Consider the following 57,671-nt stretch of genomic DNA (forward strand, 5'->3'; position numbering starts at 1 on the left):
GCGCGATTGCCATCATCTGCTGTTCGCCGCCCGACAGGAGCCCGGCCGGACTGTTGATACGGTCCCGCAAACGCGGGAAACGTTTCAGGATGGCTTCCAGTTCGTCATGACTGACCGGTTTGGGTTGCTTATAGGCCCCCAGTTCGATGTTTTCGCGCACCGTCAGTTCCGGGAAGACCTGCCGTCCTTCGGGGACAAGGATCAGTCCCTGTTCAACAATCTGGTGCGGGGCAAGCGCGTGGATATATTCGTTATTGAGAACGATCTGCCCCTTCACTGGCCGGAGCAACCCGGCAAGAGCCGTCAGGAAGGTTGATTTGCCAGCCCCATTGGCACCCAGCAGGGCAACCATTTCGCCCTGCCGGACCTTAAGATCAACCGAATGCAGAACCGGGGCCGCGCCATATCCCGCCGTCAAACGCAGGGTTTCAATGACGGGTGATTCACCCGCCTCGAACGGCACCGGACGCGGGCGGGCTTTCATTTTGCCATCCCCCAGATAGGCGGCAATGACTTGCGGATCATTCTGGACCGCCTGCGGACTGCCAAAGATGATCGGGGTTCCGGCATCGACCGCCAAAATCTGGTCGGAAATGCCCATGACCATTTCCATGTCATGTTCGACCAGAACCACCGTGATTCCGGCATCGGCCAACTGACGCAGCAATTTTGACAACGCCACCTTATCGGCATGCATCAAACCGGCGGCCGGTTCATCAAGCAACAACACACCGGGCTTGGTCGCAAGCGAGCGCGCAATTTCGACCAGACGGCGATCCACATGCGGCAAGTCACCGGCACGGGCATCGATATCGCCCTGATATCCGCAAAACGCCAAAAGTCCCGCCGCATGATTGCGGTTTTCATCCGATGCAATTGCGCTGAACGGCTTGCCAAAACGCCCGACCGGAATCCCGGCAATCACGTTATCGACAACCGACATGTTTTCAAAAAGCCGGGTTGCCTGATAGGTGCGTGCAATTCCGTTGCGCGCGGCAAAGTCGGTCGGCTTTCCGGCGATGTCCTGATTGCCGATCCGAACGGCCCCCTCGGTTGGTTTGTAAAATCCGCTGATGATGTTCAAAAGCGTGGTCTTGCCTGCCCCGTTCGGGCCAATGATCGATGTCACCTGTCCCGGTTTGGCGGCAAAGGATACGGAATTGACCGCCTTCACCCCGCCAAAGGCGATGGAGATATCATCAACCACCAGTCCGTCTGACTTGCCATAGGCCTTAAGCCCGGCTTCGATTTCGGCGGCGGGGATTGCATTGACCGTGCGTTTTTTAAGTGGGATGAAACGTTCAACCACGCCAACAATACCGCGTGGCGCGATCAGCAGAACCACGATCAGAAGTGCCCCGAAAATCAGCAAACGATATTCGGCAAAATCGGCCAGAATTTCGGGCAACATCACCGAAACGGTCGCGCCAACCAGCGGCCCCAGAACCGTGCCCGCACCGCCCAGAATGACCGCAAACAGATACAGGATCGACTGGCTGAACGGGAAGTTCGACGGGGCAATGAACATCATAAGCGGTGCAAACAGCGCACCGGCAAGGCCTGCCATGGCCGCGGCAATCGCAAAGCCCGACGCCTTGACAACAAAGGCATTATAGCCCAGCGAACTGGCAGCAATTTCGGCATCGCGCATCGACGTCATCGCCATGCCCCAGCCGCTTGTCGCCAGACGACGGAATGCCAGCAACGCAACCCCGCCCAGAACCACACACAGCATCACCAGATCGGTTTCGCCAAACATATAGCCAAACAGTTCGGGCATGGGAAAACCCATCAATCCGTTCTGCCCGCCGGTGAGTGATCGCCATTCAATCGCGCCATGCTCGACAATAAAGGCAAAGGCAATGGTCACCATGGCAAGGAACGGCCCGGCCATCCTTGCAGCCGAAAGCGCCAGCACACAGCCAGCAACACCGGCAATCAAGGTTGCTGCAACCAGCGACAGCCAGAAATTGACCCCGGCAAGGGTCAGGATCGCACTGGCATAAGCACCAATGGCAAAGAAGCCAACCTGACCGAGTGACACAAGTCCGGTCAGACCATAAAGAACGTTCAGTCCCACACACAGAACCGTGGTGATGGCAACAAGGCCGATGATGAACTGGGTATAGCCACCAGTGATCGAAACACCGATCAATCCGCCAAGGACGGCAAGGACAATCACGCTATCAAGGGCGACAGGTTTATTAAGCCTGGGCATTGGATTTTTGAACTTCATATCACGCTTCATCATCAGACCTTCTTGATCGCTGCACGGCCAAACAGACCGCTTGGTTTGATGGTCAGAACCGCAATCACAAGTGCGAATACGACAATGAAGGTATAGGACGATCCGAGATAGGTGGTCACACCGGCCTCGACCAGACCATAGATAAAGCCCGCCAGCATCACGCTATAGGCCGACGTCATCCCGCCCAGAATGGCAACCGCAAAGGCCTTAAGCCCAAACAGCGTGCCCATATCCGAATGCACGGAAAACAGCGGCGCGATCAAAAGACCGGCACAGCCCGCAAGCATCGACGAAATGGCAAAGGAACCCGTGACCATCACCGTGGTGTTGATCCCCATCAGCTTTGCCGCCTGAAGGTTCTGAACGACAGCCAGAAGCGCACGCCCCTGACGGGTATGGCGGAACAGCGCATGAAGGGCTAGGGCAACAGCGATGGCTGCAATCGGGATCAGGATCTGTTGCGGATAGACACCCGTGCCAAAGATGTTCCAGCTTTCGCCAACAAGGGCGGAAGGCAGGGTGCGCGGTTCATTGCCAAAGGTGAAAAGCACCGCGTTATCAAGCAAAATGCCGCCTGCGACGGTTGCCATCAGCCAGGCTTCGGAATTGCGAACGGCAAAGGGACGGACAAGGAAGAATTCGACAAGAATACCGGCAAGACCACAGCACAGGATCGCCAACGGATAACCGACAATGACAGGCAAACCGTATCGTTCACAAAAAACAAAACCCAACACCGCCCCAAGCATCACCATCGACCCTTGGGCAAAATTGACTTTCGAAGACACGGAATAGGTGATCTGAAAACCGAGCGCGATCAGACCGTACATACTGCCCAGTCCAATCCCGGTAATCAGGGCTGCGATTAATAATGTCATTGCCAGTCGCCTGTTTATGTCGCGCCCGAAAGCGCATCATTCAATAAGGAATAAAACCCGTGCGATACGGGATGGGACCGCACCGCACAGGGATTAAAAGATGGCTTATTTGATCGGAATGATCTGACCTTCGACGAAATGCGCGAAGGTGTAGTCTTCCGGACCAAGCGCGTCCTGATCGTCCGGGGTGAACGGCTTGTCATAGGTTTTGATCATGCCTTCGATGCCCGAAATCTCGTACATCGCTTCGCGGATCGCAGGACCTTCGGTTGAACCGGCCTTTTCGATAGCCGCTGCAATCAGAAGGGTCGCATCATAGGCGTTGGCGATACCGGTTGCCGGGGTCACATCGGCAAGGGTTTTGATTTCAGGGAACTTTTTCTGAAGTTCGACGAACATCGGGCTGGTTGCATCGGTAAACAGATAGGTCTGGATGAAATGAACCTTCTCGCCCGATTTGCCTGCGAGTTCGGTAAAGCGACCACCCGCCGGGCCCCAATGCGAGGAAATCGGAACATCCCAGCCCATGCGATCAAGCGATTTGATCACCTGGGCGGTCGGGGCAACGTTGGCAACCACGAACAGGGAGTCCGCACCGTTTTCCTTGAGACGGGTCAGCTGCGGGACCACATCAACGTCGTTTGATTCAAACTTTTCGATCCCGGCATGGGCCATGCCACGTTTTTCAAGCGCCTTGAGCAGGCCCTTTTCGTTGGACTCACCCCAGGGATTGTTAATCAGGATCATGCCCGGCTTTTTTGCACCGTAATTTGCGATCAGATATTCAGTGATCGCTTCGTCGACATATTCATCAACGGCCGAGACACGGAAGACATAGTTTTCTTCCGCACCGTTTTTGGTAATCCCGGTGCCTGCGGCCCACGGACCGATGAATGGAATTTTCTGCTGGTTGGCATAAGGCACGATGGCAAAGGAAACCGGCGTATCAAGACCACCAATGATCGCAGCAACGCCTTCGCGCTGTGCCAGTTCACGGGCAGCAACCAGACCTTTGCCCGGGTTGCTTTCATCATCACGCGAAACAAGTTCAAGCTGCTTGCCCAGAACACCGCCTTCGGCATTGATCTTGTCAATCGCAAGGGTAATACCACGCGTAATTGCTTCACCCGATTTGGCCGACTGACCACTAAGCGCAGCAACAAGGCCGAGCTTCACGGTTTCATCAGCACGGGCGTTATGGGCAGGTAAGGTGGCAGCAAACATCATCACAGCCGCAGCCCCCAGAAGGGCGGCACGACGCGTCAGTTTCGGAATAGGCGAAGAAATAGGCATGTGAGACTCCCTGATTATGTGACTTCGCATTCGGTCGTCGCAGTTTCACGATACGCGCCGAACAGCCACCGCATTGCAGCAAAGCCCGTGCCAAGAATCAAAATCACATAAAATCAGATACTTATGGAATTTCGTATCATTTCTCAAAAGTCATTTGCCTCATGCATACGCAAATTGCATGCAATTATTGCATAAAATTAGTGCATGCAAATTTTCCGCCTACGTATTATGCTGATCCCAGATCAATCGCAGTGAATGAGGATATCCAGATGACCGACCAGACTGCGGCAAATGTGCTTGATACTCTGCCGCCCGAAGCCCAGACCGTGCGCGAATTTCTTGATGCATCGATGAAGCCCGACCCGGAACTGGCAGCAACCTTTATGTCAGATGATGTGGTCATCACCTTTACCGATGGTCAGAAATACGACCATCCGTCGGGGACGACCGCCTTTAATGCTGCACGTTATAAATGGGTGAAAAAGAAGTTCGGTCAGTTTGATGTCGCGCACACCAATGGCCAGACCGTGGTCTATAGCACCGGCTGGCTTTACGGCGAATGGCCCGACGGAACGCCATTTGAAGGCAACCGCTATGTGGACCGTTTCGTGATTGAAAACGGCAAGATCATCAAAATGGATGTCTGGAATGAAAGTGCGGAACGCATTCTGGTTCGCAAGGGCATCAAGGCCTGATCCCGCCAGACATGCAGCGCACATATTTTTACCCGCGTGACCCGAACCTGATCCGGAATGCCAATCGCCTGCTCTTGCGGGCAGGTGATTATGTGCGCGCGCGCACTGTTGCGTTATGCCCCGCCGTCGCGCACTTTTCGGGCATAGGGTTCAAGCGCATCCAGATACAAAAGCGGACCGCGTTCCTCGGTTGTGAACAACGCACGATCAGCCACCGCCGTCAGGTGATGGCGCATCAGTTTGCGCGCGGCTTCCTCGTCACCATTGGACAGGGCTTCGATGATCTGGCGGTGTTCCTGAATGCCGCAATCCGTCGAATGCGGACGCGCATAGAGCGACAGTGTCAAGCCGCAGCGATATCCGATTTCCTCGACATAGCGCAGCAAAACCGGGCTTCCCGAAAGCTTGGCCAGCAGGATGTGAAATTCGGTGGCAAGGCGGATCGAAATCGGTTCGGATGCGTGTTCGGCCTCGACTTCCTTGGCCAGATGGGCTTCAAGTTCGGCAAGAAGTTCGGGGGTCATATTCTTGATGACGCGACTGATCACAAGGTCTTCGATCTGGGTGCGCAACTCAAAAAGATCGCGTGCTTCTTCAAGGCTTGGTTTGGCGACCATAGCGCCCTTGTTGCGACGAAGCTCGACCAGTCCTTCGGCGGCAAGCCGTTCAAGCGACTGACGAATGAGGGTACGGCTGACACCGAACCGTTCGCCAAGGGAATCTTCGGGCAATTTCATGCCGGGCATCAGGACGCGTTCAAGAATGGCCGAACGCAGTGCCGAACTGATCATGTCCGTACGATGTTTTGCCTTGTCCGCCGCCTTCATCCCGACCGCCAATTTTTATGGTGCATACAATAAACTGTTTGCGTTTGTATAATTGATTGCATGCAATTTCGCCACAGCTGATCCGACTTTACCTGCTCCGCATCGCATTGCATTCCGAATTGCTGAAAGAATTCATGACCATGTCCGATAAAGAAGTATCGACCAAAATGCACCGCGCCATGATCACAAGCCCAAGCACTGCGGCAAGCGAAGCCGGGGCCGCAGTGCTCCGTGATGGCGGAACCGCGATAGAGGCGGTGGTCGCAACGGCGGCGATGCTAGCAGTAACATACCCGCATTTCTGCGGCATTGGCGGTGACGCGGTCTGGATGGTTTCGGACGGATCGGGCAATGTGCAATCCTTTATGGGTATCGGACAGGCGGCTCAAAATCCCGGCAATTTTGCCGATGCTGGGAAACCGATCCCGCTGCGCGGTCCGGGTTCGACCCTGACCACGGCCTGCACGGTTGATTCCTGGCAACATGCCCTTGATCACTCCGCCAAACATTGGGGTGGGAACAAGAAACTGGCCGATCTGATTGCGCCTGCCATCAGTCTTGCCGAAAACGGCTTTCCGATCAGTGCATCGCAATGCTTCTGGCTTGATTTCCGCAAGGAAGACATTGCCAACTGGCCGGGCTTTACCGATATCTTTGCCCCCAATGGCAAGATGCCGGTGGCGGGTGAGATGTTCTATCAGCCGCAACTGGCCGAAAGCCTGAAACTGATTGCCCAAAACGGTGCGCGCGACTTTTATGAAGGCGAACTTGCCGGTCGCATTGTTGCTGGTCTTTCTGCTGTTGGCTCGCCGATCACAGCAACTGATCTTGCCAAAACCCGTACCCGGACGGCTGATGCGGTGTCCCTTGAATATGGCGATGTCACCCTGTTTGCCCCGCCCGCCCCGACACAAGGATTGGCGACCCTGATGACGATGGGGGTCTTGCGCGAACTCGGTGCCAAGAACTGGGCCGAAGGCGATGCTGATCATTTCCATCTGGTGGTCGAGGCCATCAAGCAGGCATTTCTTGAACGTGATCAGATTGGCGATCCGGATTTTGCACTGGATGATTTCACCGCCATGCTTGATCCCGTCAAACTGCAAAGTGCTGCGGGCAACATTTCCCCGTCGCAGGCCATGGACTGGCCCCATCCATTCCGCCATGGCGATACGGTTTTCCTTGCCGCCAAAGATGCAAACGGGAACTCGGCAAGCGTTCTGCAAAGTACCTATTTCGATTGGGGCAGCGGGGTTGTCGCGGGCGATACCGGCATCGTCTGGCAAAACCGGGGTGCGGCATTCACCACCAGGCCCGGCCACCCAAACAGCTACAAACCCGGCAAACGCCCGTTCTATACGCTTAATCCCGGACTGGCGCTTAAGAACGGCAAGCCGCATTTGCTGTATGGTACCCAAGGGGCTGACGGACAGCCACAGACATTGGCGATGTTGCTGACCCGTGTGCTTGATTTCGGCCTTTCCCCGGCAGAAGCACTGGCAAAGCCGCGCTTCCTGCTCGGCAAGACATTTTCCGATACCAATGACAGTCTGAAACTTGAAGTCGATGCCGGGAATGCCGTGTTCGACACGCTGTCGGAACGCGGCCATGTCCTGCGCGCGATTGAAGCACAAAGCGCCCTTGCCGGTCAGGCCGGGATCATCCGCATTGATGAAGACGGCTTTGTCGATGGTGCCCATGATCCACGCAGTGATGGCATGGCGATTGGTGTCTAGGCGCCAGCACGCCTAGCGCGGGCATTTGTCGGGATGGGCATTGGCGAAGGCATCAATGGATGCGCAATTTCGTTCAATCGCCCTGATTCGTGGAAAGTGAGAAAGGCTCACATTCCAGCGGCGGGCATTATAAAGCTGCGGAATCAGGCAGATATCAGCCATCGACGGGCGGCTGCCATGGCAGAAATCGGCGCTGCCCGCACAAGCTCCAACGTCAGCTCCGGCACCGCCCTTTGCCAACATCGCCTCGAACCCGGCCAAACCACCCCCGATATATTTTGCCATCCAGTCAAGCCGCGTGGCATCGGGGTCTTCGCCATGGGCGGATACCATATCCATGACATGGCCCACCACGCCCAGATTACAAATGGGGTGAATATCCATGGCAATGGCATGCGATAGCGCGCGCACGCGCTGCCGCCCCAAAGTGTCGGTGGGCAACAACCCCTGCCCCGGTCGGGTTTCATCAAGATATTCGATGATTGATACCGACTGGGTCATCATGATGCCGTCAATCTCAAGGGCGGGGACAAGTCCCTGCGGATTGCGCTTGAGAAAATCGGGGATCTTGTGAATACCGGCCAGCAAATCAATCGGCACCGTCCGGTAGGGAATATTCACAAGCCCAAGCGCAATCCGCACCCGGTAACTGGCCGAAGATCGCCAATAGTCATAGAGGATCACGTCGCTCATGAGCGGCCATCACATCTTGTATTGGCGCACAGTCTGATCAATCGCGCCAAAGATTGATCCGCCATCCGCACCGAACATTTCAATTTTGACCTGATCCCCAAAATTCAGAAACGGCGTTGACGCGGTTCCAGTCTGGATGGTTTCGATCATGCGGATTTCAGCAATACAGGAATATCCCGCCCCGCCCTGATCCACCGGCTTGCCCGGTTCGCCATCAAGTTTGTTCGATACCGTGCCCGATCCGATGATGGTGCCCGCCACAAGCGGACGGGTGCGTGCGGCATGGGCAACCAGCTGTGCAAAATCAAAGGTCATATCAATCCCGGCATTGGCACGACCGAATGGCTTGCCATTAAGATCGACATGAAGGGGCAAATGCACCTTGCCCCCATCCCAGGCATCGCCAAGCTCATCGGGCGTAACGGCAACCGGCGAAAAGACCGAAGACGGCTTGGACTGGAAAAACCCGAAACCCTTGGCCAGTTCACCGGGGATCAGACCGCGCAGCGATACATCATTGACCAGCATGATCAGGCGAATGGCTTTGCCTGCCTGATCAAGGCTTGCCCCCATCGGGACATCATCGGTGATGACGGCAATTTCGCCTTCCATATCGATACCCCATGCGGCATCGGCCATCAGGATATCGTCACACGGTCCCAAAAAGCTGTCAGACCCGCCCTGATACATCAGCGGATCAGTCCAGAAGCTTTGCGGCATCTCGGCCCCGCGGGCCTTGCGCACCAGTTCCACATGATTGACATAGGCCGACCCGTCCGCCCACTGATAGGCACGCGGCAAGGGTGAATGGAGCTTGGTCACATCAAGCCTGATGCGTTTGGCAATCGTCGAGCCCGCTTCGACCTCGTCAGAAAGTTCCTGCAAGCGCGGGGCAATCACCGCCCAGTTATCAAGGGCGGCCTGAAGGGTTGGCACAATGGCGCTGGCATCGACATAAAATTCGAGATCGCGGGTCACCAGAACAAGCTGTCCGTCACGGGTACCGTTTTTAAGAGTTGCGAGTTTCATGTGGGTATTTTGCCTTTATTTACGGCCTTCGGGGGTGCCATCAAACTTGCGCTCAAGCCCGGACCAGCAATCAAGATAATCATCCTGAAGGCTCTCAAGCTCGGCGGCAAATCTGGTCAGTTGCTGCGGGAAACGGGTTTCGAACATAAACGCCATGGTGCCATCAAGCTTCTGTGGCCCCAGTTCGGCATTGGATGCCTTGTCAAACCCGAAGGCATCAGGACCATGGGCCAGCATCATGTTGTGCAAACTCATGCCGCCGGGAACAAATCCCTTTTCCTTGGCATCATATTGCCCGCAAATCAGGCCCATGAATTCGGACATGATGTTTCGGTGATACCATGGCGGGCGGAATGTATGTTCGGCCACCATCCAGCGCGGCGGGAAGATCACGAAATCAACATTGGCCGTTCCGGCCTCGTCGGTGGGGGCGGTCAGTACGGTGAAAATTGACGGATCGGGATGGTCAAACAGGATCGCGCCGACCGGCGAGAAGGTCCGAAGATCATATTTGAACGGGGTGTAATTGCCATGCCAGGCAACCACGTCGAGCGGTGAATGGCCGATATCTGTTTCATGGAACTGACCACACCATTTTATCTGCACCCGACACGGGGTTTCCTTATCCTCATAGGCCGCCACGGGTGTTTTGAAATCACGCGGATTGGCAAGGCAGTTCGCCCCAATCGGCCCGCGGTCAGGCAGCGTGAATTTCGCACCATAATTTTCGCAGACATAACCACGCGCGCCCCCCTCAATCCCGGGTTCAAGGATGCTGACCTTGAACATCATCCCGCGCGGGATCAGCGCGATTTCAAGCGACGCGACATCCATGATGCCAAGTTCGGTAAATATCCGAAGCGTGCCGCTTTCGGGCACGATCAGAAGTTCGCCATCGGCATTGAAGAAATAATCATCGACCATATCGGCATTGCAGACATAGACATGGCTTGCCATGCCGGTCTGGGTCATGACATCGCCCGCAGTCGTGATGGTCCGCATGCCCGAAATGAAATCGGTTGCGTCCTTTGGCATCGGCACCGGGTCCCAGCGCAATTGCCCCAGCGCAAGACTGTGATCATTCAGGCAGGGTGCTGTTTTCCAGTGCGGACGATCAATGGCGCTAAAGCGGCCATTATGTTTGACACTGGGCCGGATACGATAGAGCCAGGACCGTTCATTGGTCCCGCGTGGCGCAGTAAAGGGCGAACCGGAAAGCTGTTCGGCATAAAGCCCGTAGGCACATTTTTGCGGGCTGTTCTGCCCTTGTGGCAAGGCACCGGGCAGGCTTTCGGTTTCAAAATCATTGCCGAAACCGGACATATATTTCAGATCGGTTTGATCAACGGTCGCGGCGACCGGATCACGGGTCGGTTTATCAAGCATGGCGATAACCCAAATGCGACAAAAACGATGCGATGGCAACAAACCGTCAGGACCGCGCGAAACGCGGTCCTGAACTGGATATGGGGTTGGCGGAGCTATTCCGCAGCATCAACTTTCAGAACACCGCGACGGATCTGGTCTTCTTCGATGCTTTCAAACAGGGCACGGAAGTTGCCCTCGCCAAAGCCTTCGTCGCCTTTGCGCTGGATAAACTCAAAGAAGATCGGGCCGATCACGGTTTTCGAGAAAATCTGAAGCAGGATTTTGGTCATCCCGCCATCAACGACACCTTCGCCGTCAATCAGGATGCCATGCTTTTTCATCCGCTCGATCGGTTCATCATGACCATGGACGCGGTCACGGGACTTTTCGTAATAGGTTTCCGGCGGACCGGGCATGAATTTCAGATCATTGGCCGCAAGCTTGTCGGTGGCGTCATAGATGCCATCGGTACCCACCGCGATATGTTGAATACCTTCGCCCTTGTATTTGCGTAAGTATTCTTCGATCTGGCTTTTGTCATCGGTCGATTCATTGAGCGGAATGCGGATTTTGCCACAGGGAGATGTGATCGCACGACTGACCAAACCGGTGATTTTACCGGCAATGTCAAAGAAGTGGATTTGCTTGAACCCGAACAGATCGCGATAGAAGTCCCACCATTTATCCATATTGCCGCGATAGACGTTATGGGTCAGGTGATCGAGATAATAGAAGCCAACACCTTCGGGCCTGGGATCGCGTTCACCAAGCCATTCGAATTCCGCGTCATAGGCCGAACCGGTTTCACCATATTTGTCGATGAAATACAGAAGCGATCCGCCAATCCCGACAATCGCCGGGGCATCGAGGCTTTTATCGTCACCCAAATAGGGTTCCGCCCCCTTCGATATAGCATGATCAAAGGCATGCTTTGCATCCACCACGCGCCATGCCATCGACGGTGCGCAAGGGCCGTGTTTTTCAACAAATTTCATACCGTGCGAGGTCGGCTCGGCATTGAGGATGTAGTTGATATCGCCCTGACGCCAGACGGTGATGTTTTTGGTTTTATGCCGGGCAACCGGGCTATAGCCCATGCGCTCAAACAGGGTTTCGAGTTTTTCCGCATCTTCATGGGCGAATTCGACGAACTCGAACCCGTCAGTTCCGGCAGGGTTTTCATCACTGATGGTGGCACGGGGGGCGTCATGGGGGAACGGACCCATCGGAAGTCTCCTTTGATTGAAACATTCGAATTACTGGAATTATTCGAATTCTTGTTATGTCCCAATCGTGCGCCAAACCGCATGCAACGTGCGTGCATTTTGGGTTGATTTCTGCAAATGATTGCACACATCATGCATCAATTCACATTTGGACGCGGAAAACATGCAACTTGATCGAATAGACCTTAAACTGCTTGCGGAACTGCAAAAGGACGGGCGCCTGACCAACAATGACCTGTCCGAGCGGATCGGGCTGTCGGCATCGCAATGTTCACGCCGGCGTGCCCGCCTTGAAGAAGACAAGGTGATCAGGGGATATCGCGCCGATATCGACCGTCAGAAGATGGGGCTGGGACTGCTTGTGGTGATTTCGGTGACCCTTGCCACCCATAACCGCGACAATGCCAAACGGTTTGCAAGATTGCTGGCCGATCTGCCCGAAGTGCTTGAGGCCTTTTCACTGACCGGCGAAATGGACTACCACCTGAAAGTCGCGACCAGGGACCTTGCAGCATTGTCGCATTTCGTCAATGAGGTGCTTTTGCCTCATGACTCGGTCCAGCATGTCAAAACATCGATTGTTCTTAATGTTCTTAAGGATTTCGAGGGGCTGGCCGTCGGCATAGACACTTAAAAAGGGAAAAGGCCGCGCCCAAAAGGCACGGCCTCATCTGTCCCGAAGCTCCCCTTACAACAAAGCTTCGGAGACGCCCCCCTGTCCCAAGATCTAGATTGCCAGATACTGATCACGCAGTTCGGCATCATCCAGAACAGCCTGCGCCGTCCCGTCAAAGACGATCTCGCCGCTATCCATGATGATCGCACGGTCTGCCAGTTTCAGGGCCGCAATCGCGTTCTGTTCGACAATGATGGTGGTGATGCCCAGTTTCTTGACGTTCTGAAGCGTCTTTTCGATTTCCTGAACGATCACTGGCGCCAAGCCTTCATAGGGCTCATCAAGGAGCAAAATCTTGATGTCACGCGCCAGCGCACGGCCGATCGCCAGCATCTGCTGTTCGCCGCCCGAAAGCGTGATGGCTTCCTGTTCCGCCCTTTCGCCAAGACGCGGGAACAGCTCGTAGATGCGTTCGACTGACCAGCCAATCGGCTCGGCGATCTGGGCCAGTTCGAGGTTTTGCTGCACCGTCATGCCCGGAATGATCCGGCGGTCTTCAGGGACAAGCTGCACACCAATGCGCGCAGCCTGCCAGGCCTTCATCTTGTGCAACGGCTGGTGATCAAGCCAGATTTCACCATGTTTGAGTTCCGGGTCACCCATTCGCGCAAGGGTGCGAAGGGTCGATGTCTTCCCCGCCCCGTTACGTCCGAGAAGGGCAAGGATTTCGCCCTCGCGGATGTCAAAGGAAAGCCCCTGAACGATGTAGCTTTCACCGTAATAGGCATGGATATCATAGACCGAGAAAAATGCCGGATCGCCACCCTGTCTACGCACAGGTTCCTGTTTTGGTAGCGCGTTCATTCTGATTCCCCTCCGAGATAGGCTTCCTTGACACGTGGATCATTGCGCACTTCTTCGGGCGTGCCTTCGCAAATGATCGCCCCCTGAGCCAGTACACTGATGCGGTCAGCCAGACTGAACACAACATGCATGTCATGTTCGATGATGACCTTGGTCATGCCGCGTTCCTTGATCCGTTTAAGAAGATCAATCGTGCGGTTGGTATCATGACGGGCCATACCGGCGGTCGGTTCGTCAAGAAGGAACAGCTTGGGCTGTTGCCCAAGACACATTGCAAGTTCCAGACGGCGTTTGTCACCGCGCGACATCGAACCGGCAATATTGTCCTTTTGCGAAATCAGCCCGACATCATCAAGAAGATGCTCGGCATGTTCGCGCACTTCCTTTTCCGCAAACAGGCTTTTGATGAAGTTCATCTTGAAGATGCCTTCACGTTTGGCAAAGGCCGGGACCATCACATTTTGCAAAAGCGACAGTTCCGGGAAGATTTCCGGCGTCTGGAACACGCGGGCAACACCAAGCTGGTTGATTTCGTGGGGCTCCTTGCCCGTCAAAACCTGATCACCCAGCAACACCCGGCCACGGTTCGGGGCCAGACGCCCGACAATGACGTTCAGCAGTGTCGATTTACCTGCACCGTTTGGTCCGATAATCGCGTGAACTGTGCCTTCCTTGACCCGAAGGTTGATGTCGGAAAGGGCGCGCAGTCCGCCAAAGTTCTTGTCGACGTCAGTGACATCAAGAATGTATTCGGACATGGATCAGACCTCCCCCGCCGATGCTTGTTCTTTTTCTTTGTTTTCATGTGTCCCGGCGACCGGTTCGGCCTTGTTGCGTCGGGTTACCAGTCGCCAGAGGCGGCTGATGCCTTCCATGATGCCCCCTGGCAGGAAGATCACGATCAGCATGAAGACAAGACCAAGGGTCAGATGCCAGCCTTCGCCGACAAACAGCCCGACCACAGAGGCGACCGGATGAGCCAGCCAATCAGGCAGGAATGAAAACGCATTGAGAAGGACCGTCTCGTTAAAGGCCGAGAAGATATTTTCAAAATACTTGATGATCCCCGCACCGAGCAGCGGACCGATAAGGGTGCCGACACCACCAAGAATGGTGATCAGAACAACCTCGCCCGATGCCGTCCATTGCATGCGTTCAGCACCGGCCAGCGGATCCGTCACCGCCAGAAGCGATCCGGCAAGACCGGCATACATGCCCGAAATGACAAAGGCGGTCATCAGATAGGGACGTGTGCTAAAGCCGGTATAACCCATTCGGTTCTGGTTCGACTTGATCGCACGCAGCTTCAACCCGAAGGGCGAACGGAAGATACGCAGATAGATGAAGAACGAAATCAGCAAAAGGGCCGCACAGATATAGAAACCGGAATAGCCTACCCCCTCGATCCCGAACAGGTTCGGGGTCGGAAGAGACGCATTCGCCTCAATACCCGACATGCGATCAAGCACACGCGGATCACCCTGTGTCAGCTGCAAACCGGTTTCACCATTGGTGATCGGGGTGAGAACCGAGTAGGCCAGATTATAGGACATCTGCGCAAAGGCCAGCGTCAGGATCGAGAAATAGATGCCCGAACGACGCAGGGACACAAACCCGATGGCCAACGCAAACAGTCCCGACAGAACCGTTCCGAAAATCAACGCCGGGATGACATTCATCGACAACAGCTTGAACGACCAGACGGCGGTATAGGAACCAACCCCCAGAAAGGCCGCGTGACCAAAGGACAGATAGCCGGTCAGACCAAACAGAATGTTATAGCCGATGGCAAAGATGCCAAAGATCATGAATTTCTGCATCAGGTCGGGATAGGCCGCACCAAATGGCTGCAACCAGATCGGCATGGTCAGGACCACTGCCGACAGGATCGCCATATAGATGAGGTCCTGCTTTGGGGAGACGATTTTTGTGTTTGTCATTTTAGCTCTCCATCACGCCACGACGACCCATCAGACCGCGCGGGCGGGTCAGCAGAATGACGACGGCAACTAGATAAATGATGATCTGGTCAATACCCGGGAAGATGTCCTTCACCTCGGTCATCGACGAGAAGGATTGCAAGATACCCAGCAGGAACCCTGCGAGAACCGCACCGGGCAACGAGCCCATGCCCCCGACGACCACCACAACAAATGACAATACAAGGAAGTCCATGCCCAGATGGTAATCCGGTGGCAGGACAGGCGTGTACATAACCCCGGCAAGACCTGCAACCACGGCTGCAATGCCAAACACAATCGTAAACCGGCGCTCAATATTGATTCCAAGCAGTTCGACCGTTTCGCGGTCAGCCATCCCTGCGCGCACCACCATCCCATAGGTCGTGAAATGCAGGAACGAGAAGACAAGTCCGATGGTCAGAAGCGAGAAGGCCAGATAGATCAGGCGCCACCAGGGATAGACGACCGCATCCCCAAGACCGAACACAGCGCCGATTGCGGCGGAACCAGCGACAATATCGGGTGCGCCTTGCGGCAGCGGATTGGCACCAAAGAAGGATTTGATCAGTTCCTGCAAAACGATGGCAAGACCAAAGGTCACAAGGATCTGCTCGGCATGAGGACGCTTGTAGAAATAGCGGATCAGACTGCGTTCCATCACGATGCCGATCAACAGCATCACGGGTATCGCCAGAATGATCGAAAGCGGTACAGACCAGTCAATGATTGCCGTGCCGGTATCGCCAAACCACACTTCGAGATAAGGCGTTTCCTTGTAGGCTTCAAAGAAGGTCACAGACTCGTCCCTGACCCGAACAGACAGGGTCAGAAGTTTTTCGACCGTAACCGCACAAAAGGCACCCATCATGAAGATGGCACCATGCGCAAAGTTCACCACGCCGAGCGTGCCGAACACCAAAGTCAGACCAAGCGCGATCAGCGCATAGGCGCCGCCCTTGTCCAGACCATTAAGAATTTGAAGAAATATAGCGTCCATCAGTTATCCGCCGCGTATTCGTAAGGGACTTAGTCAAAAGTCGTATAGGCCGGGGCCAGAGGGCAAACGGGCCGACCATTGGGAGATGGTCGGCCCTGCTTGCATCAATTTGGCTGTATCAGACCTGATACGGGCCAAGCTCCCCGCCGAACATGTCGGCCGGATACTCAACCTGTGCACGCGGCACTTCTTTGACGACTTCAAGAAGGTCGAAGTTGGACTGCGGGTTTTCTTTACCACGCACGACCAGAACATCCTTGAAGCACTGGTGGTCTTCTGCACGATAGAGGGTCGGACCGTTGCCCGCGCCATCGAACTCGAACCCTTCGAGCTGTTTGATGACTTCCCAAGGTGCAAAGGTACCGGCCATTTCGCAGGCGTTTGCATAAAGCAGCGCCTGGACATAGCAGGTGTGTGCAGCCTGGGACGGCGGGAAGCCGTATTCCTGACCAAACGATTTGACAAAGGCCTGCGAACCCGGATCCTGCAGCGACCAGTGCCAGTTGGTGGTACCAAGGATGCCCTTGGCAGCGTCACCGGCACCCTGTGCCATCAGACGGGAATACAGCGGAACGACGATTTCGAACTGCTTGCCATTGACCATCTTGTCGCGCAGACCGAACTGAACGGCCTGCGTCAGCGAGTTGACCATGTCCTTGCCATAGTGGTTCAGGATCAGGACGTCAGCGCCGGAATTCAGAACCGGAGTGATGTACTGGGAGAAGTCACCTGCACCAACCGGGGTACGAACAGTATTGACGGTTTCCCAGCCAATATTCTCGGTCGCGGCCTTGATCGACTCTTCCTGGGTCCAGCCCCAGGTGTAATCGGCGGTAAGGTGATAGGCGCGGCGTTCTGCACCATATTCATCCAGAAGAACCGGCGCAATTGCCTGACCGGACATGTAAGCGTTAAAGAAGTGGCGGAAGCCATAACGCTTTTTATCCTTGCCGGTGGTGTCGTTCGAGTGGGTCAGACCCGCCATGAAGATGACGCCCATTTCCTGACAAAGACCCTGAACGGCAACAGCCACACCCGATGATGAACCACCGGTGATCATTGCAACATTATCTTTTTCGATCATACGCTTGGCCGATGCACGTGCGGCATCCGACTTGGTTTGCGTATCACCTGTCACGAACTCGACTTTTTTGCCGAGAATACCGTTCCCCTTGAGCTGAAGCGGCTTGATCGTGTTGAGCATCCCGCCATCGCCTTCACCGTTCAGGTGCTTGACCGCAAGCTGATAGGCACGCAATTCGTCAGCACCCTCGTCGGCATACGGACCGGTCTGCGGTACGTTAAAGCCGAGTTTCACGCTGCTGGCATTGCCCGGATCGCCACGGAAAGTCTGGGCATGGGCATTCTTGATGAAATGCATCGGGAAAGTACCGCCGATCAGGGCAGCACCGGTGGTCGCAGCAGTGCCCTTCAGGACCGTACGACGAGATACATTTCGGGTATTTTTAGTCTCCGACATGGTTTTCCTCCCCAATGTCTTGGGATCTGTTTCAGAGAAATCTGAGGTCTGTTTTCTGGTTAATTTTTTTCATGACCTGTCAAAACAATGGGGATGTTCTGAAAATGAATCAACACGTAGTTGATATGTAACATTTTTTTTGTAAAGATACTGGCGCAACGAGTGAAAATTTGTAAATTTTGTCAATAATGAGGTCACAGCATGTCTCGTCAGGCCCCGATCGGACACCGCATTCGCGGACGACGAAAAGACATCGGCATGACCCAGAATGCCCTGGCCAAGGCCGCGGGAATTTCAGCAAGCTATCTTAATCTGATCGAACATAACCGGCGTTCCATCGGCGGGGGTTTGCTGATGCGGATTGCAGCCGTTCTGGAAATTCACCCGCATACATTGTCAGGTTCCGAGGAAGGACGACTGCTTGCCGATCTGAGCGAAGCCGCATCAGACCCGGTTTTCTACAACACCCCGATCGAAAACCGGGAATTCCCGGCCATGATCGCCGCTGCTCCGGGGATGATCAGCGCCTTTTTGGCCCTTTACCGGGCCTATCGCAGTGGCCTTGATGAAGTGGATGCCCTTTCAGAACGCCTAAGTCACGACCCGTTCCTGACCGAGGCCAGCCATTCAATCCTGACCCGGATCACATCGATCCGAACTGTTGCCGAAATCTTCGATGATTATGACAATCTGTCACCCGAACAGCGCGCACGGTTCAATGCGACACTGGTCAAGGAATCCCATCGGCTTGAGGAATCAGCCGCCGAAATTTTCAATTTCCTCGAACGCGGAAGCGCCGGACGCCCGGCCAACAATCCCGCCGAGGAAGTTGATGATCTTTTGTATGACAATGCCAACTATTTCCCGACCCTTGAAGACAAGGCTGCCGAAATGCGCCCCGGAATTGATCCTGATGGCGGTTTGTATCTGACGGATCTGATCAATTATCTGGAAAGCGAGCATGATATCAGGGTTGAACGCCTGCCTTCGAACATCTTTGCGACCAACGGATATCAGTGGGACAGCACAGAACGGACATTGCGCATCTCGCGCGCCCTTGCCATCACATCGGCACGCTTTCAGGCCGCCCGGGTCATCTGTCAGCTTGAAGCAAGGGATGCGGTAAATGCGGTTCTTGAGGGGGCCAGTATCAGCAGTGACGCCGGGCGGGCCCGCGCCTATGAAGCACTGATCTCATATTGCGCTGCTGCCCTTGTCCTGCCCTATGATGCGTTCCTGGCAGATGCCCATGATCTTCGCCATGATATCGAACTTTTGCAGCAACGCTATGCCGCAAGCTGGGAGCAAATCTGTCACCGGCTGACGACATTGCGCCGCCCCGGCGCAGAAGGCATTCCGTTCCACCTGATCCGGACCGACATTGCCGGGAATATTTCAAAACGCTTTTCGGCATCCGGTCTGCAATTGCCGCGCTATGGTGGTGCGTGCCCGCGCTGGGCCGTACATGAGGCCTATCTTGCGCCAGAACGGGTAATTTCACAATTTGTCCGCCTGCCAGATAACAGCGAATATCTGTTTGTCGCGCGTGCCTTGCGGTCGGGTGCGGGTGGATATGGCACCCCGCAATCGGTGCATTCGGTCATGATCGGGTGCGACACAGCGTTTGCAAACGAGGTCATCTATGCCGATGCCCTGCCGCTTGAACGCACGGACTCAGCTGTACCGGTCGGGATTGCCTGCCGCCAGTGCCCGCGCGATGATTGCGCACAACGTGCCTATGAAATGTCAGATACCGCCGACGGAAGACCCTAGGCGAGCCGCTATGGATTTCCTGCGAGCCGCAGCACAAATCCACCAGATTTGCCATCACCCAAAGTAGCATTATAATTTGATAAATTAACAGATACGATAACTACTATAAGAATCAGAAAAATCGGGGAGAGAGTCCTTTGAATGCCAGACCAAAGGTCCTGATTGCTGAAGATGAGGAAACCATTGTCGAATCGCTAAGCTTTCTTATGGAAAAAGAAGGCTATGATGTGCGCGTGGCCACAGATGGCCAATCCGCGATCGCCATGATTGCCCGCGATGTTCCAGATATGGTTCTTCTGGACGTGATGATGCCCGGCTGCGACGGGTTTGAAGTCGTGCGCGCTGTACGCAACGACACCAACACCAGATTGATCCCCATCATGATGCTGACGGCCAAAACACGCGAAGTCGACCGCCGCAAGGGTCTTGAGCTTGGTGTGGATGATTTTGTGACCAAACCGTTTTCCACCCGCGACGTTGTCTCGCGCGTTCGCGCCTTGCTTGAACGGGCGGCTCAGTAACCCGTCAAGAAAAAAGCCAACGCCCCGCAATCAGGAGAACTTCCCATCTCATCACCGCGAAGACTTACAGAACGCGCTCTTGCCTTGACGCTCGCAGCTCTTTTTTTGTGGATACCGCCACTGGTCGGGATGTTTTCCCTTGATGGCATGGTATTCGGGCTGCCGATCCTGTTTGTCTATTTCTTTGCCGGATGGGCGATTTTGATTGTTTTCTGCGGACTGTTAACCCGTGCCTTGCGCAACGCCGCACGTTCCGAAGGGCAATAAAAGATGCTGTCTTCGGAACTGGTGATCATTGTTTCGCTTTTTTATGTCGGATTGCTTTACGCCATTGCCTGGTGGGGGGACAAACGCGCACGCGACGGTCATTCCTGGGTCAGGAACCCGACGGTCTATACCCTTTCGATTGCGGTTTATTGTACGTCATGGACCTTCTATGGTGCCGTCGGTACGGCTGCACGCAACGGTCTTGAATATCTGACGATCTATCTTGGGCCGACCGTCATCTTTCTGGGATGGTGGTTTTTACTGCGCAAGATGCTGCGCATTTCGAAAGCCCACCGCATCACATCCATCGCCGATTTCATTTCATCGCGTTATGGCAAAAGCACCCAGCTATCGGTGCTCGTGACCCTGATCGCTGTGATCGGGACAACCCCCTATATCGCACTTCAGCTTAAGGCGATTGCGACCAGCTATACGGTTCTGACCGCCATTGATCCCGGGATTGTCGATACTGCCCAGCACGGCCTCAGCGTCTTTTCCGACAGCGGCTTCTGGGCCGCCCTTGGACTGGCGCTGTTTGGCATTCTGTTTGGCACCCGCTTCATTGACGCAGACGAACATCACGAAGGCATGGTTGCCGCCATCGCCTTTGAAAGTCTGGTCAAGATGTTTGCCCTTCTTGCGGTTGGCATCTTTGTCTGCTTTGTGATGTATGGCGGTATCGGGGACCTGTTCGCCCAGGCCGCAAGCAATCCCGACACGGCCAAACTTTTGCGACTGCCCGAGGATGGCGCCCCACGCTGGCTGACCCTGATGATGCTGTCCATGGCAGCCATCCTGTGTCTGCCCCGCCAGTTTCAGGTGATCATTGTCGAGAACGTCGATGAACGCCATCTGGCGACTGCCAGCTGGGCTTTTCCGCTTTATCTGTTGTTGATGAACCTGTTTGTCTTGCCGATTGCCCTTGCCGGGCTTGGCGCCCTGCCAGCATGGGCTGACCCGGACTTCTTCGTGATTTCGGTTCCGCTTTTTGAAAACCAGTCGCTTCTTGCTTTGCTTGCCTATGTCGGGGGACTTTCGGCCAGCACCAGCATGGTGATTGTCGCGACCATCGCCCTTTCGACCATGGTCTGTAACGACCTGATCGTCCCGGCGCTTTTACGCATCAAGCCGCTTCGCCTGACCGAGCGCGATGATCTGACCGGACTTTTGATTTTCATTCGCCGGGCATCTATCGTGGTCGTGGTGTTCCTTGGATTTGCCTATTACCGGTCGGCCGGGGCAACCGATGCACTGGCCGAGATCGGCCTGATTTCCTTTGCCGCCACCGCGCAATTCATCCCGATCATGATCGGCGGACTTTATTGGAAGGGCGGCACCAAAACCGGCGCACAGGTCGGGCTGGTCGTCGGTTTTGCACTTTGGGCCTATACCCTGCTGTTGCCATCGCTTGCCGATAGCGGCTGGATGGACCCGGCATTCATTCAAAATGGCGCATTCGGGCACCCCTGGTTGCGTCCCGAGAGCCTGTTGGGACTGAGCGATTTTGCCCCGCTGACCCATGCACTGATCTGGTCGATTTCGCTCAATACCGGTTTTTACATCCTGATCAGCCTGTTTACCCAGCCCAGTGCGCTTGAACGTATTCAGGCGACCCTTTTTGTCGATGCCTTTTCGCGCAAAGGGCAGGATACGGTGATCTGGCGATCATCGGCATCAATTGACGATCTTTATGAACTGGTCGAAAGGTTCCTGGGACGCGAGCGCGCCTTTAATTCGTTCCGTGAATTTGGCTGGCAAAAGGATACCGCCTGGCGGGGCAAGGGCGAAGCCAATGCTGATATGATCGCCTTTACCGAGCGGCTTCTGGCCGGTTCCATCGGGGCGGCATCGGCACGTGTGATGGTTTCTTCGGTTGCCAAGGGGGAAATGGTCAGCCTAGAGGAGGTTCTCGAAATTCTTGAGGAAACCTCGCATGTGATTGAATATTCCCAGCGCCTTGAGCAGAAATCCCACGAACTTGAACAGGCCGCCGCCGAATTACGGGCCGCCAATGACCGGCTCAAGGAACTGGACAAGCTCAAGGATGAATTCCTGACCATGGTCAGCCATGAATTCAGAACTCCGCTGACATCGATCCGGTCATTTTCGGAAATTCTGGTTGATACCCCGAACCTTGAACATGACAAGGTCGAGCACTTCCTGAGCATCATTGTCCGCGAAAGCGAACGTCTGACCCGCCTGATTGACGATCATCTTGATCTTGCAAGACTGGAAGCCGGTCATTCTGACTGGCGGGCGGTTGATGTCGATCCGCGCACGGTCCTTGATGAAAGTGTCGAGGCCGTCAAAGGCCTGTTTGACAGCAAAGGCGTTTCACTAACCACCGAACTTTCACGGCAATCGGTCATGCTGCATGTCGACCGGGACCGCCTGACACAGGTCTTTATCAATCTGCTGTCCAATGCGGCCAAGTTCTCGGACCCGGACTTCCCGAGTGTGACGGTCAGGGGCGAAGCAATGGATGGCGGGTATCTGGTATCGATCACGGATAATGGCCGGGGCGTTGCCCTGAACGAGCTTGAAACCATCTTTGACAAGTTTTCACGCAGCGGCAAATACGCCGATGATCAGCCCAAACCGTCAGGTTCGGGGCTGGGACTTGCGATTGCACGCCATGTTGTCGAACATTGTCAGGGCAAAATCTGGGCGGAAAGCCCACCCGGCAAAGGGGCGACTTTCCGCGTTTTCATCCCCGGCCAGATCATGGAGGCCATCGACGCCGCCAAACCTGAAAGCTTTGGCACCTGACGCCCTAGCTAACCGTCTCCGGATCAAAGATCGAATTATCAAGGAAGCTGTCGGGTCCGACAAAGGCACGATCATCGGCATTATTGACACCCTCGACCCGCCAGTCATGTTTTGGCACGGCAACATCGAGATCGCGGACGGCAATGCGATACAGATCCGGTCGATAGACCTGGCGCACAACAGCATTCAGATCCGCATCCGCAGGCACCTGTCCCCAGCGCTTCATCTGAGTGCCGACCCAGCTGCCCTGTGACAACCATGGGAAAGTCGCGGTATAGCGATAGAACACATGACGGTCCGGCACCTCGGTTGGTGCTTCGCCCGGACGGAGAACCGGCCTTCCACTTAGCGATGCCTTGAGAACCTCGAACGGGGCACCGACATTGGCTTCTGCCGACAGCATCTGGGCAAGCTCGGCACGGTTTTTGGGCTGATCGGCCCATTCGGCTGCACGCACCAGCGCACGCACAAGGGCTGAAGCAGTATCGGGATTTGAATTGACCCAGTCCTCACGCACGCCCAGAACCTTTTCCGGGCTGCGCGGCCAGATATCTTCCTTAAGGGCGACAATCACACCGTCCCCGTGGAACACCGCGCGCTGGTTCCATGGTTCACCAACACAATAACCATCAACCCAGCCATTGCGCAGACTGTCAAACATCCGTGGCGGTGCAATCACCCCGATATTGACATCCTTGTCGGGATCGATGCCGGCTGCCGCCATCCAGTAGCGCAGCTCGTAATTATGGCTTGAAAACGGAAAGACCGTCGCAAAGGACATGACAGGACGACCGGCAGCGCGATCCTCATCAATCACCTTTTTGAGCGCACGGGCAGATAATCCACGCGGCCCATGCATGGCGGCCGGATCGGCTTCCAGCATGCGCTGATACAGGCGGGTAGAAACCGTAATCGCATTCCCGCCGCGCCCAAGCGCCATCGGCACCACAATATGCTGAACCGGCACACCGCCAAGCCCCAGCCGGGCCGCAATCGGAATACCGGCCAGCAGATGGGCCGCTTCGTAGACGCCATAAGACAGCTTGTCGCGAATGGCCGCCCAGGACATTTCCCGAACCAGCTCCAGATCAATGTTTTCCTGCTCGGCAAAGCCCATCGAGCGCGCCACAACCGGGATTGCACAATCGACCAGAGGAACAAAACCAAGACGAACCTTTTCAGCCATTCCTTAAAACTCCAACTGAAACGCCGTGATGACGCTTTGGGCGATCTCGTAGATCTTGCGATTTTGCTTCATGGCGTTCTTGCGCAGCAGCGCATAAGAATCTTCTTCCGACAGGCCTTTTTCCTTCATCAGGATACCCTTCGCCCGCTCAATCAGTTTGCGTTCGTTCAGCTTGGCCTGCGCCTCGTCGCGTTCCCGACGGAGCTGATCAAAAACATTGAAACGTGAAATGGCCATATCGACGATCGGGCGAATACGGTCCTGACGCAGACCATCGACCACATAGGCACTGACCCCTGCCGAAATGGCCTCCTGGATCATCGAGGCGTCGCTTTGATCAACAAACATTGCAATCGGACGTGCAATGGCGCGTGACACCTGAAACATCTGTTCAAGCGTGTCGCGATCCGGGTTTTCAAGATCAATGATGATGATATCAGGTGCCAACGCCTGAATGCGCTCGACCAGATTGTGCGAGGTTCCGATACGTGCAACGCGGGTATAGCCGCTTTCGACCAGACCGCGTTCGACAATCGCCGCACGGTCGGGATTCTCGTCGATTACCAGAATGTTGTATTCTTCCAGCCTTACCAAAGTATCCCCAACTCCCTGACAGCCTAAGAGCATGTTGCACTAGACGGCCGCGCCTCTCTGACTTGTTTTTTATCTTCCGGTCCGTTTGCGGATCCGGATTGAATGTTCGGGATGCGGCATTAACCGCATCCCGAGATATCTTCAACGTCTTTGTTACTCTGCCGGAACCGGCTGTGCCGCCGATGCGGTACCAAGACGTTCTGACTGTGCCGCTTCGAACCGTGCCTTTTCCTCGGCCTGTGTAGCCGCCGAGAAGCGAACTGCAAGGGCCGCAAACGAGCAAACAATCACCGCACATCCGAGATAAAGCAAACCTTCCTGATATGTAAGTGCTTCGGACTTGAACAGGAAGCCTGCCGCAACTGCCCCGGCATTGCCGCCAGCACCGACGATACCAGCAACCGAACCAAGTGCCTTGCGATTGACAAACGGAACGATCCCGAATGTCGCACCTTCTGACATCTGCACAAACAGTGAAAAGACGATCATGACCGAAACAGCAATGACCAGTGCTTCCATCTGCGAGAATGCAACCAGTGCAACACCTTCTATGAACAGTGCCATGAACAGAAACTTGACGCGCCCCGAAAGGCCGCCCTTGGCCGCAAACTTGTCAGAGAACACACCACCCAGCGTCCGGGCAAAAATGTTCATCAAGCCAAACAGACCGGCAATCATGCCCGCCGTCGCCAGAGACAGTTCAAACTTGTCGAAGAAATAGATCGCAGCGATGTTGTTGATGGTCAGCTCGACACCAAAGCAAGCAGCATAGACCAGGAACAATGCCCAGACACGGTAATCGGAAACCGCAGCCAGCATGCCCTTGGCAGCACCGGCATGGTCGTCTTCGGGCTTGAGCGCACCGCTTCTACGCATTTCATCATAGTTGCCATCCGGGCAATCGGTGGTGAATACCCAGTACAGCACGGCAACAACCAGCATGATTGCCCCCGGGAAGACCATCGCCAGCCGCCAGCCCATGGTTTCCGCAACGCCAAAACCAAGCACCATGGCAAGGATTGCCGGCATGACCATCTGGGTGACACCACCACCGAGGTTACCCCAGCCTGCCGTCGTTGCATTTGCCGTGCCGACGACATTTGGCGCAAACATCATCGAGGTATGATACTGCGTGATGACAAAGGATGCCCCGATCGAACCGATCGCAAGACGGGCAAGCAGGAAGGTTTCATAGCTGTCAGCAAGACCGATCAGCATGACCGGAAGCGACCCCAGAACCAAAAGACCTGTATAAGTCTTGCGCGGGCCGATCTTGTCGCAAAGCGGGCCGATCAGAAGACGCACAAGGACCGTGATTGCAACAGAGGCGATGATCGTGCTGCCGATTTCGCTTTTGCTCAGGCCGAGATCATCACGGACCAGCGGCATCAAGGGTGCGATCCCGAACCAGCCAAAGAAGCACAGGAAAAATGAAAGCCAGGTGAGGTGAAAAGTACGCATCTGGACAGTCTTGAGACTGAAGAGATTTATGCGTGTAGCCTTGTTCTTGATTTCCATAATGTGAAGCCCTTCGTTTAGGTCGCGCAGAGCTTGCGAGATGCTGTGTACGACCGACGGTTTTTCCCCATGGGCCTCATGCGTCATCAGATGGATTCCGCAGGCGACCCGTCATTCGTCTTGGAAAGACTGCGCGTTCGTCGCGCTGCTGTTCCAAACGTCTGATCGTCCGCCGTTGGACGAAGAACTGTGAGCCACCCGTCATTAGGCATGCTTTCGTCAAAGCCGCTCACGCAGAAAACATGGTGCAAACATCGCGCCAGTTTTTCCGCGATGCGGGATAAAAGTCATAAATCACTGGAATCCATGTGTTTTAAGTGATCGCGCATGCAACGAACAATTTCAGATGTCGCAAGATGTGCAAAGTTTGCACAAATTTTAACCTCACCACTTTTGTACTGTTTATTTTTTAATCATTAATGTGTTTCAGGTGAAATACACTTCAACCGAAGGGATTTGATTCTCCGTTATATTCCAGTATCTTGAAAGATAATCTCGTATATTTTTCATTCTGGCACGGCGCTTGAATATAGAGGGGTATGAGCGCGGGCAGTGTCGCCTGCGGCTCCGGCCCGAAAAGCCGATCCTATATATAAAGAATCCAAAGACGGGTTCACCGGATAACGACGTCCGTTGCGAAATGCCTTTTTAAAGGGCAGGCCGCATCGGGCGTTTTTTTTGTGCCAACTTCGCATCCCGCGACGAGGAGCCAGAGACAAATGAACCACGTCCCTGCAAATATAAAAGCCGCAAAAGCCCGCCTGGTTGTCATTGGCAACGGCATGGCCGGCATGAGAACCGTTGAAGAGATTCTCAACCGGACACCCGACAAATATGACATCACCGTTTTCGGTGCCGAACCGCGTGTGAACTATAACCGCATCATGCTTTCGCCATTACTGTCCGGTGAAAAGGATTTCGACGAAATCGTCATCAACACCCCGGAATGGTACAGGGAAAACAACATCCATCTTTATTCCGGCGACCCGGTGATTGAAATCGACCGCATCCGTAAAGTGGTCATTTCCAAAAGTGGCACCGAAACCGAATACGACCGACTGCTGCTTGCCACCGGCTCCGACCCGATCATCATTCCGGTTCCCGGTCACAAACTTGATGGCGTTGTCACCTTCCGCGATGTTGATGATGTCGATGTCATGCTTGGCGCCGCCGCCAAGGGCGGCCCGGCTGTGGTTATTGGCGGTGGTCTTTTGGGACTTGAAGCCGCGGTCGGCCTTCAATCGCGGGGCATGGATGTCACGGTTCTGCATCTGGCAGGGCACGTCATGGAACGTCAGCTTGATCCGTCGGCCGGTTATCTTCTTGCACAGGAACTTGAACGGCGCGGCATCACCGTGATTACAGAGGCCGACACCGCAGAAATTGTCGGCACGGACACAGTAACCGGCGTTCGCCTTAAGGACGGGCGCATGATCCCGGCTGATCTGGTGGTCATGGCTGTTGGTATTCGCCCCAACGGGCGTCTTGCCGCTGACACGGGACTTTCAGTCGAACGTGGCATTGTCGTTGATGATGTCATGACCACCAGTGATCCGGCCATCTTTGCGGTTGGCGAATGCGTCCAGCATCGCGGTCAGTGCTATGGCCTTGTGGCACCTTTGTTTGAAATGGCGAAATCCTGTGCCGACCATCTGGCCGAGATCGAAACCGATGGCTATGCCGGTTCAGTGACCTCGACCAAACTGAAGGTTACCGGTGTTGATGTGTTTTCGGCCGGTGACTTTTCCGGTGGTGGCAATACCGAGGAAATCGTGTTCCGCGATGCCGGACGCGGTGTTTACAAACGCATTGTTCTTGAAGACGGCAAGATCAAGGGTGCGGTCCTGTATGGCGACACATCCGATGGCGGCTGGTATTTCCAGCTGATGAAAGAGAGGCAGGATGTCACCGAACTGCGTGACACCCTTGCCTTTGGCCAGGCATTTGCCGGGGGATCCGCCGGAAACCCTCTTGACGCCGTTGCAGCCCTGCCAGATGACGCAGAAATTTGTGGCTGTAACGGCGTTTGCAAAGGTTCCATCGTTGCTGCCATCACCGAAAAGGGCCTGACGACCCTTGATGACGTCAAAGGTCACACCAAGGCATCCGCATCTTGTGGATCATGTTCGGGCCTTGTCGAAAACCTTCTGGCAGCGACGCTTGGCGGTGATTATCAGGCCGCAACCGTAAAGCCGATCTGCACCTGCACAGAGCATGATCATGACAGCGTGCGCCGTCTGATCATTGCCAAGAACCTGAAATCCATGCCTGCTGTGATGCAGGAACTGGAATGGAAATCATCGGATGGCTGCCATGTCTGCCGTCCGGCTTTGAACTATTATCTGCTGGCCGCCTGGCCGGGCGAATATGTCGACCATGGCGCGTCGCGCTTTATTAATGAACGCGTGCACGCCAATATCCAGAAAGACGGCACCTATTCGGTCGTGCCGCGCATGTGGGGCGGGTTGACCAATCCGCGCGAATTGCGCGCCATCGCCGATGTTGCCGACAAATTCGACATTCCCACGGTCAAGGTTACCGGTGGGCAACGTATCGACCTGCTGGGCGTGAAAAAAGAAGACCTTCCGGCGGTCTGGGCGGACCTTAATGCCGCAGGCATGGTTTCGGGTCACGCTTATGGCAAATCGCTTCGTACGGTCAAAACATGCGTCGGGCAGGAATGGTGTCGCTTTGGCACCCAGATGTCGATGAGCATGGGCGTCGAGCTGGAAAAAATGACCTGGGGATCATGGATGCCCCACAAATTCAAAATGGCTGTATCAGGCTGCCCGCGTAATTGCGCCGAAGCCACCATCAAGGATTTCGGCGTGGTTGCAACCGATGGCGGCTGGGACCTGCATGTGGGCGGCAATGGCGGCATTCACGTCCGCGCGACCGAGCTTTTGTGCAAGGTCACAACCGATGAAGAGGTCAGGGAATATTGCGGCGCCTTCATCCAGCTTTACCGCGAAGAGGCCCGTTACCTTGAACGCACGGCACCATGGATCGAACGCGTTGGCCTGAAACATGTTCAGGAACGGGTTGTTGATGATGCTGATAATCGCAAGGCCCTGTTTGATCGCTTCATGATCAGCCAGCAAACCGCCCAGATCGACCCATGGGCCGAACGCGCATCCGAGGGCGTTGATGCCCATGAGTTCAAACCCCTTTCGATGATCGCAGCGGAGTAAGAGCCATGACAAACAATCTGACATGGGTAGAAGTCGGCCCCGCTGCCAACATCCCGCAGCAAGGTGCACGTACCCTTCAGACCCAAACTGACCGGATCGCAATATTCAGAACCCTTGATGACCAGGTCTTTGCCCTTCTTGATCGCTGCCCCCACAAACAGGGGCCGCTGGCGCAGGGCATTGTGCACGGCCATTTCGTGACCTGCCCGCTTCATAACATGGTGTTTTCGCTTGAAACCGGCGAGGCACAAGGCCCCGATGACGGATGTGCCGCCAAGGTCGAATGCCAGGTCGTTGACGGGATCGTCCGCGTTGGCCTGACCGAACTGCAAGCTGGATTGCGCCATGCGGGATGAGGTCAAAACAACCTGCCCCTATTGCGGCGTTGGCTGTGGCCTGATCATTTCGCCAACCCGTGACGGATGGGCTGTTGGCGGTGATCCCGATCATCCGGCCAATCTTGGGCGCATTTGCTCCAAGGGGGCGGCCCTGATCGATACCATCATGGCCGAAACCAAGCGCGATTTTCGTCTGCTTGAACCGGAAGTCGATGGCAAACAGGTCAGCTGGAAAACGGCCATTGCCGAAACGGCCGACCGTCTGCGCGACACCATTGAAAAGCATGGTCCGAAATCGGTGGCTTTTTATGTCTCGGGTCAGCTTCTGACCGAGGATTATTACGTCGCCAACAAGCTTATCAAGGGCTTCATCGGATCGCCTCATATCGACACCAATTCACGTCTGTGCATGGCCTCGACCGTGGTCGGGCACAAGCGCGCCTTTGGCGCCGATGTGGTGCCGGGATGTTACGAAGACCTTGAAATCGCCGATCTGGTCATTCTGACCGGATCAAATCTGGCATGGTGCCACCCGGTGCTTAACCAGCGCCTGCGTGCAGCCAGGGAAAAACACGGCACCAAGATTGTCGTGATTGATCCACGCAAGACGGCAAGTTGCGATATTGCCGATCTGCACCTTGCCATCAAACCGGGCAGTGACGTTGCCCTGTTTAACGGGTTGCTGGCCTGGCTTGACCAGACGGGCAATACCGACCTTCGTTACGTAGCCCGCCATGTCAGCGGCTACGAACAAGCCGTGGCAGAGGCCCGTGCCGACTGCCCGGATATCGAGACAACCGCGAAAAAATGCGGGCTCGATTTGCAAGACAGTGCCGATGAAACCGGCTCAGGTCTGGGAAAACTGGAAACGTTGTTTAACTGGTTTGCGGCCTTTGAACGCACCGTCACGGTGTTTTCGCAAGGTGTAAACCAGTCCTCTAGCGGGTCGGATAAAGTCAATTCGATCCTCAATTGCCATCTGGCAACTGGCCGTGTCGGAAAACCGGGTTCCAGCCCGTTTTCCGTCACCGGTCAGCCCAACGCCATGGGCGGACGCGAAGTTGGCGGCCTTGCCAATCAGCTTGCCGCCCATATGAACCCGAACGATCCGGTCGATGTGGACCGCGTCCGGCGGTTCTGGAAATCGGATGCCCTTGAACCGGGCGAAGGATATAAGGCCGTCGATATGTTTCGCGCGATTGAGACCGGCGAAATCAAGGCGGTCTGGGTCATGGCGACCAACCCGGCAGTCAGCCTGCCCGATGCAGATCGGGTACGTCTTGCGCTGTCGCGCTGTCCGCTGGTGATCGTATCGGATGTCGTTAACGACACTGACACGCTGCGCCATGCCCATATCAAGCTTCCCGCATCGGGCTGGGCCGAAAAATCGGGTACGGTGACCAATTCCGAACGCCGCATTTCACGCCAGCGCCCGTTCCGTGACACACAGGGCAACGCCAAGCCCGACTGGTGGATCATGACCGAAGTTGCCAAGTCCATGGGCTTTGGCAAGTCGTTCAAATACAGGGATCCCAGCGACATTTTTGCCGAACATGCCGCCCTGTCGGAATTTGAAAATGACGGAATGCGCGCCTTTGACATCGGCATTTGGCGCAAGGCCAAGAAGTCGGCCTATGACGCCATGCAGCCGTTCCAATGGCCTGCATCACGCAAGAATCAGCCTGCGAGCGGATCCGAACGTCTTTATGGTGACGGCATCTTCACCACCTCAAGCGGTCGGGCAAAAATGCTGGGCGTGGCCCACATCCCACCACAATCACAAACCAGCCATGATTTCCCGCTGATCGCCAATAGCGGACGTTATCGCGATCAATGGCACACCATGACACGCACCGGAACGGCGGCACGCCTTTCGGCCCATCGTCCGGAACCGCTGCTTGAAATTCATCCCGATGACGCAGCCCGTTTTGGGCTTTCAGATGGCGGCATTTCGCGGGTCAAAAGCAAACAAGGCGCGTCCCTGATGCGGATTGCAATCAGTGACGCACAAATGCCCGGACAAGTTTTCGTTCCGATGCACTGGAACGATGTCTTTTCGGCCGCGGGTGGGATTGGTCGGCTTTTGCCCCCCAATGTCGACCCCCATTCCGGCCAACCCGAAAGCAAGCATATCCCCGTCACACTGGAACCCTTTGTTCCAAAATGGCAAGGATTGCTGTTTTCAAGCACGCCGGTCGATTTATCCGGGCTTCCCTATTGGGTGGCAGCAACCGGACCGGGCAGCATGATTTATGAAATCGCCGGGTCTGAGCCGATGATGTTCAAATCCCTGTTGCCAATTGCGGCCAATGAAGATGACCAGCAGGTCATTGAATATAGTGACAGCAAAAAAGGCATTCATCGCTTTGCCCGTCTGAACGGGGATCGCATCACGGGTGCGCTTTTCGTCGGTCCGGACCGACAGGCCCTTGGCCGGGACTGGGTCTCAAACCTGTTTGCCTCTGCTCAAATAGCACCACCTGAACGCAATGCCCTTCTGGCCGGACGCATGCCTGATGCCGGGGCGATAAATGATCGCCTGATCTGCTCGTGCTTCTCGGTCGGACTGGCTGCGATAAGCAAGGCTATCACCGAACAGAACGCCGTATCGGCGGTCGATATTGGCCGCTTGCTTCAGGCCGGGACGGGATGCGGATCCTGCCTGCCGGAGATAAAGGAGATTCTCGATGACGCATTACCGCGCGCCGCAGAATAGTCACGCGCCACAGGCAGGCATACATCCCCTGCCTGACACAGCAGAAAACTTTGCCTATTTCCCGGCCTTCATCCATGTAACGGGCAAGAAGGTACTGGTGCTTGGTGGCGGCGAAGTCGCCCTTGGCAAGCTGCGTCTGCTTGCGCGCAGCCAGGCAGTCATCACGGTCATCGCGCCCGAAATTTGCGACGAGATTGCCCTGATGGTGAACGAAGGGCGGATCGCCTGGGAAAGCGCGCCCTTTGTTGACACCATGATCAATGGTGCGGTCATGGTGTTTGATGCTACCGATGACCCATATCTGACGGCGCGGGTTCAGGCCGCCACCAAACGACGCAATATCCTTTTGAACGTGGTCGACAAAACCCCGCATTGCGATTTCATTGTTCCGGCGATCCTTGACCGTGCACCGGTGATGATCACGATTTCAACCGGGGCCTGCGCCCCGGCCCTGGCGCGCATCATTCGTCAGCGCCTAGAAACCGTTCTGCCGGCATCAATGTCACAACTGGCCCGCATTGCCCGCGATGCACGGCAAAAGGTTGCCGATCATCTCCATGACAATGTCTCGCGCCAGCGGTTCTGGACCCATTTTTTCCAGCGCGGATTACAGGGCAGTACAAACCGCCCCACCGGGCATGAGGATATTGATGATGCCCTGCGACACTTCGTTCCGGATGGCAGCAGCGCGACGGTGCCCAGTGGTCAGATCATGGATGCCGAAATCCATGCCGATACCGCTTTTGACCTGCCCCATGGCATCGCGCGTGCGATTGAAACGGCTGATATCGTGTTTCACGAAGACCACATTGCCGAAGATATCCTGACGCTTGCCCGGCGTGATGCCACCCTGATCCCGATTGGTTGCATCAGTCTGGATGAAAATCCGGCGAACAAACGCGAAAGCATCCATCAACAAACCAAGATCTTTGCCCGACAGGGTTTCAATATCGTCACCCTGACCCAGCCAATCACGCATTAGGCCGCGAAATCACCCTGTGGATATATGGCTCCCCGTATTCCACATAAACTAAAGGCGCGCAAAGCACTCCTTGCGCGCCTTTCTTTTTGCCAAGATGACAAAAGTTATTTCATCGTCGGCATGACGAATTCAGCACCCTTGCGAATACCGGTCGGCCAGCGCGAGGTGATGGTTTTCAGCTTGGTGTAGAAACGCACACCTTCCGGACCATGCATGTGATGATCACCAAACAGCGACGCTTTCCAGCCCCCAAACGAATGGAAGGCCATCGGAACCGGGATCGGAACGTTAATACCGACCATGCCGGTCTGGGTACGGGCGGCAAATTCACGTGCGGTATCGCCATCACGGGTAAAGATCGCGGTACCATTGCCATATTCGTGGCTATCAACAAGGTTGGCAGCGGTTTCGTAGTCGTCGGCACGAACAACCGACAGAACCGGGCCAAAGATTTCTTCCTTGTAGATGCTCATATCCGGGGTGACGTCATCAAACAGGGTGCCACCAACAAAGTAGCCTTCTTCATATCCCTGAAGCTTGATGTCGCGGCCATCAACAACCAGCTTTGCACCTTCTTCGACACCCTTGTTGATATAACCAACAACCTTGTCGCGATGTGCCGCCGTGACCAGCGGGCCCATTTCGGCTGCCGGATCGGTACCCGGTGCCACGCGCAGTTCATTGATGCGCGGAACCAGCTTTTCAATCAGGGTATCTGCGGTCGCCTTGCCAACGGGCACCGCAACCGAGATTGCCATGCAGCGTTCGCCAGCCGAACCATAAGCCGCCCCCATCAGGGCATCGACGGCCTGATCCATATCGGCGTCGGGCATGATGATCATGTGGTTTTTCGCACCACCCAGCGCCTGACAACGCTTGCCCTGCGCGGTTGCTGTTTCATAGATGTATTTCGCAATCGGGGTCGAACCGACAAAGCTGATCGCGGTGACGTCCGGGTCGAACAGAAGCGCATCAACCGCTTCCTTGTCGCCCTGAACCACGTTGAAAACGCCATCGGGAAGACCGGCCTCGGTCAGCCATTCTGCCAGAAGCAGCGATGCCGACGGATCGCGCTCCGACGGCTTGAGGATAAAGCAATTGCCACAGGCAAGCGCGACCGGGAACATCCACATCGGCACCATGGCCGGGAAGTTGAACGGCGTGATACCGGCAACGATGCCAAGCGGCTGACGGATCGAATGGCTGTCGACCTTGGTTCCGACATTCTCGGTAAACTCGCCTTTAAGAAGCTGCGGCGCACCGGTTGCAAATTCAACAACCTCGATACCACGGGTGACTTCACCCAATGCATCAGAAAGAACCTTGCCATGTTCTGCGGTGATCGCAGCCGCCAGTTCTTCGGAACGTTCTTCAAGAATACCAAGAAACTTATTGAGGATACGCGAACGGCGCAGCGGCGTGGTATTGGCCCATTCATCACGAACAGCCGCAGCCGATTGAACGGCGGCGCGGACTTCGGATTTGGAGGCAAGATCAACCGTTCCACTCTGAGCGCCGGTTGCAGGATTGAATACAGCAGCAGAACGACCGGACGTACCGGCGACGCGCTTGCCATTGATGTAATGAGTGATCTGGGTCGACATGGGGTTCCTCCCGACTAAACCTGATTTCGGATTGCCTGATTTCATGACCGGCAAAGTAACCCATTATGACTATGCACTGCGATGCACATCAATTATCATTCCTGCAAATTCGATGTGCAAAAATTAAAGTCATCAAAGGTCAGTTGCTACCATGGACTGGGATCGTTTCCGTATCTTCCTTGCCGTCGCCAGACAGGGGCAAATCCTTGCTGCCGCCCGCCAGCTTGGCCTTAACCATGCAACGGTTGGCCGACAGCTTACCGCACTGGAACAGGAACTCGGCACCAAGCTGATTGAACGGCGCACCACCGGATCGGAATTAACCACGGCGGGACAGGAACTAATGGCTGCAGCAGAGGCCGCTGAATCCGCCTTTCTGCGTGCCGGAACTGCCGTTTCAAACCAGTCCGAAACCATCAGCGGCACGGTGCGCGTTGGCGTCCCCGACGGCTTGGGAAACTATTTTCTTGCAAGTGAGTTGGCTCACTTTGCGGCGCAAAACCCTGATCTGGTGATTCAGATTGTGCCACTACCAAGGACATTTTCGCTGTCCCAGCGCGAAGCCGACATTGCCATCACCCTTGATCGCCCCAAACAGGGGCGCTTGGTCATCAAGAAACTGACCGACTATACGCTGAGTGTCTATGCCAGCCGGGATTATATTGAACGTTATGGCGATGTACGGACCGAGGCCGATCTTTCAGACCGCCTGTTTGTCACCCATATCGAAGACCTGATTTACAGCCGCGCCCTTGACTACGCAGCCCGCCTTGGCAAACTGATGCGCCGCCGCTTTGAATGCGGCAGCGTGGTCGCCCAGATGGAGGCTGTGCGCAACGGGCATGGGATCGGCATCCTGCATGACTACGCCACCGAAGGCGTGCCCGACCTTGTCCGTCTGCTGCCTGAAATCCGCTTCACCCGAAATTACTGGATGCTCCAGCATCCAGACACCAAGGATACAAGAAGTGTTGCGGCAATCGCGGAATATGTTACGCGAGTTGTCCGCGGGGCGCGGGATCGGTTCGTCGTTGATTAGAACACCCAAAACGCATCCATCAGCCTTCAACTCACGTCCGGCCCCGATCACCTCTGGCTACTTCCACCTTGTGGATCAATGCACCAGTTCGGCAGCATCGAACTGATTCAGTTCACCGAATACCGGGCGTTCGCGGCTTTATGCCTTTTGTCCCAAGATGATGAAGGGCAACATCCTGGTGGATCAAACAGCTCCCGAACGACATCAGGCACAAAGACCGTTTGCGTCTTTGTGCCTGCATGAGGTGCTGATCAGACAGCAATCTGGCAACCTTTTGAACTGCCAGATGATTTGTTAATGACCATTGGTCAATGTTTGCGCCAGTCAAATTCGATGATCTGCTGATCAGACAGGCTCCGCAATTTTTCTTCGAAATAACCACGGATCTGATCAAGCCCCTTGTCATCCGAGGCCGACATCGCAACCGTCAGAAATGACGAAGTGGCAGAGATTTCACAAACCCCGTCTTCGAAGGCCAGAAGACCAGTATTCGGGTCGCGCAGTTCACCATGAATAGGTTCCTGCACAGAGCCGAGAAAACCTTTCAGATAGCTGGGGGCGTTACGTACATAGATATCCGCAAAACAATAATTGGCGTCCATATCCTGATCCAATTCCATATCCGGATGGCTTGCTATCTCCGATGATTCCAACGACGGGTCATCACCTTCATCCTCACCGGTATCCTGTGCCGTGACTATCCGGTCAGACATGCGCAAACCTATTTCTTCCTATGGCGCAAATAATGCGCCAGACGAATTCCCCAATACCCCTGTCGCATGCATAGCACAGAACAGATGCACGCGACAATAGTGACCATCAGTCACTTAAATGTGAGCTCTACTGGAAAGCACACATTTTCTAAAGCGGAAAATGTCGCAAATTCCGAATATCGCAACCCGTTCGGGCAATTTTTTTTGAAAAAATCAAAAACACTGTTGAAAAGATCGGCTCGGCCCGTCAGCGCACCGCAACAAATTGATTAAATACAATAGCTTACCAGAAGCGCCATCTCAGACTTGTCTGGACGCCCCAAGCATGGCAATGCGTCCGTTTTGGGCCCTGGCCGAATTCAAATATGCCGTTCTTGCTGTTTGATCGCAGATGTCACCGGGCCAGAGCGGGAAACATTTCACAAATCCGCAACAACTCATCGCGGAGCAGACAGCTGAGCAGAGACCTGTGGTCAACCTCGACCAACAACGAGTTTCCCGGCAAAACCAGCGGGCATCTGAAGATCAATTTCCATGAATTCAACCAAACACCCCTGCTGTTCAGGGTCGACAATGCCGGTTGCCTTGAAAAGTGCCTCATAACGGCACCAGCCATCGTAAAAGTCACCGATTTCTGTTGAGGATGACATACCGATCTGGACAGCCATTTCAGCCACGGGCCTTCTGGGGTCGATATATTCAACATCAATGCCAACCCCGAGGTCAGCTTGTGTCGCAAGCACCACGGCAATGACATTGCGTGAATGGCTTATTGATACCGCCAATGACGCGCCTGCGATCTCAACCCATGGACGCCCATCCTGATCCTTGAACACCCGGCCATCAGATCCGCCGGCAATCATCACCACAAGGCTTTCGAGGATTTCGTGCGCCACTGCCGAGATCATCTTGCGCGGCGGCCGGGATATTTCCCGATAATCATCAAGGACGTAAAGCACATAAACCACATTGCCGTCACAACAATATGTCGGCTCAATCCCGTCTGCGCCCTCTATCCCGAAAGTGGTACTTGTCGCCACCAACACAATCCATTATTGCTGAAATCTGGTCACACGAGCACGGTCGACTTCCATAAAAATCATGTCATTCGACCGACAATCAACGCGATCAATTGAATTCGTTTTCAACAAAGAATCAAGGCAGATCAAAATGCGTAGCTTGAAACTTGCAGCTGTTGCCATTGTATTGGTGGCACTTGGCGCGTGCACGGCAACCGTTCAGAATTTCTCGAACCAGCCCTTCCCGAGCGATGTTGAAAAGCTCAGCATGGCAGAAATCGAGGCAACCATCATTGAGACCGCATCTGCACGTGACTGGATCGTTCAGCGCGAAAGTGAAGGTCACCTCAAGGCGACCTACAACCCGCGCTCTCATAGTGCTGAAGTCGCGATCGCGTTTGATCAAAAGAAGTATTCGATCATTTATGTCGACAGCGCCAATCTGAACTATAATGGCACTCAAATTCATCGGAACTATAACCGTTGGGTCAATAACCTGAGACAGGATATCCTGCGTGCGGTCTCTGCCCGCGCAGCCCTTGCCAACTAGGACTTCAGATGACGCTGCTTTGCGCCCACATGCCGCAATGGGCCTTTTGGGAAAATACCGATGGTCAGGCTACGCTGACCGTAAAACGCAACGGGGAAGACCTGATTGCGCATGAACAGTCGGATCCGGCCAAACTGGCGCAAAGTATAAAACCGGCCTTGCGGCGGCGTCTTGACCTGTTTGGTCGCGCCGCCGCCGAGGTTCTTGCACACACACTTGCCGGAACAGACAATCCGCGCATCGTATTCTGTTCCCGACATGGCAATATCGAGCGAACCGTCAAACTCCTGCATCAGGTCGCAACGGACGAGGCTCTGTCGCCAGCCGATTTCAGCATGTCGGTCCATAATGCCTTTATCGGAGTTGCATCCATCAACTGGTCAATCACCGCAAGCCATACGGCCATTTCAGCAGGTGATGACACCCTGATCGCAGCAATGACTGAAACACTTGCACAACTTGCGACCGACCCGCGACCGGTTGTCCTGTGCTTCGTTGATCTGCCTCTACCTGATATTTATCAGGACCATATTGAACAATCCGATACCGGCATGGCGCTTGCCATTCGCTTTGATCCACATGACAAGGCGGGATCCGGCACGGACAATCTGTTTGGTTTCGCAAACCTTGCCCCGGAAGAACGCAATACGCTTTTGCCCGGCAAAGCATTCGATCAGGCAAAAGCGATGGTCGAGCTTTTGTCATCACGCACAGAGCGCATTAATATTGTCGGCAAAACCACCGCCTGGACACTTTCAAGACATGACTGATTCCGCCCTGGCCCCGACACCCTCCCATCCGAAACCAGTCCGCGGCCTGAACTGGTATTGGCGGCTGATTGCAACCGGCTTTGCATTCAGCAGCTTTGGTCTTGGCGGGTTGTTTATGGCCCTGACAATTTTCCCGGCCATGATGGTCATTCTGCGCAATCGCGCAAAACGCCGTCAATATGCCCAGTTTGTCATCTGTCGGGGTTTTCGGCTGTTTGCCTGGATGCTGGATATCACCGGGGTTGCCGGGGTTCAGGCATATAACCTTGACCGGCTTAAGGATGCGCAGGGTACGTTGATTATCGCCAATCACCCGACACTTCTGGACGTTGTGATGATCCTGTCACGGATGGACCGGTGCCAGTGTGTGGTCAAACATGAACTGTTTCGCAATCCGTTCCTGTTCGGGGTTGTTCGGGCGGCGGGCTTTATCCGGAATGACGACAATCCGGAAAACCTGATCACCCAGGCACGTCACCATCTGGCGTCCGGTGCCAATATCATGATTTTCCCGGAAGGCACCCGAACCCCGCCAAAACACAAGCTTGGCAAGCTTCAGCGCGGAGCTGCAAACATAGCGATAGAAACACAAGCCGACTTGATTCCTGTAGTTGTACATTGTAATCACGATACCTTGAAAAAAGGGGTTCCGTGGTATCGTATTCCGCCGTCAAAAATCCAATACCGGCTGGAAATTGATCCACCAATAATATTCAACGATATTCATGATCCCGAGTTGCCGCGTGCCAAACAATCGCGTGCGTTGACCCGGTTCATCAAAGAATACTTCTTGAGCAGATTGACATATGACTTCGCTGGAAACAGAACTTAAAGCATTCATCATCGAGACGCTTAATCTCGAAGATGTGCAGGTCGATGACATTGATAGTACCGAAGCCCTTTTCGTTGATGGCTTGGGTCTTGATTCTATTGATGCGCTTGAACTTGGCGTCGCGCTTCAGAAAAAATATGATGTCCGTATCGATGCCAAAGACGAAAACGTCAAAACACATTTTGCGTCCGTTCAGAACCTGGCCAAATTCATTCAGTCAGCGAAGGGGGCGTAACCATGCATAGTCGCGACGAAGTCTATAACCAGTTACAGCATTATCTGGTCGAACTGTTCGAGGTCCCGGCCGAAGACATCACGCCCGATGCCCGCCTGATGGAAGACCTTGATCTTGATAGCATCGATGCTGTCGATCTGATCGTCAAATTCCAGGAACTTACCGGCAAGAAAATCCCGGCCACTGAATTCAAATCGGTCAGAACCGTCGATGACGTGGTCGAGAAAATTCATGACCTGGTCAGCTCCTAGTCGCGTCGGCGCCATTCTGCTTGCGATACTGGGTATTGCCTATCCGGTACTGGTTTATTTCGGGCTTTCGATCTTTTCGCCACGTCTGATCCTTATCATGCTGATTGTTGCTGTCGTCCTGCGTGCCGCCCTGTTTCTTGGCAGTGGAAAACGCGCACAGGCGGCAAGCTTTCTTGTGATTGCGGTCATTCTGAGCTCTGCGGGGATTGCCAGCGCGCTGGTGGCAATCCGTTTTTATCCGGTCATTGTCAGTTCAACCCTTGCCGCCCTGTTTGGACTATCCCTGTTTTCCGGGATGCCGATGATTGAACGGTTTGCACGGCTTCGGTCTGGTGAACTTGATGCCTATGCCATCGCTTACACCCGCAAACTGACCGGCATATGGGTCGGGTTCTTTGTTCTGAATGGCACTGTGGCGGCATGGACTGCCCTTTATGCCAGTATCGAAACATGGACGCTTTATAACGGACTGATTTCCTATGTCCTGATCGGGGTCCTGTTCGTTGGGGAATGGCCGGTGCGCCGTATCCTGCGCGCCCGCCATAACCGGAAATCACAAAACAATCCCCGGCAGGAGAACGCATGAGCGTTTTTTTCACAAACCTCAGTGATCCTCGCAATACTGAAACCGCCTTGTTTCTCGAAGGTGGCAGCACGATCAATGTCGGCACCGTTCAGGCCGATATCGACAAGCTTGCTGCAATGCTTGAACCGGGATCGCGCGTTTCGATCTATTGCCAGTCCACGCGCCTGTTCCTGATTGCTCTTGCGGCCGTGTGGCGGTCCGGTTCGACCGCAATCCTGCCTGCGACGGACAAAAGCGGGTATCTCGATGAAATCGGGCAGCAGTTTGATACACATCTGGATGATGTGCGCATCGCTGATCTGCTTGGCAATCCGAACGATCCGGAAACGGCAAATGATCCGCATAACACTATTGCGGATGCAACATCCTGCAAGGCCATCTTCTTTACGTCGGGATCAAGTGGCATCCCGAAGCCGATCATAAAGACCCTTGCCCAGATCGAGGACGAAATCAAAACCCAGTCCCCGCTTTGGTGCCCGTTGATGCAGGAAAGATCGCGGGTCATCGGACTTGTTTCCCATCAGCATATCTATGGTTTGATCTTTCGGGTGATCTGGCCGGTCATGAACAGGCAAATCACCCGTGCCGAACCGGCCCCGTTCTGGGAAATGGTTCTTGCCGAACTGGAAACTGGTGACATGCTGGTTACCAGTCCTGCACAGCTTAAAAACCTTCATCCCGATCTGATCCATGCGCCACGCCCGGCACTTGTCCTGAGTTCTGGCGGACCACTTGATTTACCGACGGCACAGGCCGCCACCAAGATGCTTGGCACCTGCCCGACCGAAATTTATGGAAGCACCGAAACCGGTGGCATTGCCTGGCGTCAACAGCAAGGTGAAAACACACCATGGCATCCGCTTCCGGGGCTGGATACCGGACTGAATGATGACGGCTGTCTGCGCGTGCGTGCAAACCATATTGCCGGGGATGACTGGTATCAGACACAGGACAGGGTCGACATTAACATCGATGACCATAGCTTCGTGCTTAAAGGTCGTGCCGACCGGGTGGTAAAGATCGAGGGCAAGCGTGTTTCGCTTGGTGCAGTGGAAGAACACCTTCGTCAAAGCGACCTTGTCGAAGACGCTGTTGCACTTCTGGCCCATGAAGATGATCAAAGACTGGCCGTTGTGGCGGTTCTGACCGACAAGGGCCAGACCGAGTTGCAAAAGCACGGCCGTTTCCGGATGGGACGCCTTTTGCGCCGTGATCTTGCGCAATTTGAAGATGACGCGGCATTACCACAACGCTGGCGATTTGTTGATGCCCTTCCGACAGACAGTCAGGGCAAGAAGCCCCTGCATCTGTTGCGCGCACTATTTGATGACAATGGCAATACTCTTCCGGCGGTTTCAAGTCAGGCAGGCGAAGGCAACAGCCTTTCGATGACGCTTGCACTTAATTCCGACATGACCTGCTTTAAGGGGCATTTCCCGGGGCAACCGATCCTTCCCGGCGTCGTACAGCTTCATTGGGCCGCCCTTTTTGGCGCATCGCTTTTCGGGTCATCACGCAATGTGTCCGAGGTGAGCCAGCTTAAATTCCGCAAACCAATAACACCCACCGACATCATCAAACTTGAACTTGATTATGACGCAGCGGCAGGGCGCCTTAAATTCTGTTACCGATCCGACGAAGCCGATCTGCATAGTTCGGGCACCCTGAAGTTACGCACGCCCGATACATACCAAGGTGACGTCGCGTGAAAGTCTGTGCGCTGATCCCGACCCATAATCACCATAGCGTTCTGGCTGATGTCGTTGCGTCGATCCGCGCCCATGATCTTTGTGTGTTCATCATTGATGACGGCTCAAATGAACAGACACGACAGGTCGTCGAAAGCCTTCATGATCCGGAAAATGGCGTGATCTGTCATCGGCTGCCACGTAATGGCGGGAAGGGTGTGGCAGTCATGACAGGAATGGAAATTGCCCGGAAGGCCGGATTTAGCCACGCCATCCAGATTGATGCCGACGGGCAGCATGACCTTGCCCGGATCCCTGAGATGCTGACTGCGGCAAATGGTAACCCGGATGCACTGATCACCGGTCTTCCGATCTATGACGACAGCATTCCGACCGGACGCAAAATCGGGCGCTGGGTGACCCATGTATGGGTGTGGATTGAAACGCTTTCCTTTGCCATCCGCGACAGCATGTGCGGGTTTCGTGTCTATCCGCTTGAACAAAGCCTTGCGATCTGGCGCGAAGAGGGTCTTGGCAAAAAGATGGATTTTGACACCGAACTGATGGTGCGTCTGTTCTGGCGCGGTGTGCCGGTGATCCATATTCCGACCAAGGTGACATACCCCGACGGAAACACATCAAACTTCCGGATGTGGAAGGACAATGTCCTGATCAGCTGGATGCATACCAGACTGGTTTTTGGCATGATCTGGCGGTTGCCGGGATTTGTGTTCCGTGGCGGGCGATTTGTCCAAACCGGGAAAACGGGATCACACAGCGCAACACCCCCACCGTCCGAGCACTGGTCAGAGATTGATGAACGGGGCATCTATTTCGGGATGCGGTTCCTTGGCATGGTGTATCGCTATTGCGGCAGACGCTTCTGTCTGGCGATCATGTTGCCGATCATTTTTTACTTCTACCTGACCGGTCACGCTGCCCGACAGGCGTCACATGATTTTCTGAGCCGCGCGCAAAAGGCCGGGGCGGATATTGCACCAACGCGCATGAATGTGTTTCGCCATTTTGTTCAGTTTGGTGAAAGCGCACTCGACAAGATCGCCGCCTGGAGCGGGCGGCTAAAAGAAAGCAACCTTGACCTTCCCGATGATGCCACCAGCCTGTTTGATTATTTGCCGCGCAATCATGCAGTGGTTCTGCTGGTTTCGCATTTCGGCAATATGGAACTGGTGCGCGCCATTGCCAGCCGGGATCGCGATTTTCGCGTCAATGTGTTGCTGCATCAAAAAAATGCCGCCCGGTTTGGTCGTGTCCTGAAGAAATTTGCCCCCGAAAGTCAGGTCGACCTGATTGAAGTCACCGAAATCGGCCCCGACACCGCGATGATGCTGCGCGAACGGGTTGACCGGGGGGAATGGGTGGTGATTGCCGCTGACCGCGTTGCGATTGGCGCACGCGACAAAACGGTCCACACACCGTTCCTGGGCGAAGACGCGCCATTCCCGCAAGGTCCGTTTATCCTTGCCTATTTGCTGCAATGCCCGGTCTACTCGGCTGCGGCATGGCGTTCGGGGGAAAAATTCAGGATTGCCTGGCACAAGCTGGCCGATCAGATGATCCTGCCACGTGCAAAGCGCGAAGAGGCGATCAAAAATTACGCCAGCCTGTATGCGCAATGGCTTGAAAAGATTGTTGTTAATGAACCGCTGCAATGGTTCAATTTCTATGACTTCTGGGCGAAGAAAAAGGCAGATAATGACCAATAATCACATCAACATCATTTTCGGCGAGAACGATCTGATGATCGAGGATGTGATTGCCCTGTCAGAACAGCGCGCCCAACCGGTTCTGACTGGTGACGCAGAGTTCCGCAATCGCATCCAGAACGGCGCGGACTTCCTTGATCGCGAATTGCGCGAGCATGGTCATATTTACGGGGTCACCACCGGTTATGGGGATTCAGTATCACGCCGCGTGCCCCCCGAACTGGTTGCAGAACTCCCCCTGCATCTAAGCCGTTTTCATGGCTGCGGTCTTGGCAACATTCTGCCCGCCGATCAGGCGCGCGCGGTGCTGGCCGTACGTCTGGCATCACTTTGCAGTGGCTATTCTGCCGTAAGTGTCGATCTTCTTGATCAGCTGACCGGCCTTCTGGCCCATGACATTACGCCGCTGATCCCCGAAGAGGGATCGGTCGGAGCATCCGGCGACCTGACCCCGCTATCCTATGTTGCTGCGGCCCTGATCGGCGAGCGCGATGTGCTCTATCGCGGCACCCAAACAACAGCCAAGGATGCACTTGAGCAAGCTGGCCTTACGCCACTGGTGTTGCGCCCCAAAGAAGCATTGGCCATCATGAATGGTACGGCCGTTATGACGGCACTGATGTGTCAGGCATTTGTTCGCGCACAATATCTTTGCAAACTGACCAGCCGTATCACAGCAATGGCAAGCATTGGCCTTCTGGGCAATCCCGCACATTTCGACAAACGGCTTTTCGCGGCAAAGCCCCACCCCGGACAGGCACAGATTGCAGCATGGATTGAGAATGATCTTGCCCATCTTGGACCGGATTACGAACCGGCACGCTTGCAGGATCGCTATTCATTGCGCTGTGCGCCGCATGTGATTGGTGTGCTGGCCGATATGATGCCCACCTTCCGCAGGACGCTTGAAATCGAACTCAATAGTGCAAATGACAATCCGCTGCTTGATGTTGGTGAAAACACCATTTTGCATGGCGGTCATTTTTACGGCGGCCACATTGCCTTTGTTGCGGATGGCATGAAGACACTGGTCGCCAATCTGGCCGATCTGATGGACCGGCAGATGGCGCTTCTGGTTGATACCAGATTCAACCACGGCCTCCCATCCAACCTGTCGGGATCGGGGGCTGATCGTGCATCGATCAATCATGGCCTGAAGGCCGTCCAAATCGGTGCCTCAGCCTGGACGGCAGAGGCCCTGAAACAAACCATGCCGGCCAGCGTATTTTCGCGATCCACCGAATGTCATAACCAGGACAAGGTCAGCATGGGCACGATTGCCGCGCGCGATTGCCTGCGTGTCCTGCAACTGACCGAACAGGTGGTTGCAGCCAACCTGATTGCCGCCCTTCAGGCCATCCGCCTGCGGGAGAAATCGGGCGAGATTACGAAAGCGCAACTCGGCCCGGACCTTGTCCGCTTTATCGACCAGCTTAAGGAAGACATTGGCTTTATCGATGAAGACCAGCCACTTGAAGCGACCTTGCGATTGGTGATTTCACGTATTCAGGGCCGCCACTGGGCACTTTATGACGGGGAGGTCGCATGATAGCCGCATCCGTCACCGAAACCATCCAGTTCTATCATCTTGATCCGATGAATGTGGTCTGGCACGGCAATTACGTTCAGTTCTTTGAAAATGCCCGCTGTGCGCTGCTTGACAAGATCGACTATAACTATCCACAGATGGATGAAAGCGGCTATCTGTGGCCGGTCGTCGATATGCGGGTCAAATATGTCCGTCCCTGCCGGTTCGGACAGGAAATCCGCATTACCGCAACACTCAGGGAATATGAAAACCGGCTCAAGATTGATTATCTGATTACCGATGCCAAAACCGGTGACAAGCTGACCAAGGGCTTTACCATTCAGGTTGCCGTTGAAAAGGCGACCGGCGAAATGCTGTTTGCCAGCCCGGAATGTCTGATCTCCAAGCTGGAAATACAAAAATGATCAGGCTTCGCATCATCGCACAGCGGATATTGGTGACCTTTGGCATTGTCATTCTGATGACAATTTCAGCTTTGGTTTCATCTGTGCGGGCCGATAGTGCGGGTATCTCCGCACCACTTTCAATTTCCGATGATGCCTATCTGACAGGGGTCTTTCAACTGGACCGGCACCTGAACGGGTTTGATCAGCCCCTTGTTTCTACGGGCAACTTTACCCTGTCCCCCAAAGACGGGCTGGTGTGGGAAAATCAGGAACCATTCCCCGATACCACCGTGATGACAGATCGCGGGATTACCCGTGTGCTTGACGATGGCAGCACAGAAGTCATTGCAAGTGGTGCACAGTTTCATCAATTCATCGCCCTGATTTCTGCCGTTCTTGCCGGAAACTGGGATACCTTGTCGGCACATTTCACCCTTGCTGAAATGCCACCGGAAACCGGCGAAACCAATGCATCCTGGCACGTAAAACTTGTCCCGCTTGCCGGTCTTCCGATTGCAGATCAGATCATCGAGATCACGGCATCGGGCGATCAGTTTGTTGAACATGTCACGATTAAAAAGCCATCTGGCGATTATGATGACATCACACTTGGCAATCAGGCAAAGGCATCCCTGCCCTTGCCGGGTGATATCGCAGTCCTTCTGTCCGGGCAGGCACAATAATGAAGCTGCGCGCCACCATATGGGTGATCTGTCTGCTGGTCATGGGGATCGTGACGGTCTGGCAGATCAGCGCGAAGCACAGCCGCATTGATGGTGATATTCTTGCCCTGATCGGGCAGGAAAGTGGTCCGGAAAACGCCGAACGGTTTTCAGATATCAATATTGTCCGTGATCTTTTGGCACGCGATGCCCGTCAGGCCATCGTGATGGTCTCACATGGCAATCGCAATGCCCTTGAGACCGCAAGCCGGGATATGGCCCAAGAGTTTCGTGACATTGCTGGCACAAACAATGTCAGCCTGCCGGGCTTTGAAACCGGTGATGCGCAGTCCCTTTATGGGCTTTATCAAAAGCATGCCAACGGGCTTTTGTCGCACAAGGACCGCGATAGTCTGATGAATGGTGACGGGCAGCGACTGTTTCGTCGTGCCTTGCAGGATCTTTACTCCCCGTCATCCATGATCAGTGCTCAGTCGCTTGGAAACGATCCATTTTCGCTTCTTCCGGGGTTTCTGTCCGAGCTTGGCAGCAAGATCGGACAAAGCGGTCTGGTTCAGGATGACAACCGGTTCGCAACACCAATCATCATCACCCTGTCGCCGGATGTCCGCACCAACGGGCAGGAAGCGCAATGGGTGGAACAGATCAACGATGTGATTGCGACAAGAAGCGCATCCGATGCTGCGCTTCACATCGCCAAAACCGGTCAGGTTTTCTTTGCTGTATCAGAAGCCAGCCACGCACGCAGCGACGTTCAACGCATTGCGATAATTGCCACCATCGGTGTGATCATGATGGTGGTTGGTGTCTTTATGTCGGCACTTCCACTGGTTGCGACACTGCTAACCGTGGGCAGTGGATTGCTTGCCGGGATTACCGCCCTTGTTGTCGTCTTTGACAGCATCCACGCCATTGCACTGGTGTTTGGAGCAAGCCTGATTGGTATTTCGATTGATTATGCACTGCATTTTCTGGTTCTGCCAAAGTCGGTCGGGGCTGCCAGCGCACGGCTTGCGCATATTCGTCCGGGCTTGCGGCTTGGCCTTCTGACCACTGTTTGCGGCTTTGCTGCCCTTGCCGTGACGCCGACAGTCTTGCTTGCACAGATATCGCTTTATTCCATTTCCGGACTGATTGCGGCCTATGTCACTGTGGTGACGATCCTGCCCGTTCTGCCCCATCGTGATGCAAGGGACCGGTCAGCCATCCGCACGATCTATGCCCATATTGATACCGCTTTGCTGAAAGTCCGCATCCCGCAGAAACAACGTCTGGCGGTTCTGGTATGTGCGGTCATCGGCCTGATTACAACCGTCTATTCCCTGCCCGCCAATGACGATATAGCGGCCCTTGGTCACGGCAATGCAGCCTTGATCGAAGATGCCCGCGAGATTGGCGAAACGCTGGGGATAGGGGGCAATCCGCAATTCATCCGCATTGATGGCAGACTTGTTCAGGACCGCCTCGAAACAGGTGAAGCTGTACGCACCGCCCTGACCCCGATTATCCGGGACGGTATTCTGGGAAGTCTGTTTGGTCTGTCCGATGTCATTCCATCGATTAAACGACAGCAAGAAAACCGCGAACTGGTGGCTAAGGAACTGGAAGAACCCTTTGGGGCAAAGCTGCGGGCATCATTACCGGCCCAAACTCCCACCCAACATACCGAAAGTGATTTTCTGGAACCTGATCCGGATATTTTGGGGACCATCCCGGCCCTTGCGAGCTTGCAGCACGGGGAAACCGATATTATCCGGCTTGGTGCCGTTAAAGATGCCGATGCCATTCGCGACGCAATTGCAGACATTGGCAATGCCCGGCTGATCAATCCGCGCGAAACCATCACAGCCCAGTTCGCGCATTACCGGAACTGGGCCACGATTGCGCTTGCGGCATCGCTGATCGTTGCCGGTATCCTTGCCGTCATAAGATATGGTGCATATGCCGGTTTGAACGTCCTTGCCGCACCCTTGATTGCCATCCTGATTGCCGTTATCGGAGCATTCGCATTGGGTGTGACGATCAATTTCTTTGCAATCATGGCGCTGTTTCTGGTGTTTGCCATCGGGGCGGATTACGCGATTTTCACCTCTGAAAGTCGACATCACGGCCAACAGACGGAAACCCGCTTTGCCGTGTTCCTGTCCCTGATCAGCAGCATTCTGGCCTTTGGGCTTTTGGCGACAAGCTCGGTACCGGTGGTCAATACCATCGGCACCATCATTTCAATCGGTCTGGCCTGTGCCTGGATACTTTCCTACTGGATGTGTTCAATGCCCGCACAAGCTGACAATACCGACAGCCGGTAATCGAAAGGAAGAACACAAATGCACGATTGCGATGTTGCGATTATCGGTGCCGGACCGGCGGGTGCGGTTGCAGCCAAGTTTCTTCATGATGCCGGGCTCAGTGTTATCGTCCTGGAAGCACAAACCTTTCCGCGTTTTGTGATTGGCGAAAGCCTTTTGCCCAATTGCATGAATATCCTTGAACGTGCAGGTTTTCTGGATGCTGTCGAAGAAGCCGGGTTCCAGTTCAAAAATGGTGCTGTCTTTGAACGCGGCCCGCAATATCAGGCCATCGATTTTCGCGAGAATTTCGAAACCGACGGCTGGGGAACAACCTTTCAGGTCCAACGCGCCCGGTTTGACAAAATCCTGACCGATCATGCGACAAATGCGGGCATTGATATCCGTTTTGGTCACAAGGTAACCCGTGCCGAACTTGCCAAGGGCGAATGCCAACTGACATTTGAAAATGATCAGGGCGCGGTCGAGCATCTTCGATCCGGATTTGTCCTTGATGCCAGTGGTTACGGACGCGTATTGCCCCGCATGCTGGGCATTGCACGGTCAGACCATTCGACCGAGCGGCGGGCACTCTTTACCCATATTCAGGACAACATTACCGATCAGGACTATGACCGGAACAAGATCCTGATTACGGTTCATCCGACCCATCATGAAATCTGGTATTGGCTGATTCCGTTTTCTGACGGCACGTCATCGGTCGGGGTTATCTTTCCGGACCAAGACCCCAAATGGTCAGCCATGGAACAGCAGGATATCTTTGACACACTGATCAACGAGACCCGACTGGGCACGTTGCTGGCCGACGCCAAACCAACCCGGCCGCTGAATGCCATTGCCGGGTACAGTGCCCAGTCCGACCAGCTATTCGGGGACGGGTATGCCCTGCTGGGTAATTCCGCGGGGTTCCTTGATCCCGTTTTCTCATCGGGGGTAACCATCGCCTTGCAGTCAGCCGAAATGGCCGCCAAGGTTCTGATCGAACATCATCAGGGCAAAGACGTGGATTGGCAAAAGGACTATGCCGACCCGCTCGAAAAGGGGGTTGCGACCTTTCGTTCCTATGTTGACGCATGGTATGACGAGCGCCTTCAGACGATCATTTTCAATCAGCCGACCGACGACACACAGATCAAGCGCATGGTTGTCTCGATCCTTGCCGGTTACGCCTGGAATATCGACAATCCGCTGGTAAGCAAAACCGACCATTACCTTAAGATGTTGCACGACCTATGCGATCAGTCCTGACCTTGTTAACCGCCGTGATGCTCGGTGCATGTAGTACGCAAATACCGACCAGTTCCACATCGGAAATGGCGCGGACGAGTGCGTATAACATGATCATGCTTGATCAGGTCAGTGGTGCTACGCTGACACTTCCCGATCAGCCCTGGCTGGAAGACACGGTCATCAATGTCATCCAGCAGGTTTCGGCAAAATGGAAGAACCCGACACCCCAATCCGGGCAGGATCGCGCAACCTTTATCGCCCGCATTGCCATCAATGCCGATCGCGTCAAAATCACGGTACTTGACGATCTGGGACGCCGTGCCCTTGATATCGACTGGACAGAAAATGCACTTGATATCACCACCGCAGACTGGGTTTCCGGAATGGTTGACGGGCGTCGCCTGCTTGCCGATATGGTCATGACCTATTGGCCGGTCGATGTTGTGCGCAGCGCCCTTGGCACTGATTTGTCGATTTCGGAGACAGGCAACAAACGCATGATCAAGACCCAAAATGATGGCGATATCTTCATGCAGATCAACCGTCCTGATGGTGATCCCTGGCAGGGTCAGGCAACGTTGCGCAATTTGGCACTTGGCTATGATCTTGCCATTAATTCAAGGCGGATGACGCCATGAACGTGACCGAAAAACCCGCATTTCTGTCCGCACTCGGCATGGTATCGGCCCTCGGTACCGGGATCGCCCAATCATCGGAAACGCTGTTTGGTGATCGCCCGGCAGACATGCGTCTGCATGAGGACTATCTGGTTGGTGAAAGCACCATATTGGGGACTTTTACCGGGGCGGTTGATCCTTTACCCAATCATCTTGGTCATTACGATACGCGCAACAACCGTTTGCTCTGGACTGCGGCAAACCAGATTTTTGACGAAATTTCCGATGTTATTGCAACATTTGGCAAGGACCGGGTCGCTGTCATTCTGGGCACAAGCACATCGGGGATCGAAGAAGGCACTTCTGGCTATCGCGACCGGCTGACGACCGGCCATTGGGCGGACAGTTTCCGTTATGAGGATCAGGAAATCGGATCGCCTGCCGAATTCCTGCGCGATGCGCTTGATCTGCAAAATCAGGCCTATGTGATTTCAACGGCATGTTCATCAAGTGCCAAGGCGTTTGGTGCTGCCCAGCGTCTGATCCGGGCGGGTTTGTGTGATGCGGTTCTGGTTGGCGGTGTTGATAGCCTGTGCCGCCTGACCGTGCGCGGTTTCCATTCTCTGAGTTCGGTTGCAACAGGCATCTGTAATCCGCTGAGTATCAATCGTGACGGGATCAATATTGGCGAAGGGGCTGCATTGTTTGTCATGCGTCCGGATCGCGGCAAGATTGCTGTTATGGGGGTTGGCGAAACGTCCGATGCCCATCATCCGAACGCACCACATCCTGACGGGATCGGGGCGATGGCGGCAATGCGCGCAGCCCTCGAACAATCGGGTTTACCAACAGACGCCATTTCCTATGTCAATCTGCATGGTACAGCGACCCCGCTTAATGACAGCATGGAAGCCCGCGCGGTTCACACGATATTTGATCACCCGGTCGCAGTAAGTTCCACCAAACCAATGACCGGTCACACCCTTGGTGCGGCGGGGGCGATCGAGGCTGCAATTCTTTGGCTGTCTTTAGACCAGATGCATGATGGTGCACCGCTGCCCCGCCATATCTGGGATGGTGTTATTGATCCCGGGATTCCTGCCATCAATCTGGTCGAAACCGTCGGTCAGCGCCTTGCGCCAGCTGATCAGTCTGCAATGATGAGCAATTCCTTTGCCTTTGGCGGCAGCAATGTGTCCGTAATTCTCGGGCGCGGTTTTAACAAAAATGGCCCGTCATCATGAATGAACATTCTGCCATCCCTGCTGTTGATGAACTGGTCCCGCATGCATCCCCGATGCTGCTGATTGACGAGGTATGTTCGGCTGATCCGCAAACACTCCATGCCCGCGTCACCATTCACAAAAACAGCATGTTTTTCGAGGAAGGACTTGGGGTTCCTGCCTATGTCGGGATTGAATATATCGCGCAGGCCGTTGCCGCCTATAGCGGCTGGCGCGGTAAACAGGAAGACCCGACATCACCGCCCCGGATCGGCTATCTTCTGGGAACGCGCAAAATGACCCTTGCATGCGATTGGTTTCAGGCTGGCAGTTGCCTTGATGTCTTTGTAAAAAACATCTTCGAAGATGAACAGATGGGCGTCTTTGAAGGCGAAGTCAGAAACGGGGAAACTGTTCTGGTCTTTGCACAGATCAATGTCTATCAGCCCGCTTCGGAAAACGACGCACAACAAGAAAACACGACGACCATTAATCAGGACACGGCAAAGCCATGACAGAAACCATACTGGTAACCGGTGCCAGCAAAGGCATTGGTGCCGCCACCGCAAGACGCCTTGCCCGCGACGGATTTGACGTCATCGTGCATTACCATTCCGATCAGATTGGCGCGCAAAAGGTTCTTGATGATGTCATTGCGACTGGTCGTCAGGGCCGTCTGATCTGCTTTGACATTGCAGATCGTGACGCAACACGCACCGCGCTTGAGAAAGATATCGCACAATTTGGCGCGCCCTATGGCGTGGTTCTCAATGCCGGTCTGACACGTGACAATGCCTTTCCCGCACTTGAAGATGACGATTGGGACAGTGTCTTGCACACCAATCTTGATGGCTTTTACAATGTCCTGAAGCCCGTGACGATGCCGATCATCCAGCGTCGCAAAGGTGGACGTATCGTTGCACTGACGTCGATTGCCGGACTGGCTGGCAATCGCGGTCAGGTGAACTATGCCGCATCCAAGGCCGGTATCATTGGTGCGGTTAAATCGCTGGCACTTGAACTTGCCAAACGCAAGATCACCGTCAATGCCGTGGCACCGGGGGTTATTGAAACGCAAATGACCGATGACCTGCCCGAAGACGAGGTCAAGGCCATGATCCCGATGCGTCGTTACGGCACCGCCGATGAAATTGCGGCAACCGTGGCCTTCCTGTGCAGTGCCGATGCGTCCTATATCACCCGGCAGGTCATCAGCGTGAACGGGGGGATGCTATGACCAGACGGGTTGTTGTGACCGGCATGGCCGGGATCACCGCATTGGGCAATGACTGGCAAACCATTTCATCACGGATGAATGCGGGTGAAACCGGCATCAAACGTATGGATGAATGGGACGGGAAATATGATCTCCGTACCCGCCTTGCCGGTCCGGTAGAGGATTTCAGCCTTAAGGGCAAGTTCAACCGCAAACAGCTGCGCAGCATGGGCCGCGTTGCCCAGATGTCGGTTGCCGCAACCGACCGGGCACTTGAAATGGCGGGCCTGCGCGACGAAAAATCAATCCTGCAGGGGGGGCGCCTTGGCATTGCCTATGGGTCTTCATTCGGAAGCACCCCGCCCGTTCTTGGCTTTACCCGACTGATGGAAACCGGTGACAGCAATGCGATTACCGCGACCAGCTATATCCAGATGATGAGCCACACATCAGCGGTCAATATCGGTGTCCTTTATGGCATTTGCGGGCGGATCATTCCCACATCAACCGCCTGTACATCGGGCAGCATGGGGATCGGTTATGCCTATGAGGCCATCAAATACGGGATGCAAGACGTCATGATTGCCGGTGGTGCCGAAGAACTTTGCCCCACCATGGTGGCCGTGTTTGATACCCTGTTTGCCACCAGCGACAACAACGATCATCCGGAAATCACCCCGCGCCCCTATGATCAGAACCGTGATGGTCTGGTGATCGGTGAAGGGGCCGGGACCCTGATCCTTGAAGAATATGAACATGCCGTCGCACGCGGTGCGACCATCTTTGGCGAGATTGTCGGATTTGCATCCAATTCCGACGGGGCACACATCACCCAGCCACAGGCCGACAAGATGGAAATCGCCCTGCGCAAATCGCTTGAAGATGCGGGCCTGTCACCGGCTGATATCGACATCGTCAACGGTCACGGCACCGCAACCGATCATGGCGACCTCGCAGAAAGCAAAGCCACACGGGCCGTGTTTGAACGTGCCGTTCCGATCCACACCCTGAAAGGTCATTTTGGCCATACTCTTGGGGCATGCGGCGCCATTGAAGCCTGGCTGGGTCTTGAGATGATGCGCGAAGGAACCTTTGTTCCGACCGCAAACCTTGTGACCCCCGACCCCGATTGTGCCGAGCTTGACTATATCCGGGACAAGCCGCGCGCCATTGCTGCGGAATATCTGATGAGCAACAATTTCGCCTTTGGCGGTATCAATACGTCACTGATCCTTGCCAGAGCGTAAAACGCGGGCCGAAACGGGGACGACCACATTATGCGTATTGCCATTCTTGACGATTACCAGAACCTTGCCCTGCAAGCTGCGGACTGGTCAGGCGTGACTGCTCATGGCGAAATCACGGTGTTTAATGACACGATCATTCATCCGGATGCCCTTCGTGATCGTTTGATGCCCTTTGATGTCTTGTGCGTGATGCGCGAACGCACCCCGATATCCGGCGAACTGATACGCGCATTACCAAACCTGAAACTGATTGTGACGACCGGCAAGCGCAATGACGCGATTGATGTCGCAACTGCCAATCAACTTGGCATCACTGTTTGCGGCACAGAAAGCCCGTCCACTGCAACACCTGAACTGACCTTTGCCCTGATGCTGGGGCTGGCGCGTAATATCGTCGACGAGAACGCTTCCATGCGCAGTGGCGGTTGGCAGATTGGTCTTGGACAGGACCTTGCCGGTTCGACACTGGGTATCGTTGGTCTGGGACGGCTTGGCGCAAAGATTGCCAAAATCGCACAGGCCTTTGACATGCGTGTCACTGCCTGGAGTGCCAACCTGACCAGAGAACGCTGCGAAGAACTGGGCGTCGAATACATGGACAGCAAGGAAACCCTGTTGCGTGATGCCGATTTCGTCACCATTCATCAGCGTCTTTCGGACCGGACACTTGGTCTGATCGGTAGTGCTGAATTCGCACAGATGAAGAAAACCGCCTTCCTGATCAACACATCACGCGGACCGATTGTCGATGACGTTGCCCTGATTGATGCCGTTAACAAGGGCGAGATCGCAGGCGCCGGAATTGATGTCTATGACCGCGAACCTTTGCCGCCATCGCATCCGCTGCGCAAATGTGACCGCTTGTTGCTGACACCCCATCTTGGCTATGTCACGCGCCACACTTGGGAAGTGTTTTACGGTCAAACCGTTGAGGCCGTTCTGGCATGGATCAATGGAAAGCCGATCCGCGTCATTTCCGATTGAGCGTCCTTGTGCTGCGACCAGCCCACGATAGCTCCATCGCCCAGCGCATATCCGGCCGATACGGTCTTTGGCGAGAAGGAAAGTCTGGTCGCGCCGTTTGACAAAGTTGATAACGGCGCGACCACTTGGAAATCCACATTTGATTTCGTGCTAGCACCGCACAAAACCCGATAGGCTTAGCCCGCCATCTTGGTGATAAAGGCACGCCAGCTTCCAAGATCGGTGATTTCGGTTGCACCGACCAGACCGGCACTTTCACACAGGAAGCCCTTCTCGAAGGTTCCGTCTTCAAGCTCGACCGAGCCAAGACATAACGGGGACGGAATCCCGGCAAGAAAGCCACCGACTTCCGATTTCGGCAATGCCCAAACCTCGACCTCAATCGCCGCACCACCATCGGCCATCGCAACCATGCCCGGACGTTTGGGAGGACCACCGGCAAGAGCGTAGAAGCTGTATTTTGCTGCGGTCTTGGTTTTTCGTATCAACCTTGCTCCGCGTCCGGTCAATTCGGGATTAAGTGGCAGGCCCGACATATGTGCCCCACAAACCACCATGCCGATTTCATCGGCCCCGACCGTATCAGAAGGAAGCAACGGTTTAGCCCGATCCCAACCGGTCGCACCAACCATGCCGTCTTCCATACGAGCAGCCAACGAGGCAACCATGGCATCTTCGCCCTTACGCGCAAGGATGGTCAGACTGCCCGGGCGGCCATCGCTGCGCGCCCCCGTAGGCACGGCAATCCCGCACATATCAAGCAAATTGACGAAATTGGTATAGGTTCCAAGACGGGAATTCGGCCCGATCGGATCGGCAGTAATATCCTCGACCGATACGAAATGCGGAATGGTCGGCACACAGATCGCATCAATCCCCGCCATCGCAAATTCGCATTCCCGCGCCAGATCCTTAAGGCGATACATACCGTTAAAGGCATCGGCAGCTGAAAGCTTTAAACCCGGTTCAAGAATGGCGCGCGTGGTCGGATGCATGGTTTCGGGCTTTTCGATCAGACGCGATCCAACCGCGGCAACCCGTTCTGCCACCCATGCGCCTTCATAAAGCATCTTCGCGACATTGTAGAACGGCGTGAAATCGATCTCGGTGACTTCGCATCCAAGCTCGGACAGCTTTTTGACGTCCTTGTGGAAATGGCTGGCCTGAATGTCATCGCCAAATGTTTCAAGGGTCTTGGCATTGGGCACGGCAACCCGCGTCGGTACAACAGAGCGCAACCCGCCCATTGCCGGGAAGTTGCGGGAATAGGCATCCTTGGGGTCATATTTGGCGGCAACCTCGAAGACGTCCCACGCATCTGACACGTTCAACGCAAAGATCGAAATCGTATCAAGGGTACGACAGGCCGGAACCACCCCGCTTGCCGAAAAGGCACCAAGGGTCGGTTTAAGGCCGACGATGCTGTTTAGCGCTGCGGGTACGCGCC

The 57,671-nt window shown here is 54.8% G+C and carries 51 protein-coding genes (2 of these 51 cut by a window edge); 31 read left to right on the forward strand and 20 right to left on the reverse strand.

What is annotated here, in order from left to right; genetic code table 11:
• From WA318_RS19685 to WA318_RS19695, 3 genes are all read right to left on the reverse strand, one after another.
• Positions 1 to 2,251: the 5' portion of a branched-chain amino acid ABC transporter ATP-binding protein/permease gene (locus WA318_RS19685; RefSeq protein ID WP_336083873.1), read on the reverse strand. It extends 314 nt beyond the left edge of the window; only the first 2,251 of its 2,565 coding nucleotides appear in the window; the start codon lies at positions 2,249 to 2,251; its stop codon lies off the left edge, out of view.
• Positions 2,251 to 3,126, reverse strand: coding sequence for a branched-chain amino acid ABC transporter permease (locus WA318_RS19690; RefSeq protein ID WP_114098165.1), 876 nt, complete (start codon positions 3,124 to 3,126; stop codon positions 2,251 to 2,253). Before WA318_RS19690 ends, WA318_RS19685 begins: the two co-directional genes overlap by 1 nt.
• A gap of 105 nt (positions 3,127 to 3,231) precedes the next feature.
• Positions 3,232 to 4,419 carry an ABC transporter substrate-binding protein gene (locus WA318_RS19695; protein ID WP_114098164.1) on the reverse strand — a complete coding sequence of 396 codons (1,188 nt, stop codon included), beginning with the start codon at positions 4,417 to 4,419 and terminating at the stop codon, positions 3,232 to 3,234.
• Positions 4,420 to 4,688: 269 nt separating this feature from the next.
• Between WA318_RS19695 and WA318_RS19700 the strand changes: the two genes are divergently transcribed.
• Positions 4,689 to 5,114, forward strand: a complete 426-nt coding sequence (locus WA318_RS19700; protein ID WP_114098268.1) for a nuclear transport factor 2 family protein — start codon at positions 4,689 to 4,691, stop codon at positions 5,112 to 5,114.
• Positions 5,115 to 5,227: 113 nt separating this feature from the next.
• Here the strand turns inward: WA318_RS19700 and WA318_RS19705 are convergent, their stop codons facing one another.
• Entirely contained in the window at positions 5,228 to 5,941 is a 714-nt protein-coding gene (locus WA318_RS19705) for a GntR family transcriptional regulator (protein ID WP_114098163.1), read from the reverse strand.
• Between the two features lie 140 nt (positions 5,942 to 6,081).
• Between WA318_RS19705 and WA318_RS19710 the strand changes: the two genes are divergently transcribed.
• A complete protein-coding gene (locus WA318_RS19710) occupies positions 6,082 to 7,677 on the forward strand; it encodes a gamma-glutamyltransferase family protein (protein ID WP_336083878.1) in 1,596 nt (531 codons plus the stop codon).
• A 12-nt stretch (positions 7,678 to 7,689) separates the two neighbouring features.
• Here WA318_RS19710 and maiA read toward each other — a convergent pair whose 3' ends face one another.
• The 4 genes from maiA to hppD all read right to left on the reverse strand — a co-directional run bounded on the left by maiA (position 7,690) and on the right by hppD (position 11,993).
• Positions 7,690 to 8,370: a maleylacetoacetate isomerase gene (gene maiA / locus WA318_RS19715; RefSeq protein WP_336083880.1), complete on the reverse strand. Its 681-nt coding sequence runs from the start codon at positions 8,368 to 8,370 to the stop codon at positions 7,690 to 7,692.
• 9 nt (positions 8,371 to 8,379) lie between these two features.
• The gene (locus WA318_RS19720) at positions 8,380 to 9,399 is read right to left on the reverse strand and encodes a fumarylacetoacetate hydrolase family protein (RefSeq protein ID WP_336083881.1); all 1,020 of its coding nucleotides are present in this window, start codon (positions 9,397 to 9,399) and stop codon (positions 8,380 to 8,382) included.
• Positions 9,400 to 9,414: 15 nt separating this feature from the next.
• The gene (gene hmgA / locus WA318_RS19725; RefSeq protein WP_336083884.1) at positions 9,415 to 10,785 is read right to left on the reverse strand and encodes a homogentisate 1,2-dioxygenase; all 1,371 of its coding nucleotides are present in this window, start codon (positions 10,783 to 10,785) and stop codon (positions 9,415 to 9,417) included.
• A gap of 95 nt (positions 10,786 to 10,880) precedes the next feature.
• Positions 10,881 to 11,993 carry a 4-hydroxyphenylpyruvate dioxygenase gene (gene hppD / locus WA318_RS19730; protein ID WP_336083886.1) on the reverse strand — a complete coding sequence of 371 codons (1,113 nt, stop codon included), beginning with the start codon at positions 11,991 to 11,993 and terminating at the stop codon, positions 10,881 to 10,883.
• Positions 11,994 to 12,156: 163 nt separating this feature from the next.
• On the opposite strand from hppD, the gene WA318_RS19735 reads away from it, so the two are divergent.
• Entirely contained in the window at positions 12,157 to 12,627 is a 471-nt protein-coding gene (locus WA318_RS19735; RefSeq protein ID WP_114098158.1) for an Lrp/AsnC family transcriptional regulator, read from the forward strand.
• A 93-nt stretch (positions 12,628 to 12,720) separates the two neighbouring features.
• Here WA318_RS19735 and WA318_RS19740 read toward each other — a convergent pair whose 3' ends face one another.
• From WA318_RS19740 to WA318_RS19760, 5 genes are all read right to left on the reverse strand, one after another.
• Positions 12,721 to 13,473, reverse strand: a complete 753-nt coding sequence (locus tag WA318_RS19740; protein WP_114098157.1) for an ABC transporter ATP-binding protein — start codon at positions 13,471 to 13,473, stop codon at positions 12,721 to 12,723.
• Positions 13,470 to 14,231 (reverse strand): ABC transporter ATP-binding protein, encoded by a 762-nt coding sequence (locus WA318_RS19745; protein ID WP_336083888.1) that lies wholly within the window; start codon positions 14,229 to 14,231, stop codon positions 13,470 to 13,472. Before WA318_RS19745 ends, WA318_RS19740 begins: the two co-directional genes overlap by 4 nt.
• Positions 14,232 to 14,234: 3 nt before the next feature.
• Positions 14,235 to 15,413, reverse strand: coding sequence for a branched-chain amino acid ABC transporter permease (locus WA318_RS19750; RefSeq protein WP_114098155.1), 1,179 nt, complete (start codon positions 15,411 to 15,413; stop codon positions 14,235 to 14,237).
• 1 nt (position 15,414) lies between these two features.
• Positions 15,415 to 16,431 (reverse strand): branched-chain amino acid ABC transporter permease, encoded by a 1,017-nt coding sequence (locus WA318_RS19755; protein ID WP_114098154.1) that lies wholly within the window; start codon positions 16,429 to 16,431, stop codon positions 15,415 to 15,417.
• A 118-nt stretch (positions 16,432 to 16,549) separates the two neighbouring features.
• A complete protein-coding gene (locus WA318_RS19760; protein WP_114098153.1) occupies positions 16,550 to 17,911 on the reverse strand; it encodes an ABC transporter substrate-binding protein in 1,362 nt (453 codons plus the stop codon).
• 201 nt (positions 17,912 to 18,112) lie between these two features.
• Between WA318_RS19760 and WA318_RS19765 the strand changes: the two genes are divergently transcribed.
• The 4 genes from WA318_RS19765 (at position 18,113) to WA318_RS19780 (ending at position 23,241) form a co-directional block, all read left to right on the forward strand.
• Entirely contained in the window at positions 18,113 to 19,684 is a 1,572-nt protein-coding gene (locus tag WA318_RS19765; RefSeq protein ID WP_336083892.1) for a helix-turn-helix domain-containing protein, read from the forward strand.
• 137 nt (positions 19,685 to 19,821) lie between these two features.
• Positions 19,822 to 20,205 carry a response regulator transcription factor gene (locus tag WA318_RS19770; RefSeq protein ID WP_258548689.1) on the forward strand — a complete coding sequence of 128 codons (384 nt, stop codon included), beginning with the start codon at positions 19,822 to 19,824 and terminating at the stop codon, positions 20,203 to 20,205.
• Between the two features lie 84 nt (positions 20,206 to 20,289).
• Positions 20,290 to 20,472: a hypothetical protein gene (locus WA318_RS19775; RefSeq protein WP_336083894.1), complete on the forward strand. Its 183-nt coding sequence runs from the start codon at positions 20,290 to 20,292 to the stop codon at positions 20,470 to 20,472.
• A 3-nt stretch (positions 20,473 to 20,475) separates the two neighbouring features.
• Positions 20,476 to 23,241, forward strand: a complete 2,766-nt coding sequence (locus tag WA318_RS19780) for a sensor histidine kinase (RefSeq protein WP_336083896.1) — start codon at positions 20,476 to 20,478, stop codon at positions 23,239 to 23,241.
• A gap of 4 nt (positions 23,242 to 23,245) precedes the next feature.
• On the opposite strand, the gene WA318_RS19785 is transcribed toward WA318_RS19780, so the two are convergent.
• From WA318_RS19785 to WA318_RS19795, 3 genes are all read right to left on the reverse strand, one after another.
• A complete protein-coding gene (locus WA318_RS19785; RefSeq protein WP_336083898.1) occupies positions 23,246 to 24,427 on the reverse strand; it encodes a CmpA/NrtA family ABC transporter substrate-binding protein in 1,182 nt (393 codons plus the stop codon).
• Positions 24,428 to 24,430: 3 nt separating this feature from the next.
• A complete protein-coding gene (locus tag WA318_RS19790; RefSeq protein ID WP_258548688.1) occupies positions 24,431 to 25,021 on the reverse strand; it encodes an ANTAR domain-containing response regulator in 591 nt (196 codons plus the stop codon).
• A gap of 153 nt (positions 25,022 to 25,174) precedes the next feature.
• A complete protein-coding gene (locus WA318_RS19795; RefSeq protein ID WP_336083901.1) occupies positions 25,175 to 26,482 on the reverse strand; it encodes a NarK family nitrate/nitrite MFS transporter in 1,308 nt (435 codons plus the stop codon).
• A gap of 776 nt (positions 26,483 to 27,258) precedes the next feature.
• On the opposite strand from WA318_RS19795, the gene nirB reads away from it, so the two are divergent.
• Genes nirB through WA318_RS19815 form a run of 4 tightly spaced genes read left to right on the forward strand, consistent with a single transcriptional unit; the run spans position 27,259 to position 33,766 of the window.
• Positions 27,259 to 29,730: a nitrite reductase large subunit NirB gene (gene nirB / locus WA318_RS19800; protein ID WP_336083904.1), complete on the forward strand. Its 2,472-nt coding sequence runs from the start codon at positions 27,259 to 27,261 to the stop codon at positions 29,728 to 29,730.
• A 5-nt stretch (positions 29,731 to 29,735) separates the two neighbouring features.
• Positions 29,736 to 30,086, forward strand: a complete 351-nt coding sequence (gene nirD, locus WA318_RS19805; RefSeq protein WP_114098146.1) for a nitrite reductase small subunit NirD — start codon at positions 29,736 to 29,738, stop codon at positions 30,084 to 30,086.
• The gene (locus WA318_RS19810) at positions 30,076 to 32,784 is read left to right on the forward strand and encodes a molybdopterin-dependent oxidoreductase (protein ID WP_336083906.1); all 2,709 of its coding nucleotides are present in this window, start codon (positions 30,076 to 30,078) and stop codon (positions 32,782 to 32,784) included. The genes nirD and WA318_RS19810 overlap by 11 nt, the downstream gene beginning before the upstream one ends.
• Positions 32,756 to 33,766 (forward strand): siroheme synthase, encoded by a 1,011-nt coding sequence (locus WA318_RS19815; RefSeq protein ID WP_336083908.1) that lies wholly within the window; start codon positions 32,756 to 32,758, stop codon positions 33,764 to 33,766. The genes WA318_RS19810 and WA318_RS19815 overlap by 29 nt, the downstream gene beginning before the upstream one ends.
• A gap of 104 nt (positions 33,767 to 33,870) precedes the next feature.
• Here the strand turns inward: WA318_RS19815 and WA318_RS19820 are convergent, their stop codons facing one another.
• Positions 33,871 to 35,370: a CoA-acylating methylmalonate-semialdehyde dehydrogenase gene (locus tag WA318_RS19820; protein WP_114098143.1), complete on the reverse strand. Its 1,500-nt coding sequence runs from the start codon at positions 35,368 to 35,370 to the stop codon at positions 33,871 to 33,873.
• A gap of 151 nt (positions 35,371 to 35,521) precedes the next feature.
• Between WA318_RS19820 and WA318_RS19825 the strand changes: the two genes are divergently transcribed.
• On the forward strand, positions 35,522 to 36,409 hold the full coding sequence (locus WA318_RS19825) for a LysR family transcriptional regulator (protein WP_114098142.1): 888 nt from the start codon (positions 35,522 to 35,524) through the stop codon (positions 36,407 to 36,409).
• A 308-nt stretch (positions 36,410 to 36,717) separates the two neighbouring features.
• Here WA318_RS19825 and WA318_RS19830 read toward each other — a convergent pair whose 3' ends face one another.
• Together WA318_RS19830 and WA318_RS19835 are read right to left on the reverse strand one after the other, a co-directional pair.
• Positions 36,718 to 37,122 carry a DUF2218 domain-containing protein gene (locus tag WA318_RS19830; RefSeq protein ID WP_114098141.1) on the reverse strand — a complete coding sequence of 135 codons (405 nt, stop codon included), beginning with the start codon at positions 37,120 to 37,122 and terminating at the stop codon, positions 36,718 to 36,720.
• A 473-nt stretch (positions 37,123 to 37,595) separates the two neighbouring features.
• Entirely contained in the window at positions 37,596 to 38,162 is a 567-nt protein-coding gene (locus WA318_RS19835; RefSeq protein WP_336083912.1) for a 4'-phosphopantetheinyl transferase family protein, read from the reverse strand.
• Between the two features lie 130 nt (positions 38,163 to 38,292).
• Here WA318_RS19835 and WA318_RS19840 point away from each other — a divergent pair, with 130 nt between their 5' ends.
• The 19 genes from WA318_RS19840 to WA318_RS19930 are packed head-to-tail and all read left to right on the forward strand — an operon-like array spanning position 38,293 to position 56,224.
• Entirely contained in the window at positions 38,293 to 38,691 is a 399-nt protein-coding gene (locus tag WA318_RS19840) for a hypothetical protein (protein ID WP_147251976.1), read from the forward strand.
• A gap of 8 nt (positions 38,692 to 38,699) precedes the next feature.
• Complete coding sequence (locus tag WA318_RS19845) at positions 38,700 to 39,461, forward strand: beta-ketoacyl synthase chain length factor (protein ID WP_336083914.1); 762 nt, start codon at positions 38,700 to 38,702, stop codon at positions 39,459 to 39,461.
• Complete coding sequence (locus WA318_RS19850) at positions 39,454 to 40,293, forward strand: lysophospholipid acyltransferase family protein (protein ID WP_336083915.1); 840 nt, start codon at positions 39,454 to 39,456, stop codon at positions 40,291 to 40,293. The genes WA318_RS19845 and WA318_RS19850 overlap by 8 nt, the downstream gene beginning before the upstream one ends.
• On the forward strand, positions 40,268 to 40,528 hold the full coding sequence (locus tag WA318_RS19855) for a phosphopantetheine-binding protein (protein ID WP_114098136.1): 261 nt from the start codon (positions 40,268 to 40,270) through the stop codon (positions 40,526 to 40,528). Before WA318_RS19850 ends, WA318_RS19855 begins: the two co-directional genes overlap by 26 nt.
• A gap of 2 nt (positions 40,529 to 40,530) precedes the next feature.
• Entirely contained in the window at positions 40,531 to 40,779 is a 249-nt protein-coding gene (locus WA318_RS19860) for an acyl carrier protein (RefSeq protein ID WP_114098135.1), read from the forward strand.
• Entirely contained in the window at positions 40,760 to 41,365 is a 606-nt protein-coding gene (locus WA318_RS19865) for a hypothetical protein (RefSeq protein WP_336083918.1), read from the forward strand. The genes WA318_RS19860 and WA318_RS19865 overlap by 20 nt, the downstream gene beginning before the upstream one ends.
• Complete coding sequence (locus WA318_RS19870; protein WP_336083920.1) at positions 41,362 to 43,074, forward strand: AMP-binding protein; 1,713 nt, start codon at positions 41,362 to 41,364, stop codon at positions 43,072 to 43,074. Before WA318_RS19865 ends, WA318_RS19870 begins: the two co-directional genes overlap by 4 nt.
• Positions 43,071 to 44,780: a glycosyltransferase family 2 protein gene (locus WA318_RS19875; protein ID WP_336083922.1), complete on the forward strand. Its 1,710-nt coding sequence runs from the start codon at positions 43,071 to 43,073 to the stop codon at positions 44,778 to 44,780. The genes WA318_RS19870 and WA318_RS19875 overlap by 4 nt, the downstream gene beginning before the upstream one ends.
• Entirely contained in the window at positions 44,770 to 46,329 is a 1,560-nt protein-coding gene (locus WA318_RS19880; RefSeq protein ID WP_336083924.1) for an HAL/PAL/TAL family ammonia-lyase, read from the forward strand. Before WA318_RS19875 ends, WA318_RS19880 begins: the two co-directional genes overlap by 11 nt.
• Positions 46,326 to 46,733, forward strand: coding sequence for an acyl-CoA thioesterase (locus WA318_RS19885; protein WP_336083926.1), 408 nt, complete (start codon positions 46,326 to 46,328; stop codon positions 46,731 to 46,733). The genes WA318_RS19880 and WA318_RS19885 overlap by 4 nt, the downstream gene beginning before the upstream one ends.
• Positions 46,730 to 47,398, forward strand: a complete 669-nt coding sequence (locus tag WA318_RS19890; RefSeq protein WP_336083928.1) for a LolA family protein — start codon at positions 46,730 to 46,732, stop codon at positions 47,396 to 47,398. The genes WA318_RS19885 and WA318_RS19890 overlap by 4 nt, the downstream gene beginning before the upstream one ends.
• A complete protein-coding gene (locus WA318_RS19895) occupies positions 47,398 to 49,707 on the forward strand; it encodes an MMPL family transporter (protein ID WP_336083930.1) in 2,310 nt (769 codons plus the stop codon). Before WA318_RS19890 ends, WA318_RS19895 begins: the two co-directional genes overlap by 1 nt.
• Positions 49,708 to 49,725: 18 nt before the next feature.
• Positions 49,726 to 50,955 carry an NAD(P)/FAD-dependent oxidoreductase gene (locus tag WA318_RS19900; RefSeq protein WP_336083932.1) on the forward strand — a complete coding sequence of 410 codons (1,230 nt, stop codon included), beginning with the start codon at positions 49,726 to 49,728 and terminating at the stop codon, positions 50,953 to 50,955.
• Complete coding sequence (locus WA318_RS19905) at positions 50,940 to 51,575, forward strand: DUF3261 domain-containing protein (protein WP_336083934.1); 636 nt, start codon at positions 50,940 to 50,942, stop codon at positions 51,573 to 51,575. Before WA318_RS19900 ends, WA318_RS19905 begins: the two co-directional genes overlap by 16 nt.
• The gene (locus tag WA318_RS19910; protein WP_336083936.1) at positions 51,572 to 52,798 is read left to right on the forward strand and encodes a beta-ketoacyl-ACP synthase; all 1,227 of its coding nucleotides are present in this window, start codon (positions 51,572 to 51,574) and stop codon (positions 52,796 to 52,798) included. Before WA318_RS19905 ends, WA318_RS19910 begins: the two co-directional genes overlap by 4 nt.
• The gene (locus WA318_RS19915; RefSeq protein WP_336083938.1) at positions 52,795 to 53,292 is read left to right on the forward strand and encodes a hotdog family protein; all 498 of its coding nucleotides are present in this window, start codon (positions 52,795 to 52,797) and stop codon (positions 53,290 to 53,292) included. The genes WA318_RS19910 and WA318_RS19915 overlap by 4 nt, the downstream gene beginning before the upstream one ends.
• A complete protein-coding gene (gene fabG, locus WA318_RS19920; RefSeq protein WP_336083940.1) occupies positions 53,289 to 54,014 on the forward strand; it encodes a 3-oxoacyl-ACP reductase FabG in 726 nt (241 codons plus the stop codon). The genes WA318_RS19915 and fabG overlap by 4 nt, the downstream gene beginning before the upstream one ends.
• On the forward strand, positions 54,011 to 55,240 hold the full coding sequence (locus tag WA318_RS19925; protein WP_114098122.1) for a beta-ketoacyl-ACP synthase: 1,230 nt from the start codon (positions 54,011 to 54,013) through the stop codon (positions 55,238 to 55,240). Before fabG ends, WA318_RS19925 begins: the two co-directional genes overlap by 4 nt.
• Positions 55,241 to 55,270: 30 nt before the next feature.
• On the forward strand, positions 55,271 to 56,224 hold the full coding sequence (locus tag WA318_RS19930; protein WP_336083943.1) for a D-2-hydroxyacid dehydrogenase family protein: 954 nt from the start codon (positions 55,271 to 55,273) through the stop codon (positions 56,222 to 56,224).
• Positions 56,225 to 56,400: 176 nt separating this feature from the next.
• On the opposite strand, the gene atzF is transcribed toward WA318_RS19930, so the two are convergent.
• Positions 56,401 to 57,671 carry the 3' portion of an allophanate hydrolase gene (gene atzF / locus WA318_RS19935; protein ID WP_336083945.1) on the reverse strand. The gene runs 514 nt beyond the window's last position, so the window shows 1,271 of its 1,785 coding nt (coding positions 515–1,785); its start codon lies off the right edge, out of view — the gene reads right to left on this strand; the stop codon is at positions 56,401 to 56,403.

The sequence above is a fragment of the Thalassospira sp. CH_XMU1448-2 genome, assembly GCF_037027285.1.
Taxonomy (GTDB): domain Bacteria; phylum Pseudomonadota; class Alphaproteobacteria; order Rhodospirillales; family Thalassospiraceae; genus Thalassospira; species Thalassospira profundimaris_C.

What these genes read in the sequence shown, in the direction of transcription:
- WA318_RS19910 (WP_336083936.1), top strand. Translation starts at nt 51,572, where the DNA reads ATGAACGTGACCGAAAAACCCGCATTTCTGTCCGCACTCGGCATGGTA.
- WA318_RS19905 (WP_336083934.1), top strand. Translation starts at nt 50,940, where the DNA reads ATGCGATCAGTCCTGACCTTGTTAACCGCCGTGATGCTCGGTGCATGT.
- WA318_RS19895 (WP_336083930.1), top strand. Translation starts at nt 47,398, where the DNA reads ATGAAGCTGCGCGCCACCATATGGGTGATCTGTCTGCTGGTCATGGGG.
- WA318_RS19810 (WP_336083906.1), top strand. Translation starts at nt 30,076, where the DNA reads ATGCGGGATGAGGTCAAAACAACCTGCCCCTATTGCGGCGTTGGCTGT.
- WA318_RS19820 (WP_114098143.1), bottom strand. Translation starts at nt 35,370, where the DNA reads ATGTCGACCCAGATCACTCATTACATCAATGGCAAGCGCGTCGCCGGT.
- WA318_RS19890 (WP_336083928.1), top strand. Translation starts at nt 46,730, where the DNA reads ATGATCAGGCTTCGCATCATCGCACAGCGGATATTGGTGACCTTTGGC.
- WA318_RS19840 (WP_147251976.1), top strand. Translation starts at nt 38,293, where the DNA reads ATGCGTAGCTTGAAACTTGCAGCTGTTGCCATTGTATTGGTGGCACTT.
- hmgA (WP_336083884.1), bottom strand. Translation starts at nt 10,785, where the DNA reads ATGCTTGATAAACCGACCCGTGATCCGGTCGCCGCGACCGTTGATCAA.
- WA318_RS19695 (WP_114098164.1), bottom strand. Translation starts at nt 4,419, where the DNA reads ATGCCTATTTCTTCGCCTATTCCGAAACTGACGCGTCGTGCCGCCCTT.
- WA318_RS19865 (WP_336083918.1), top strand. Translation starts at nt 40,760, where the DNA reads ATGACCTGGTCAGCTCCTAGTCGCGTCGGCGCCATTCTGCTTGCGATA.
- WA318_RS19740 (WP_114098157.1), bottom strand. Translation starts at nt 13,473, where the DNA reads ATGAACGCGCTACCAAAACAGGAACCTGTGCGTAGACAGGGTGGCGAT.
- WA318_RS19760 (WP_114098153.1), bottom strand. Translation starts at nt 17,911, where the DNA reads ATGTCGGAGACTAAAAATACCCGAAATGTATCTCGTCGTACGGTCCTG.
- WA318_RS19880 (WP_336083924.1), top strand. Translation starts at nt 44,770, where the DNA reads ATGACCAATAATCACATCAACATCATTTTCGGCGAGAACGATCTGATG.
- WA318_RS19705 (WP_114098163.1), bottom strand. Translation starts at nt 5,941, where the DNA reads ATGAAGGCGGCGGACAAGGCAAAACATCGTACGGACATGATCAGTTCG.
- WA318_RS19870 (WP_336083920.1), top strand. Translation starts at nt 41,362, where the DNA reads ATGAGCGTTTTTTTCACAAACCTCAGTGATCCTCGCAATACTGAAACC.
- WA318_RS19710 (WP_336083878.1), top strand. Translation starts at nt 6,082, where the DNA reads ATGTCCGATAAAGAAGTATCGACCAAAATGCACCGCGCCATGATCACA.
- WA318_RS19845 (WP_336083914.1), top strand. Translation starts at nt 38,700, where the DNA reads ATGACGCTGCTTTGCGCCCACATGCCGCAATGGGCCTTTTGGGAAAAT.
- WA318_RS19885 (WP_336083926.1), top strand. Translation starts at nt 46,326, where the DNA reads ATGATAGCCGCATCCGTCACCGAAACCATCCAGTTCTATCATCTTGAT.
- WA318_RS19735 (WP_114098158.1), top strand. Translation starts at nt 12,157, where the DNA reads ATGCAACTTGATCGAATAGACCTTAAACTGCTTGCGGAACTGCAAAAG.
- WA318_RS19745 (WP_336083888.1), bottom strand. Translation starts at nt 14,231, where the DNA reads ATGTCCGAATACATTCTTGATGTCACTGACGTCGACAAGAACTTTGGC.
- fabG (WP_336083940.1), top strand. Translation starts at nt 53,289, where the DNA reads ATGACAGAAACCATACTGGTAACCGGTGCCAGCAAAGGCATTGGTGCC.
- WA318_RS19765 (WP_336083892.1), top strand. Translation starts at nt 18,113, where the DNA reads ATGTCTCGTCAGGCCCCGATCGGACACCGCATTCGCGGACGACGAAAA.
- WA318_RS19815 (WP_336083908.1), top strand. Translation starts at nt 32,756, where the DNA reads ATGACGCATTACCGCGCGCCGCAGAATAGTCACGCGCCACAGGCAGGC.
- nirB (WP_336083904.1), top strand. Translation starts at nt 27,259, where the DNA reads ATGAACCACGTCCCTGCAAATATAAAAGCCGCAAAAGCCCGCCTGGTT.
- WA318_RS19700 (WP_114098268.1), top strand. Translation starts at nt 4,689, where the DNA reads ATGACCGACCAGACTGCGGCAAATGTGCTTGATACTCTGCCGCCCGAA.
- nirD (WP_114098146.1), top strand. Translation starts at nt 29,736, where the DNA reads ATGACAAACAATCTGACATGGGTAGAAGTCGGCCCCGCTGCCAACATC.
- WA318_RS19755 (WP_114098154.1), bottom strand. Translation starts at nt 16,431, where the DNA reads ATGGACGCTATATTTCTTCAAATTCTTAATGGTCTGGACAAGGGCGGC.
- maiA (WP_336083880.1), bottom strand. Translation starts at nt 8,370, where the DNA reads ATGAGCGACGTGATCCTCTATGACTATTGGCGATCTTCGGCCAGTTAC.
- hppD (WP_336083886.1), bottom strand. Translation starts at nt 11,993, where the DNA reads ATGGGTCCGTTCCCCCATGACGCCCCCCGTGCCACCATCAGTGATGAA.
- WA318_RS19830 (WP_114098141.1), bottom strand. Translation starts at nt 37,122, where the DNA reads ATGTCTGACCGGATAGTCACGGCACAGGATACCGGTGAGGATGAAGGT.
- WA318_RS19915 (WP_336083938.1), top strand. Translation starts at nt 52,795, where the DNA reads ATGAATGAACATTCTGCCATCCCTGCTGTTGATGAACTGGTCCCGCAT.
- WA318_RS19855 (WP_114098136.1), top strand. Translation starts at nt 40,268, where the DNA reads ATGACTTCGCTGGAAACAGAACTTAAAGCATTCATCATCGAGACGCTT.
- WA318_RS19690 (WP_114098165.1), bottom strand. Translation starts at nt 3,126, where the DNA reads ATGACATTATTAATCGCAGCCCTGATTACCGGGATTGGACTGGGCAGT.
- WA318_RS19785 (WP_336083898.1), bottom strand. Translation starts at nt 24,427, where the DNA reads ATGGCTGAAAAGGTTCGTCTTGGTTTTGTTCCTCTGGTCGATTGTGCA.
- WA318_RS19825 (WP_114098142.1), top strand. Translation starts at nt 35,522, where the DNA reads ATGGACTGGGATCGTTTCCGTATCTTCCTTGCCGTCGCCAGACAGGGG.
- WA318_RS19795 (WP_336083901.1), bottom strand. Translation starts at nt 26,482, where the DNA reads ATGCGTACTTTTCACCTCACCTGGCTTTCATTTTTCCTGTGCTTCTTT.
- WA318_RS19860 (WP_114098135.1), top strand. Translation starts at nt 40,531, where the DNA reads ATGCATAGTCGCGACGAAGTCTATAACCAGTTACAGCATTATCTGGTC.
- WA318_RS19925 (WP_114098122.1), top strand. Translation starts at nt 54,011, where the DNA reads ATGACCAGACGGGTTGTTGTGACCGGCATGGCCGGGATCACCGCATTG.
- WA318_RS19930 (WP_336083943.1), top strand. Translation starts at nt 55,271, where the DNA reads ATGCGTATTGCCATTCTTGACGATTACCAGAACCTTGCCCTGCAAGCT.
- WA318_RS19780 (WP_336083896.1), top strand. Translation starts at nt 20,476, where the DNA reads ATGCTGTCTTCGGAACTGGTGATCATTGTTTCGCTTTTTTATGTCGGA.
- WA318_RS19850 (WP_336083915.1), top strand. Translation starts at nt 39,454, where the DNA reads ATGACTGATTCCGCCCTGGCCCCGACACCCTCCCATCCGAAACCAGTC.
- WA318_RS19900 (WP_336083932.1), top strand. Translation starts at nt 49,726, where the DNA reads ATGCACGATTGCGATGTTGCGATTATCGGTGCCGGACCGGCGGGTGCG.
- WA318_RS19720 (WP_336083881.1), bottom strand. Translation starts at nt 9,399, where the DNA reads ATGAAACTCGCAACTCTTAAAAACGGTACCCGTGACGGACAGCTTGTT.
- WA318_RS19750 (WP_114098155.1), bottom strand. Translation starts at nt 15,413, where the DNA reads ATGACAAACACAAAAATCGTCTCCCCAAAGCAGGACCTCATCTATATG.